This window comes from Amycolatopsis albidoflavus, from assembly GCF_039525725.1.
Taxonomy (GTDB): domain Bacteria; phylum Actinomycetota; class Actinomycetes; order Mycobacteriales; family Pseudonocardiaceae; genus Amycolatopsis; species Amycolatopsis albidoflava.
On the sequence record NZ_BAAAHV010000012.1, the window covers coordinates 606,339 to 664,009 of the forward strand.

35 protein-coding genes (2 of these 35 cut by a window edge) are annotated in these 57,671 nt (G+C 72.1%); 14 read left to right on the forward strand and 21 right to left on the reverse strand.

Annotation, left to right across the window (positions count from 1 at the left end):
* Positions 1–5,764, forward strand: the end of a protein-coding gene (locus tag ABD156_RS21240; RefSeq protein ID WP_344276161.1) for an amino acid adenylation domain-containing protein. The gene continues 7,805 nt to the left of window position 1, outside the view; only the last 5,764 of its 13,569 coding nucleotides appear in the window; its start codon lies off the left edge, out of view; its stop codon occupies positions 5,762–5,764.
* Entirely contained in the window at positions 5,761–6,933 is a 1,173-nt protein-coding gene (locus tag ABD156_RS21245; RefSeq protein ID WP_344276164.1) for a macrolide family glycosyltransferase, read from the forward strand. Before ABD156_RS21240 ends, ABD156_RS21245 begins: the two co-directional genes overlap by 4 nt.
* A 62-nt stretch (positions 6,934–6,995) precedes the next feature.
* On the opposite strand, the gene ABD156_RS21250 is transcribed toward ABD156_RS21245, so the two are convergent.
* Together ABD156_RS21250 and ABD156_RS21255 are read right to left on the reverse strand one after the other, a co-directional pair.
* On the reverse strand, positions 6,996–7,682 hold the full coding sequence (locus ABD156_RS21250; RefSeq protein WP_344276167.1) for a response regulator transcription factor: 687 nt from the start codon (positions 7,680–7,682) through the stop codon (positions 6,996–6,998).
* Positions 7,679–8,851: a sensor histidine kinase gene (locus tag ABD156_RS21255; RefSeq protein WP_344276170.1), complete on the reverse strand. Its 1,173-nt coding sequence runs from the start codon at positions 8,849–8,851 to the stop codon at positions 7,679–7,681. The genes ABD156_RS21250 and ABD156_RS21255 overlap by 4 nt, the downstream gene beginning before the upstream one ends.
* Before the next feature lie 165 nt (positions 8,852–9,016).
* Here ABD156_RS21255 and ABD156_RS21260 point away from each other — a divergent pair, with 165 nt between their 5' ends.
* On the forward strand, positions 9,017–9,766 hold the full coding sequence (locus ABD156_RS21260) for a hypothetical protein (protein ID WP_344276173.1): 750 nt from the start codon (positions 9,017–9,019) through the stop codon (positions 9,764–9,766).
* Here ABD156_RS21260 and ABD156_RS21265 read toward each other — a convergent pair.
* From ABD156_RS21265 to ABD156_RS21275, 3 genes are read right to left on the reverse strand one after another with little or no spacing between them, the layout of a single operon-like run.
* Positions 9,756–10,418, reverse strand: coding sequence for a response regulator transcription factor (locus ABD156_RS21265; RefSeq protein ID WP_344276176.1), 663 nt, complete (start codon positions 10,416–10,418; stop codon positions 9,756–9,758). The two genes, ABD156_RS21260 and ABD156_RS21265, sit on opposite strands and share 11 nt — an antisense overlap.
* 10 nt (positions 10,419–10,428) lie before the next feature.
* On the reverse strand, positions 10,429–12,075 hold the full coding sequence (locus tag ABD156_RS21270; RefSeq protein ID WP_344276179.1) for a right-handed parallel beta-helix repeat-containing protein: 1,647 nt from the start codon (positions 12,073–12,075) through the stop codon (positions 10,429–10,431).
* Positions 12,075–13,469 carry a BTAD domain-containing putative transcriptional regulator gene (locus ABD156_RS21275; RefSeq protein ID WP_344276182.1) on the reverse strand — a complete coding sequence of 465 codons (1,395 nt, stop codon included), beginning with the start codon at positions 13,467–13,469 and terminating at the stop codon, positions 12,075–12,077. The genes ABD156_RS21270 and ABD156_RS21275 overlap by 1 nt, the downstream gene beginning before the upstream one ends.
* 34 nt (positions 13,470–13,503) lie before the next feature.
* Between ABD156_RS21275 and ABD156_RS21280 the strand changes: the two genes are divergently transcribed.
* Positions 13,504–14,178 (forward strand): response regulator transcription factor, encoded by a 675-nt coding sequence (locus ABD156_RS21280; RefSeq protein WP_344276185.1) that lies wholly within the window; start codon positions 13,504–13,506, stop codon positions 14,176–14,178.
* On the forward strand, positions 14,175–15,425 hold the full coding sequence (locus ABD156_RS21285) for a sensor histidine kinase (protein WP_344276189.1): 1,251 nt from the start codon (positions 14,175–14,177) through the stop codon (positions 15,423–15,425). Before ABD156_RS21280 ends, ABD156_RS21285 begins: the two co-directional genes overlap by 4 nt.
* A gap of 37 nt (positions 15,426–15,462) precedes the next feature.
* Here ABD156_RS21285 and ABD156_RS21290 read toward each other — a convergent pair whose 3' ends face one another.
* Genes ABD156_RS21290 through eccCa form a run of 5 tightly spaced genes read right to left on the reverse strand, consistent with a single transcriptional unit; the run spans position 15,463 to position 22,934 of the window.
* Positions 15,463–16,671: a hypothetical protein gene (locus ABD156_RS21290; protein ID WP_344276192.1), complete on the reverse strand. Its 1,209-nt coding sequence runs from the start codon at positions 16,669–16,671 to the stop codon at positions 15,463–15,465.
* A gap of 14 nt (positions 16,672–16,685) precedes the next feature.
* Positions 16,686–17,138: a hypothetical protein gene (locus tag ABD156_RS21295; RefSeq protein ID WP_344276195.1), complete on the reverse strand. Its 453-nt coding sequence runs from the start codon at positions 17,136–17,138 to the stop codon at positions 16,686–16,688.
* An 11-nt stretch (positions 17,139–17,149) separates the two neighbouring features.
* Positions 17,150–18,511, reverse strand: coding sequence for a hypothetical protein (locus ABD156_RS21300; protein WP_344276198.1), 1,362 nt, complete (start codon positions 18,509–18,511; stop codon positions 17,150–17,152).
* Between the two features lie 10 nt (positions 18,512–18,521).
* Complete coding sequence (locus tag ABD156_RS21305; RefSeq protein ID WP_344276201.1) at positions 18,522–18,920, reverse strand: hypothetical protein; 399 nt, start codon at positions 18,918–18,920, stop codon at positions 18,522–18,524.
* A 48-nt stretch (positions 18,921–18,968) separates the two neighbouring features.
* On the reverse strand, positions 18,969–22,934 hold the full coding sequence (gene eccCa, locus ABD156_RS21310) for a type VII secretion protein EccCa (protein WP_344276204.1): 3,966 nt from the start codon (positions 22,932–22,934) through the stop codon (positions 18,969–18,971).
* A gap of 174 nt (positions 22,935–23,108) precedes the next feature.
* On the opposite strand from eccCa, the gene ABD156_RS21315 reads away from it, so the two are divergent.
* Complete coding sequence (locus ABD156_RS21315) at positions 23,109–23,444, forward strand: type VII secretion target (RefSeq protein ID WP_344276208.1); 336 nt, start codon at positions 23,109–23,111, stop codon at positions 23,442–23,444.
* A 28-nt stretch (positions 23,445–23,472) separates the two neighbouring features.
* Entirely contained in the window at positions 23,473–23,769 is a 297-nt protein-coding gene (locus tag ABD156_RS21320) for a hypothetical protein (protein WP_344276211.1), read from the forward strand.
* Positions 23,770–23,826: 57 nt separating this feature from the next.
* On the opposite strand, the gene mycP is transcribed toward ABD156_RS21320, so the two are convergent.
* The gene (gene mycP, locus ABD156_RS21325; protein WP_344276214.1) at positions 23,827–25,113 is read right to left on the reverse strand and encodes a type VII secretion-associated serine protease mycosin; all 1,287 of its coding nucleotides are present in this window, start codon (positions 25,111–25,113) and stop codon (positions 23,827–23,829) included.
* Between the two features lie 117 nt (positions 25,114–25,230).
* On the opposite strand from mycP, the gene ABD156_RS21330 reads away from it, so the two are divergent.
* The 4 genes from ABD156_RS21330 to ABD156_RS21345 are packed head-to-tail and all read left to right on the forward strand — an operon-like array spanning position 25,231 to position 40,887.
* Positions 25,231–25,608: a YbaB/EbfC family nucleoid-associated protein gene (locus tag ABD156_RS21330; protein ID WP_344276217.1), complete on the forward strand. Its 378-nt coding sequence runs from the start codon at positions 25,231–25,233 to the stop codon at positions 25,606–25,608.
* Positions 25,608–25,982, forward strand: a complete 375-nt coding sequence (locus tag ABD156_RS21335) for a hypothetical protein (RefSeq protein ID WP_344276220.1) — start codon at positions 25,608–25,610, stop codon at positions 25,980–25,982. Before ABD156_RS21330 ends, ABD156_RS21335 begins: the two co-directional genes overlap by 1 nt.
* An 8-nt stretch (positions 25,983–25,990) precedes the next feature.
* On the forward strand, positions 25,991–38,761 hold the full coding sequence (locus ABD156_RS21340; protein ID WP_344276223.1) for a WXG100-like domain-containing protein: 12,771 nt from the start codon (positions 25,991–25,993) through the stop codon (positions 38,759–38,761).
* 17 nt (positions 38,762–38,778) lie between these two features.
* Positions 38,779–40,887: a YrhB domain-containing protein gene (locus tag ABD156_RS21345; protein WP_344276226.1), complete on the forward strand. Its 2,109-nt coding sequence runs from the start codon at positions 38,779–38,781 to the stop codon at positions 40,885–40,887.
* A 13-nt stretch (positions 40,888–40,900) separates the two neighbouring features.
* On the opposite strand, the gene ABD156_RS21350 is transcribed toward ABD156_RS21345, so the two are convergent.
* From ABD156_RS21350 to ABD156_RS21370, 5 genes are all read right to left on the reverse strand, one after another.
* Complete coding sequence (locus tag ABD156_RS21350; RefSeq protein ID WP_344276229.1) at positions 40,901–41,566, reverse strand: SecDF P1 head subdomain-containing protein; 666 nt, start codon at positions 41,564–41,566, stop codon at positions 40,901–40,903.
* Between the two features lie 44 nt (positions 41,567–41,610).
* Positions 41,611–43,047 carry a type VII secretion protein EccB gene (eccB, locus tag ABD156_RS21355; RefSeq protein ID WP_344276232.1) on the reverse strand — a complete coding sequence of 479 codons (1,437 nt, stop codon included), beginning with the start codon at positions 43,045–43,047 and terminating at the stop codon, positions 41,611–41,613.
* Positions 43,048–43,052: 5 nt separating this feature from the next.
* On the reverse strand, positions 43,053–44,432 hold the full coding sequence (eccD, locus tag ABD156_RS21360) for a type VII secretion integral membrane protein EccD (protein WP_344276235.1): 1,380 nt from the start codon (positions 44,430–44,432) through the stop codon (positions 43,053–43,055).
* A gap of 159 nt (positions 44,433–44,591) precedes the next feature.
* On the reverse strand, positions 44,592–45,266 hold the full coding sequence (locus ABD156_RS21365; protein ID WP_344276238.1) for a hypothetical protein: 675 nt from the start codon (positions 45,264–45,266) through the stop codon (positions 44,592–44,594).
* A 59-nt stretch (positions 45,267–45,325) separates the two neighbouring features.
* The gene (locus ABD156_RS21370; RefSeq protein ID WP_344276241.1) at positions 45,326–45,670 is read right to left on the reverse strand and encodes a hypothetical protein; all 345 of its coding nucleotides are present in this window, start codon (positions 45,668–45,670) and stop codon (positions 45,326–45,328) included.
* Between the two features lie 163 nt (positions 45,671–45,833).
* On the opposite strand from ABD156_RS21370, the gene ABD156_RS21375 reads away from it, so the two are divergent.
* Entirely contained in the window at positions 45,834–47,693 is a 1,860-nt protein-coding gene (locus ABD156_RS21375) for a serine/threonine protein kinase (RefSeq protein WP_344276244.1), read from the forward strand.
* A gap of 10 nt (positions 47,694–47,703) precedes the next feature.
* On the opposite strand, the gene ABD156_RS21380 is transcribed toward ABD156_RS21375, so the two are convergent.
* From ABD156_RS21380 to ABD156_RS21395, 4 genes are read right to left on the reverse strand one after another with little or no spacing between them, the layout of a single operon-like run.
* Positions 47,704–49,821 carry a transglutaminase TgpA family protein gene (locus ABD156_RS21380; RefSeq protein ID WP_344276247.1) on the reverse strand — a complete coding sequence of 706 codons (2,118 nt, stop codon included), beginning with the start codon at positions 49,819–49,821 and terminating at the stop codon, positions 47,704–47,706.
* Entirely contained in the window at positions 49,818–50,936 is a 1,119-nt protein-coding gene (locus ABD156_RS21385; protein WP_344276250.1) for a DUF58 domain-containing protein, read from the reverse strand. Before ABD156_RS21385 ends, ABD156_RS21380 begins: the two co-directional genes overlap by 4 nt.
* Positions 50,937–50,939: 3 nt before the next feature.
* Complete coding sequence (locus tag ABD156_RS21390) at positions 50,940–51,893, reverse strand: AAA family ATPase (RefSeq protein ID WP_344276253.1); 954 nt, start codon at positions 51,891–51,893, stop codon at positions 50,940–50,942.
* Between the two features lie 11 nt (positions 51,894–51,904).
* The gene (locus tag ABD156_RS21395) at positions 51,905–53,926 is read right to left on the reverse strand and encodes a fibronectin type III domain-containing protein (RefSeq protein WP_344276256.1); all 2,022 of its coding nucleotides are present in this window, start codon (positions 53,924–53,926) and stop codon (positions 51,905–51,907) included.
* A gap of 152 nt (positions 53,927–54,078) precedes the next feature.
* Here ABD156_RS21395 and ABD156_RS21400 point away from each other — a divergent pair, with 152 nt between their 5' ends.
* Together ABD156_RS21400 and ABD156_RS21405 are read left to right on the forward strand one after the other, a co-directional pair.
* Complete coding sequence (locus tag ABD156_RS21400) at positions 54,079–55,365, forward strand: type VII secretion protein EccE (RefSeq protein WP_344276259.1); 1,287 nt, start codon at positions 54,079–54,081, stop codon at positions 55,363–55,365.
* A gap of 93 nt (positions 55,366–55,458) precedes the next feature.
* Positions 55,459–56,862, forward strand: a complete 1,404-nt coding sequence (locus tag ABD156_RS21405; protein ID WP_344276262.1) for a hypothetical protein — start codon at positions 55,459–55,461, stop codon at positions 56,860–56,862.
* Positions 56,863–56,940: 78 nt separating this feature from the next.
* On the opposite strand, the gene ABD156_RS21410 is transcribed toward ABD156_RS21405, so the two are convergent.
* Positions 56,941–57,671 carry the final stretch of an ABC transporter ATP-binding protein gene (locus tag ABD156_RS21410; RefSeq protein ID WP_344276265.1) on the reverse strand. It continues 997 nt past the right edge of the window, so the window shows 731 of its 1,728 coding nt (coding positions 998–1,728); its start codon lies off the right edge, out of view; the stop codon is at positions 56,941–56,943.

Sequence of the window (57,671 nt, forward strand, 5' to 3'; positions counted from 1 at the left end):
GTCGGCGTTCGTGCACACTCCCGCCGGGCTGACCGAGGATCGGCTGGCGGGTGCGCTGGAGCAGGTCCTCGCGCGGCACGAGATGCTGCGGATGCGGTGGGTGCCGGGGGCTCCCGACAGCCAGGCTGGGAGTTGGCTTGGCGGTGCACCGGGTGCCGGGGAGAGCGCGCCAGGGCGGGGCAGGGATGCCATCGCACCGAGCACTGGAGACAGCCACCCGACAGCCGACACCAGCGCAGGACCGAGCACATCCCCCTCACCCGAACCGGGCACGATCGTCATCGAACCAAGCACCGGAAACTGCCTTCGCCGCGTCGAGATCACCGGCCCCGACCCCGAAGCACTCGTCCAGTCCGAAGCCGCGGCAGCGGGAGCATCCCTCGCACCCGAGCGAGGCGTGATCGTCCGCGCGGTCTGGTTCGACGCCGGACCTGCTCGCCGGGGCCGCCTGTTGCTGATCGTGCACCACCTGGCCGTCGACATCGTCTCCTGGCCCATCCTCCTGTCCGATCTCGCCGCCGCCTGCGAGGACCCCGGCACCCCGTTGCCCCCGGTGCCCACGTCCTTCCGCGCTTGGGCGACCCGGCTGCACGAGGAAGCCCGGTCCGCGCGGCGGCTCGCGGAGCTGCCGTACTGGACCTCAGTCACAGCCAACACCGGCCCCGCGATCACCACGGGGAGCCTGAACAGCGAACGAGACACTTTCGGCACAGCCACTCACCACACCGTCTCGCTCCCGGCGGACACCACCCGCGCCGTACTCGGTCCGGTGTGTGCGGCCTTCCATGCTTCGGCGGAAGACGTCCTGCTCACCGCACTCGCGATCGCGGTCGCCGACTGGCGTGAGCGCAACAGCCTGCCCCGCAAGGCGTTCCGGGTCGACGTCGAGGGACACGGACGCGCGGACCTCGACGACGCGATCGACCTGACCCGCACGGTCGGCTGGTTCACCACCATGCGCCCGGTCCGCCTCGACCCTGGCCCGCTCCGGTGGGACGACCTTTGGTCCGACGGCCCGGACGCGGGCCCGTGCCTGCGGCGGGTCAAGGAACAGGTCCGCTCCGCACCAGGGCAGGGCCTCGGCTACGGGCTGCTGCGCTACCTCAACCCGGACACCGCGGCCACGCTCGCCGCCGCCCCCGCAGCCCAGATCGCGTTCAACTACCTCGGCCGGTTCACCCCGTCCGCCGAGGCCGACTGGGCTCCGGTGACCGACTACGGCGCGCTCACCGCCGAGGTGATCACCGGCGGCTCCGGCAACCGGCAGCCGCTGGGGCATCCGCTGCTCGTCGACGCCCACGTGACCGAAGGCCCGGACGGTCCCGTCCTCGGCGCCACCTGGACCTGCGCCCCGGCGCTGCTGTCCGAAGCGGACGTCCGAGACCTCGCGGAGAGCTGGACCCGGGCGGTGACCGCGCTCGCCGACCACGCCCGGATTCCCGGCGCTGGCGGGCACACGCCTTCGGACTTCCCGCTGACGCCGCTCCGACAGTCCGATGTGGACCGAATCGCGACGGAGTACCCCGGCTTCGCCGACATCCTTCCGCTCACGCCTTTGCAACGCGGACTCGTGTTCCACGCCAACCTCGACGGCGCCGGCACCGACCTCTATCGCATGCAGCTCAGCCTCGATCTCACCGGAGAGGTGGATGCTTCGCGGCTGCGGGCGGCGCTGGTCTCGGTGCTGGAGCGGCATCCGCACCTGCGCGCGGCGTTCCCGATGGTCAGTTCCGGCGAGCCGGTCGCGGTGATTCCCGCGCTGACGGAGCCGGAGTGGACCGATGTGCGCGGCAGCGGCGAAGTGGAAGCGCTTGTCGAGGCGGAGGCGGCCCGGCCGTTCGACCTGGCCAAGCCGCCGTTGCTGCGGGCGCTGCTGGTGCGGATGCCCGGCGGACAGAACCGGCTGGTGCTCACCTATCACCACGTCCTGCTGGACGGGTGGTCGATTCCGCTGCTGCTGGACGAGATTCGCCGTGGCTACGCCGGGGATCACCGGGCGTCCGTGGCGGAGCTGCGCGACTACTTCGACTGGCTCGGCGAACAAGACCGAGAGGCCGCGATTCGGGCGTGGCGGTCTTCGCTGGACGGCCTCCCCGGTCCGACGCTGGTCGCGGACCGGCGCGCGACCGCTGATCCGGTCGAGATCACGACGTCACTGTCCACTGAGGACTACGCCAGGTTGTCGGCACGGCTGCGGCAGCTCGGCGTCACGCTCAACTCCGCCGTCCAGGCTGCTTGGGCGATTCTGCTCGGCGAGCACACCGGTCGCGCGGACGTCGTGTTCGGCACCACCGTGTCCGGGCGTCCGCCGGAGCTGCCGGCGGCGAACGAGCTGATCGGCCTGCTGATCAACACGCTCCCGGTGCGCGTCCGGCTGGCCGCTGACGAGCCGCTCGCCGAGTTCTTGCGGCGGCTCCAGCGGGAGCAGACGGAGCTGTTCGAGCATCAGTACCTCGACCTCGCGGAGATCCAGCGCCTTGCCGGGCACGGCGAACTGTTCGACACGGCCACCGTCGTCGAGAACTACGCTGGCGCCAAAGAACTGCTCGGCGGCGATGCTCTGTTCGCCGGCATCAGCGGCCGGGAATCGACGCATTACCCGCTCGACCTCACCGTCCGCCCCGGCGCGGAACTCGGGATTCGGCTGGCGTACCGGCCTGACGTCGTCAGCCCGGCGACGGCGACTGAGCTGGCCTCGCGCTTCCGCCGGATCCTCCTGACCGTCGCGGCCGAACCCGGCCGGATCCTGCGGCCGACGCCGACCGTCGCGGAGTGGTTCGGCCGGATCGCCGCGCGTCACGCGGACCGGCCCGCGGTCTCCGATGCGCGGATTTCTTACACCTACGCGGAATTCGACGCGGCGGCCAACCGGCTCGCGCACCTCCTGATCGCCCACGGCGCGGGCCCGGAGCGGATCGTCGCCGTCGCGGTACCGCGCGGAGCCGACCACGCGCTCGCGATCCTGGCGGTGCTCAAGTCCGGGGCGGCGGTGCTGCCGGTGGACACCGGTTACCCGGCCGAGCGGATCCGGTTCATGCTCGCCGACGCCCGGCCGGTGCTGACGCTGACGCTGACGCACGAGGAACTGGACACGCCACACCTCAATCTCGCCGATTCCCGCACCGCCCTTGCCGCGCGACCAGACACAGTGCCGAAGACCGAGGTCGGGCCGCTCAACCCCGCGTTCGTGCTCTACACCTCCGGTTCGACCGGGACCCCGAAGGCGGTCTCCGTCCCGCACGCGGCGGTCGTCAGCATGGCTGCCGCGCAGATCGACGGGTTCGCCGTCGACGCGACCGCCACCGTCTCGCAGTTGTCGTCGCCGAGCTTCGACGCGGCGATTTCCGAACTGTGCACGGGGTTGCTGTCGGGTGCGCATCTGGTGTTGCCAGGATCCGACGTCATCCTGGAAGGACCTTCGCTAGCTGAATGGATCACCGAACACGAGGTCACGCACGTGCAGCTCGCCCCGGCAGTGCTGGCCACCGTCCCGGCGGAGAGCCTGCCTCAGGTGCGCACCCTGGTGGTCGGCGGCGAAGCCTGTCCGGGCACGCTGATCGAGACGTGGGCGCGCGGCCGAAGGATGGTGAACACCTACGGCCCGGCCGAAGCCGCCGACACCGTGACGTTGTGGCCCTGCTCCCCCGGTTCCGGCCGCGCCGTCGCGCCGATCGGCCGCCCGATCCGGGACACCGAGGTGTTCGTGCTGGACTCGCGGCTCGCTCCGGCGGCGCGGGGAACGGTCGGCGAGATCTACGTCTCCGGCCCCGGTCTCACCCGGGGCTATCTGGGCCGGCCGGGGCTGACGGCGGAGCGGTTCACCGCCTGCCCGTTCGGCCCGCCCGGCGCGCGGATGTATCGCACCGGCGACCTGGGCCGCTGGGACGCGGACGGTCTCCTGCACTACGAGGGGCGGGTCGACGACCAGGTCAAGGTCAACGGGATCCGGGTCGAGCTGGGCGAGGTCGAGGCTGCCTTGACCGATCATCCCGACGTCGGGCAGGCCGTTGTCATTCCGGACGACGGACGGCTGGTCGGCTACCTCGTGCCCGCGCCCGAAGCTGCGGTCGATCCCGCCGCGGTGCGGGCCGGGCTCACGGCGCGGCTGCCGGTCCATCTCGTGCCGGCGGCGCTGCTGGTAATGGCACAGATTCCCCGTACGGCCAATGGGAAAATCGACCGTGCGGCCCTGCCTCGGCCGCGGGCTTCCCAGCAGTCTCCGGCAGCAGCGGGCCGGGCTCCGCGCACCCCGCACGAGCGCATGCTCTGCGAGGTTTTCGCCGACACGCTCGACCGGGCGTCGGTCGGCGTCGACGAGGATTTCCTCGCGCTGGGCGGACATTCGCTGCTGGCGATGCGGGCGGTCTCCCGGATCCGGGACCTGCTCGGCGTTGAACTGGCCGTGCGCGAACTGTTCGATCACCCCACGGCGGCCGGGCTCGCCGCACGCGTGGAGCAGGCCCGGCCCGCGGTGGCGGGATCGCTGGAGCGCCGCGAGCTTCCGGACCGGATCCCGTTGTCGCACAGTCAGTTCCGGTTCTGGGCGCGGGATCAGCTGCACGGTCCGACAGCCACGACGGTGCTTCCGCTCGCGCTGCGGCTGCCGGAGCTGGACGAGACGGCGCTGACCGCCGCGCTGACCGATCTCGTCGCACGGCACGAATCGCTGCGGACGGTCTACGACGTGCACGAAGGCCAGCCATACCAACGTATCCTGCCCCCATCACCGCCTGACGTACGTCGGCTGACCGCTGTCGACCTGGATCGGGTGCTGTCCGAGGCAGCTTCCGAACCCTTCGACCTGACGCGTGAGCCCCCGCTGCACGCTTATCTGGTCACCGGTGCGGAGCAGCTTCTGCTGCTGGTGCTCCCCCATGTCGCCTCGGACGGCTGGTCGCTGGACGTGCTTTCCCGCGACTTCCGCCAGGCCTACTCCGCTCGCCGCGCCGGGGTCTCGCCCGCTTGGCCGCCGCTTCCAGTGCGTTATGCGGATTACGCGGTGTGGCAGCGTCATCTGCGCGTCGACGAGCAGCTCGCCCACTGGCGATCCGCGCTCGCCGGGCTCCCCTCGGAACTCCCGCTGCCCTCCGACCGGCCGAGACCGTCCATCAGGACCGGACGAGGCGGGACCGTGCTCGGCCGCTTCGACGCCGGGCTGCGCGACGGCCTGACCGCGGTGGCCCGGGAGTGCGGGGCGAGCCTGTTCATGGTGCTGCACGCCGGCCTGGCCGCTCTCCTCACCGGCCTCAGCGGTGCCACTGACCTGCCGCTGGGGACGCCGATCGCCGGCCGTCCGCGCCCTGAACTGGACGATCTCGTCGGGTGTTTCGCCGACTGTCTGGTGCTGCGCACCGACACCGCCGGAGACCCGTCGTTCCAGGAGCTGGTGGCACGGGTGCGCGAGGTGGACCTGACCGCGTACGCCAACCAGGACGTGCCGTTCGACCGCCTGGTGGCGGAACTGGGCGCTCGCACGCCGGACCGGCACCCGCTGTTCCAGGTGCAGCTGGCTCTTCAGGACATGCCAGTCGGCGCGAACCGGGGCGACGAGCGTGCGGTCGCCATCGGCACGGACTCCCACGATCACGACCTGTATCTGGAATTCCAGGAGGCCCGGACGAACGAGCTGGACGCCTATCTGCACTACTCCAGCGATCTGTTCGACCGCGCCACCGCCGCCGGACTGCTCGACCAGCTGCGGGCGCTGCTCACCGCGGCCGTCGATGCTCCTGACGCGCCGCTGTCCCGGCTGGGGTTGTCATGACGCATCTCTGCATGGTGAATCTGCCGTCGTACGGACATGTGCTGCCGAGCCTGGAGGTGATCCGGGAACTCGTCGCGCGCGGGCATCGGGTGAGCTATGCCAACGACCCCGCTTTCGCCGACGTGATCACCGCTGCCGGCGCGGACTTCGTGCCCTACCGGTCGACGCTCTTGTCCTATTTGGACGGCCGGGCGGAGTGGCCTTCCGACGAGATCGCGCACAGGGACCTGTTCCTCGACGACGCTATTGCGATGACCCCGCAGCTGCGGACGGCGTTCGAGCGGGACCGGCCGGATCTGGTCCTGTACGACCAGGGCGTCGGCGCAGTGCGGGTGCTGGCCGAACAGTGGCGGGTGCCGCACGTGATGTTCTCGCCGAACTCGGTCCCGAACCGCAGCGACGAGGAACTCCTGCGCGAATTCGAGGAACGACGGCGTGATCCGCGCTACTCAGTCCACTACGGACGGTGGGAGGAGTGGTTGCGCGGCAACGGAATCCCGTCTGGCTATCTGGGCCGTCCGACGCGGGAGCTGGCGCTGATCCCGCGAGTGCTGCAGCCGAATCCCGAGCGGGTGGATGCTCGGCGGACCACCTTCGTCGGCCCCTGCTTCGGTTCCCGCCCGGATCCGGAGTGGCGGCCTCCTGCCGGGGCGGAACGGGTGCTGCTGGTGTCGCTGGGGTCGACGTTCACCAGCAAACCCGGCTTTTACCGGGAATGCGTCGCGGCATTCGGCGATCTTCCGGGATGGCACGTGGTGCTCCAGATCGGCAAGCACGTCGATCCGGCCGCGCTCGGAGAGTTGCCGGGGACGGTCGAGGTGCGGGATTGGGTTCCGCAGCCGGCGGTGCTGGAGAAGGCTTCCGCGTTCGTGACCCATGGCGGGATGGGCGGGTGCGTGGAGGCGTTGTTCCACGGCGTGCCGATGATCGCGGTGCCGCAGGATCCGCATACCGACCAGCCGGACAATGCCGACGCTCTGGTGCGGCTCGGGGTCGGGCGCCGGATCGATCCCGGCCAGGTGACCGCGGAGGTGCTGCGGTCGAGTTTGCTGGAGCTGGCCGAGTCGCCGGAGGTCGCGGCTCGGTTGGCGGAGGTTCGCCAGGAGCTGATGGCGGAGGGCGGGACCGGGCGGGCTGCTGATCTGATCGAGGCGGAGCTGGCGGGGTGAACGGTTCCGTGAATTCTCCCCTGAGCAGATTGTGTCCACATTGGACCTGCTGGGGCAGGGCATCATTCGGCCGCCCAGCCGGGCCGGACGAGGCCGGTTTCGTAGGCGAGCACGACCAGCCCCGCCCGGTCCCGCACCGCGAGTTTGCCCATGATGCGCGAGACGTGGGTCTTCGCGGTCAGCGGGCTGACCCGCAGCCGGGCCGCGATGTCCGCATTGGACAGTCCCGTTCCGGCCAGCGCGAGGACCTGCCGTTCCCGCCCGGTCAACGCGGCGAGCGCCGCGGCGGCCGACGGGACCGGCTTCGTGCGGGCGGCGTATTCCGTGATCAGCCGACGCGTGACGCCGGGCGCGAGCAGGGCGTCGCCGGCCGCGGCGGCCCGCACGCCGCGCACGAGTTCGTCCGGTTCGCTGTTCTTCACCAGGAATCCGGCCGCACCTCGGCGCAGTGCCTCGAAGACGTATTCGTCCAGGTCGAAGGTGGTGAGCATGACTACGCGGGTCCCGCCGCACCGCGGGTCCGAGGCGATCTGCCCGGTCGCGGCCAGTCCGTCGAGGCCGGGCATGCGGATGTCCATCAGGACGACGTCGGGCCGCAGTTCCCGCACGAGGTTCAGCGCGGTCTCGCCGTCGTCGGCTTCGCCTGCCACCACGAGGTCCGGGCAGGTCTCCAGCAGCACCCGGATGCCCGCCCGCACCAGCGCCTGGTCGTCGGCCAGGACGACGCGGACCGGAGCCGGGCCGGTCACCGGGCGCCGCCGATCGGCAAAACCGCGGCCACCCGATACCCGCCGCCGGGAACCCGGCCCGTCGTCAGCGCGCCGCCGAACGCCACCGCGCGTTCCCGCATCCCCGGCAGGCCGTTGCCGCCTCCCGGCGCCGCGCGGCGAGGACGGCCGCCGCCGTCGTCGGTCACGGTGAGTTCCAGCCGGTCGTCGGCGCAGGTCAGGCTGAGTCCGACGGTCGCGCCTGAACCGGCGTGCCGGATCGCGTTCGTGACTGCTTCCTGGGCGATCCGGTACGCGGCCTGGTCCACCGGAGCGGGCAAGGCCGGCAGCGCGTCCTCGATCTCGGTCGCGACGCGCAGGCCCGCCGCTCGAGCGCCGTCCAGCAGTTCGGCCAGGTCGCCGGGCTGGGAAAGCCGGGGGCTCGGGCGGTAGGGGACGTCGCCGGAGTCGGGCGCACGGAGCGCGTCCAGCACCGCGCGCACCTCTCCGAGGGCGGAGTTGCCCGCGTCCTTGATCGCCGTCAGCGCCTGTTCGACGGCTGGCGGATCGCGCGGAAGCAGCGCGAGCCCGGCATTGGCCTGGACGGTGATCAAGGCCAGCTGGTGGCCGAGCACGTCGTGGAGATCCCGCGCGATTCGCAGCCGTTCGTCCCCGGCGCGACGCAATGCCTGTTCCCGTTGGGTGCGGGCCTCACCGGCCAGCTCCGCCTCGCGGGCTTTTCGTGCCTGCCGACGCACCCGGACGAGTTCCGCGGCCACGGCCAGCACGAGAAACCACGCGGCCAACCCGACTGCCGCGGCCGTGCTCGGAGCGTCCCAGCCGGGCACCGGGACAGTGACGGCCAGTGCATACCCGCTGGCGAGCACCGCATAAGCGACCGGGCGGCTGCCGAACACCACTGCGGCGGCGAAAGTGCCGACCAGCGGCAGGAACACCGGCGCGGGCACCACGCCCAAGAACAGATCCGCGCCGTACATGGCGAAGCCGGTCAGCAACGCGAGCGTCGGGCGGGTCCGCCACCACGCCACGGCCGCGCCAGCCAAGGCAGCGGTCGCATACCCCGCCCACGAGCCGCCGTGGGAGGCGACCACCGCGGCCGCAACGGAGACGACGGCGAAAGCCAACGCCAGCACGGCATTCCCGCCGCCCGGCAGGCGGTGGGACGCGGTGGTGGCCCGGCTCAATCTCACCTGGTCATCGTCCGCGTCTCGCGGCGGCGGCGCGTCCGTCCGGAAGCGCATTTCCCGCTACGCCCCCGGACGTACTCCCGTGGGAGCAGACCGGGATACGCCTGCGAAGCGACGCGGGACGGGCGTCGATGGCCGCATGATCCCCGTCATGACCACGCTTCCCCCGTGCTCGGGCTGACGGTCGCCGCACCGCCCGATCCGCTGACCATCGCCCCACCCCGCAAGGAGCAGTTCATGCCCGCCACCGAATTCCGCGTCCGCACCGGCGTGCTGGCCGCAGTGTCCTATGTGGTCTTCTTCGTCCTGTCCCTCGTTCTCCCCGGCCTGCTCGGGCAGAACCGAGGCGCGTCGATCGTCACCCCGTACTCGACGAACTCCGAAGTAGCGGCCTACCTCGCCGCCACCAGCCACGGCGGGCCGCCGATCGCCGCCTTCTGCCAAGCCCTCAGCGGACTCGCCCTGCTGGTCTTCGCAGGCTGGTCAACCAGCTACCTGCACCGCTTCGATGCCCACGCCGCGCTCGCACGCACCGCCGGTACCGCAGCGGCAGTGTTCCTCCTGCTCTCGGCCAGCGCCCAATGGATCCTCGCCCTGCCCGGAATCGCCGACAACCTCGCCGTCTACCGGGCCGTCACAGACCTGAGCTTCACCACGGGCGCTGCCGTCCAGGTCGCCACCACCGGGCTCCTCACCGCCGCGGTCTCGGCCGGTGCGCGAGACCGCCTCCCCAAGTGGCTTGCCTGGTTCGGCCTCGGCGTCGCCGCGCTGTCCGTCCTGTCCATGCTTTCGGTGCTGGCCAAGGGGTTCTCCCCCTTCCTGCCGATCGGCCGCTACCTCGGCATGGCCTGGTTCCTCGGGCTCGCCGCGCTCCTGCCGCGGCGAGCGGGCCGGCGAGCGCGGGCCGCTACCCCGTGAACCGGTAGCCGACTCCGCGGACCGTCTCGATCAAGGTTTGCTCCCGCAGCTTGCGCCGGAGCTGACGGACCACGACCTCCAGGACGTTCGAGTCCGGATCGGCCATCCGGTCCCACGCGTGCTCGATCAGCTCCCGGCGCGGCACCGGCGCGCCCGCCGCGGCCATCAGGCGTTCGAGGACCAGGAATTCCTTCGGGGCCAGGGTAAGCAGCACGCCCGCGCGGCGCACCTCGCGCGTGCCGGCGTCGAGTTCCACGTCGCCGCGGCGCAGGACGGCCGGGCGGGTCCGCGGCGCGGGGCTCAGCCGGCACAGGCTGCGGACGCGCGCGACCAGTTCGGCCATCTCGAACGGTTTGACCAGGTAGTCGCCGCCGAGTTGCAGGCCCTCGACCCGGTCGGCGGTGCTGTCGCGCGCGGTCAGGAACAGCACCGGCACCGGCCAGCCGGACCGGCGACGGTGCTGCACGTAGCCGAGCGAGTCGCCGGAGGGGAGCATCCGGTCGAAGACCACGCAGTCGTAGGCGTTGACGAAGAGCGCTTCGTCGGCGACCGGCAGATCGCCCACCGCGTCCACGGCGAATCCGGCACTGCGCAACGAAACGTCGAGAGCTATCCGCAAGTTGTCATCGTCTTCGACCACCAGCACCCGCACGAAACCCAGGTTAGCGGGCCACCGCCGCCTCGATGTCGGCGATGCTCAGGCTCCGCAGCTCCTCGAGCGTCGGCACCCGGCCGAGCAGCCGCAACCGCTGGGACTGCGACTTCCGCACGCCCTCGAACAACCGGCGCGCGTCGCGGGCGTTGCCGAAGTTCTCGTCGCCGGAGATCCGCGCGAAATGGTCCACGAGCACCGGTTCCGCGGCCGCGTCGAGTTCGTAGTCCTGGCCGGAGACCATCCGGCCGATGATGCCGAGCAGCTCGCCGGGGGTGTAGTTCTCGAACTCGATCGTCTTGCCGAACCGCGACGCGAGCCCGGGGTTCGCGGACAGGAACCCGGCCATCTCCTTGGTGTACCCGGCCGCGATCACGGCCACCTCGTCCCGGTGGTCCTCCATCATCTTGACCAGGGTGTCGATCGCCTCCTGCCCGAAATCGCCGCCCGCCGAACCCGCCCGCGACAGCGTGTAGGCCTCGTCGATGAACAGCACCCCGCCCTTGGCCTCCTCGAAGATCAGCGCCGTCTTCTCCGCGGTGTGCCCGATGTACTGGCCCACCAGATCGCGTCGCGACACCTCCCGGAACTGGCCGTGCGGCAGCACCCCCAGTGCTTGCAGCAGCCGCCCGTACAGCCGGGCCACGGTCGTTTTCCCGGTGCCGGGCGCGCCGGCGAAGATCAGGTGGTGGCTCGCGCCGCCCACCGGCAGGCCCGCGTTCCGCCGCCATTCGTTGACCTGCAGTTCGTCCACCAGCGAGCGGACTTCGGCCTTGACGCGAGGGAGGCCGACCATCGTGTCGAGTTCGGTCAGCAGTTCGTCCGGCGCCCCGCCCCCGGATCCGGCCGGTCCGGTGGCCTCGACCACGACCGGGTTCGCGCCGCCGTCGACGGAAATGCCCGGCTCCGCGGTGTTTTCCGCCCGGCACTCCTCGATGCTGCCGCCGCAGCCGGCCGCGAACGCGATGCCGACGCCGCGCGAGTCCCGGACGGTGCACTGCCGCAGCACCGGCGCGCTGTGCTGGGCCACGGCGATCCCGTCCGAGCCGGTCCGCGAAATGACGCAGTTTTCCAACACAGGGCGGCTGTATTGGTAGACATACACCCCGCGCAGTCCGCAATCGGTCACGGTGCAGCCGCGCAACACGGGTGCGGCCCCCATGCCGATGACGACGCCGTCCCCGGTCACCTCCTCGATGACGGTGTCCACCAGCCGCCCCGGGCTGCCTTCGATCACCACGCCCTGCTCGACAGCTTTCAGCGAGCAGCCCGTCAGCTCGAACGCCGCCATGCCCTCGATCCGCACCGCAGGCCCGCGCCCGCCGGTGATCAGACACCGGCGCACGACCAGCTCGACATTCTCCGCGGACAGCGCGGCCGACTCGCCGCCGTGCAGCTCGATCCCTTGCAGCGTCAGGGATCCGCCGACCGCGTGCAGCACCGGATGATCCGCTCCGGCGCCGTCGACGATCACCTGCGCCCCGGCCTCCGCCGTCAGCGTCACGTGCAGGCCGGACAGGGCGAGCACTTCGCGATACCGGCCCTCGGCGACGGTGATCTCGGCGTGGTCCGGAGCGACGGAGAGCGCGTCGCCGATCGTCGGGTACGCGCCAGGCCGGTCGGCGACCAGGAGACGTCGTGCGTTCGGGGTCGTCATCAGCCCGCCTCGGCCATCAGCCAGCCCCGGCCGGCGGCCTTCGCTCCGGCCTGGAACCGGCTGCGCGCGCCGAGCCGGTTCATGATGTCGGCGACCATCCGCCGGACCGTGCGCACCGAGATGTCCAGCCGGGCCGCGGCGGATTCGTCGGTGCTGCCGGAACACAGCAGCGTCAGCAGATCGCGCTCCCGGCGGGTGAGCCCTGCGGTGCCCTCTCGGTCGTCGAGACCGGTCGGGATCAGCGGCACGGCCTCGGGCCAGATCCGGTCGAACAGCCCGGCCGTCGCGGCGACGACGCCGGGCAGCCGGAACACCGCCGCCGAGGAACTCCCGGCCCGGTCGTCCGGCAGCACCGCGGCCGAACGGTCGACGACCACCGCGTCCATCGGCACGTCGGCCACGGTCCGCACGTCCGCGCCGGCGAGCGCGAGGCCGCCGAGCGCACCGGACAGCCGGACCGAATCGGGGCACAGCACGCGGTAGCGCACGCCGGGCCGCAGCGTGGCCTGGCCCAGCCGGCGCACCGCGTCCGCCGGTCCCGGCCCGGCGGTGGCGCACATGATCAGCACCTCGCTCGCGGCGGACGCCAGCAGCCCGTCGATCCCGGCCGGACGCGGCGCGGATCCGCCGCCCGCGACCAGGCTGAGCTTGGCGCCCGGGCCAGGCTGCCGTTCCCGCAGCACCTTCCGCTGCGCGGCAACGAGTTCCGGTCCCGGTTCCCAGCCGAGCTCGCGGGCCAGCAGCTTCCGCGCGTGCTCGAACGCGGCGAGAGCCTCGGCCGGACGGCCAGCTTGCTGCAGCGCCAGCACGAGCCGCGCCCAGCTGCTTTCGCGCAGCGGGTCGTGGTCGGCGACCTCGCGCAGCAGCGTGATCGCGTCCGTCGCGCGGTCCGACGCGAGGTACGCCTCGGCGAGCAGCGAGCGGAGCTCGGCGCGCCGTTCCTCCCACTTCGCCGCGGCCGCCCGCGCACCGTCGAACTCGAGCCCCTCGAACGGCTCGCCCTGCCAGTGCCCCAAGGCGGCGGACAGCCGCTCGGCCGCGGTGTCGTACTTCGCGTCGGCCAGCGCCGCGCGGCCGGACTCGGCCAGCGTTTCGACCAGCTCGGTGTCCAGTTCGCCCGGCAGCACCTTGATCCGGTAGCCGCCCGGACGGCTTTCCAGCCGCTCCCCCACGCTTTGGCGCAGCTGCCACACGTAGCTGCGCAGGTTGCGCAGCGCGGAGGCGGGCGCGGCCTGTTCATGCCAGATTCCGCCGATCAGCTGATCGACTCGGACCCAGGCGTTAGCGTGCAGGAGCAACAACGCCAGGAGCGCGCCCGGTTTCGTCGCCCTCAGCTCGATGCGGGTGCCGCTCGACGGGCGCGCCTCGAGCGGACCGAGTAGTTGAAACTGCATGCGCTAACTTTCCATCGGGACACCTGAGGTTTGGATGACAACGGTGATGGTCGTCGAGGACGACGAGAACATGCGGGTCGCGGTCGCCGCGCAGCTGAGCGCGGCCGGGCTCGGCGTGCACGTCTGCGGTGACCTCGCCGAAGCCGGAAGAGCCCTCGGCTCGCACCCCTACGACTGCGCGGTGTTCGACCGGATGCTGCCCGACGGAGATTCCCTCGGCTACGTCGACGCACTGCGCCGCCAGGGCTGGCACACCCCCGTGCTGTTCCTCACCGCGCGCGATTCGCCGGCCGACCGCGTCGCCGGGTTCGAGCACGGCGCGGACGACTACCTGGTCAAGCCGTTCGCGATGGCCGAGCTGACCCAGCGGGTGCTGAACCTGTGCCGGCGCAGCGGCTCCGACCGGCCCTCGGTGCTCCGCCACGACGACCTCGTGATGGACTGCGCGCGGCGCGAGGTCCGCCGGGCCGACGTGCTGCTCACCCTGTCCAACAAGGAGTTCGCCGTGCTGGAGTACCTGCTCGTCCGGTCCGGGCAGGCGGTGAGCCGGGCCGAACTGCTCGAACACTGCTGGGCCGCGGCTCCCGAGGAAATGGGAGACAAGTCCAATCCGGTCGACGCGGTGGTGAAGCGGCTGCGGCGCAAGCTGCGGGAACCGGAACTGATCCACGCCGTGCGCGGTCTCGGCTACCGGTTCGGCGCTCAGTGAACGGCTCCGCCGCCGACCGGCTGCGCCGGCTGCGCTGGGTCTTGACCGCGCTGTTCACCACGATGAACGCGATCGGGCTCATCGTGCTCGCCTGGATCGTGGTCAACGAGGACGCCGACCGCGGGACCGCCGCGGTCACCGCGAGCCTCGACCGCGTCACGTCGTCGGTCAGCAGGCTCGTCGGCTACGACGGCGGCGTGGTCAGCTTCGCGCTCGTCAACAGCGACCTGCTGAACGCCGACTGCCCCCAGTTCGCGATCCTGCCCGGCGGCGCGCAGACCTTCCGGCCGCATCTGTCCGGCCGCTCCTGCGTGCCGATGGACACCGGCGTGCTCAACGGCCTCGCCGCGGACGCGATCCACACCGGTGGCCTGGTCGAGGGCCACCAGCAAAGCACCGACGGCCGGTCGGTGCTGGTGCGCGCGCAGCCGCTGCTGAACCCGTCCGGGAAGTACCTCGGGGCGGTCGTCGCGGTCGCCGACCTGAGCGACACGCAGTCCGCGCACACGCGGTTCGTGCTGCTGGTGGTCGGCGGCTGCGTGTTGCTGATCGCCGTGCTGGGCTTCGCCGGGCACCTGCTGTCCGGCCGGTCGATCCGGCCCGCGGCGGCGGCGTTGCAGGAACAGGAAGTGCTGCTCGCCGAGACCGCGCACGACCTGCGCAGCCCCGTCGCCGCCCTGCGCGCGCTGGCCGAAACCGCCCAGGCGAACCCGGATCAGCGGGCCGCGCTGCTGCCGAGGACCGTGCAACTGGCGTCGGACATGGGCAGCATCATCGACAGCCTGCTGGTCCGCGCCCGGCTCGCGGCGGGAGTCGAACAGCTGAACCTGCAACCGGTGTGGCTCGATCAACTGGTCACCGACATCGCCGAGAGCGCGCACACCGGAGGCGCGCAGGTGACCGTGACCGCGGCCCCGACGAAGGTGAACGCCGACCCGACGCTGATCCGCCGCGCGGTCGGAAACCTGCTGGACAACGCCGTCCGCTACGGCAGGCAGCCGGGGGCCGAAGCGATCGTGCACATCACCGTTTACGGCGGGACTGTCACGGTGGCCGACCACGGGCCTGGCATCGACCCGTCGACAGCCGCGGACGCCTTCGACCGGTTCAGCAGCACGGGCGGGTCATCGGGGCTGGGGCTGTCGATTGTGCGGTGGGTTGCGCAGGCTCATGGCGGCGTGTTGTCGGTGTACAACGCTGATGAGGGCGGGGCGATCTTCGAGCTGCGCTTTCCGCAGGCGGCGTGACGGCCGGACCGAGAGATCCGGCCGCCGCGCCTCAGCGCTACTCCGCCGTGTTGATCAGCTCCACGGTGCCGCTCCCTGACTCACCGAACCGGTTGGGCCGCGCCACGAATCCGTCCTGCGCGCCGTTGGACCGGCCGCGAAGCGCGACAGTTACTCCGTCGTTCGCGGTGGAACGGCGGCGTCCGTTGGCGGATTGGCCATCCGTGTTCTCCGCGCTGCCGGGCCGCAAAGTCCCGGCAGCTCCGGCACTCATGCCGTGCGGCGTCATCGGCGGCATCATCCCGCCCGCACCGCCCCGGGCCGAACCGGTCGCCGTCCCCTCCGGTTCCACGCTGCTTCGTTTCGCCGCCGTGGAACGCATCGCGGGCATCGCGCCCAGCCCAGCGCCGGCGGCGCCGAGCGCACCGAAGGGCAGCCCCGAGGCCACCGGCGCGGAACCGGCCGGGGAAGGCATCCCGCCAATCCCGCCGATCGCGCCGCCCAGGTCGCCCGGCGACAGCGAGCCCGGACCCAGCCCGGCGAGCGCAAGTCCTTGTCCCGACGTCCAATCCTTCGGGTCCAGGCTCAGCCCGTGCCCGGTGCCGCCGAGGGCGCCCGGCAGGCTGCCGGTCAGCTTCGACAGGTCCGGGGAACTGCCCGAGCCGCTGCCGATTCCCGCCGCCTGAGCCAGGCTTTGCACCTCGGTCAGGAAATTCACCGCCGCGTCCGCCGTCTTCACCGCGTCCGCCGAAGAAATGTTGAAGTTCGGGATCAGGTCCGCCGGGTTCGTCACGCCCGCCGCCCCGCACACGGCCAGCATCGCGCCGTCGTACTGCGCGCCCAGCTCGTTCATCACCGTCGCCGAGCTTTGCCAGGCCTGCAAAGCCAATTCCCAGGTGAGCGGGTTCATCCGGGTCGCCGCGTATTCGGCGTAGAAGCCTTCGACGAGGCCTTGCGTCACCGGCAGGGTGTCCGCGAGCGCGTTCAGGTGGGTCGAGACCTGCGACGCGCCGATGCGATCGCCCCACGTCGTCAGGTCGGCGATCGACCGGCCGACCTTGGCCTCGAAGGAATCCGCGGCCTTGTCCTGCCAGCCGGCCAAGGTCACGGTGCCCGCGTTGCGCCGCAGTTCGGCGGCGGCGGTCTGGCTCCAGGCATGGACCTCCGACCACATCGTCGCCGCGGAGCGCAGCGTCGGGATGTGCGCCTGTTCGGCGTCGATCATCGCCTTGTGGAAATCGGGAAGCAGCACGTTGTAGGGAATCACCGGTCAACTCCTCTTCAGACGGATTCCGGGGCGGACGGATGTTCGGGCGAGGCGCCGCCGGTGCCGGTGCCGGTGCCGGTGCCAGCGCCCGTGCCGGTCCCGGTGCTCGGCGTTTTCCCGGCGCCGGAGAACTGCTTCAGCACGCCGATTCCCTTGTCGGCCACCTTCATCGTGGACGTCGCCAGGTCGATGCTGTTGATCAGATCCGTGGCCTTGTACTGCGCGGCGGCGGCTTTCACTTTCGCCGAAATGGTCGTCATGTCCTCGCTGGTGTTGCCGATGTAGGCGCCGACCACGCCGGTCGCGGCCTTGTCCAGCACTGCCATCAGGATTCCCTCGACCGTGCCCAGCGGGCTGACCGGCTCCCCCAGCCTGGCCAGCGACGCGGGCGGCGCCGGGGCCTTGGTCTGCGCGGAGAACACCGCCATCGCCTCGGGGTCCCCCTTGATGAAGGATGCGTCGGACATCTTTCCCCTCCTCAGGTTCGGTAACTGCGTTCCGGGCCGGCGCTGCCGACCTGCCACAACTCTTCGTCGAGCACCTCGGCGGGCGCCTGCTCGACCGGCGCCGGCGGCTTCTTCGGAGCCTTCGCCGGAGCGGGTTTCTTGCGCTTGCCTCCGGTTTCCCGTCCGGCCAGCACGACGCCGGTCTTGCCGTCGGTCTTGCGCGACCGCACCGCGTTGACCTGTTCCGCCGCGCCGGGCCGGATCCCGCCGGATCCGGAACCTCCCCGCCCTGCCCCGGATTGCGGCGGATACATCGGCGGCATGCCGCTGCTGCCGGTGCTCCCGGTCCCGCTCGCCGTCGCCGTTCCGGCGGGTGCCGCTCCAGCGGAAAGCCCGGCCTGCGCCGCGTTCGGCGAGACGGCCCCGCCGACCCCCGCGCCTGCCCCGGCCGGACCGCCGGCGGCGCCGCCGCCGATTCCCGCTCCCGCCCCGCCGCCGACCGAGCCGGCGAGCCCGGGCAGTCCGGAATCCGGTTGCGGGACCGAGGAAAAGTCCGCGGGCTGATACAGATCGGCGGGGTTGAAGGCGCTGCTGACCGGATTCGGCACCTGCGCGGCGTTTCCCCCGGCGCCGCCCGCGTTCTTCGCCAGGTCGAGCAGCTTGCTCGCCACGTCCGCCGCGTTCTTCGCGGTGACCAGCGGCGATTCGGGAGAACTGTCGGCCGGGTCCTTGGCGGGTTCCTTGGTGTCGGGAACGTCTTGCGGGGACGGAGTTTCCTGCGGATTCGCCGACGCGGGATCCCCGCCGCCGTTGTTCGGCGCGGCCGGACCCGGCCCCGGCTGGTCCGAGGTCGACGTCAACCCGACCTTCGGATCGCCCGACAGCTGCCTGCCGGGAGCGGCGAGCAGCTTCGACGTCACCTCCTGGTACAGCGGCGTCAGCGTGTCCAGCCGGTCTGCGACGTCATTGCGCGCCCGGTCCACGTCCGCTTGCGACGCGTTCGACGGCAGGTTCGCGATTTTGGCGTCCGCGAACCCCCGCGCGTCGTGGATCCCGTTGATCAGCGCGGAGATCGCCGCGGTGATCTGGTCGGTGGTCGTGCTGGTCGTCAGCGGGCCGCCCGATTCGGGCCCGCCGGCCATCTCGTCGGTCCAGGACTGCGCGACCCGCGCCACTTTGAGCGCCTCGGCGTCGAAGGCGGTGCCCGCGAAGTCTTTCCACGTGTCGCCGAGATCGAGGCGCATCCTGTCCAGATTGGCCGCTTGGTCCGCCAGCCAGGGACGGACCTGCGACCACATCGCCGAGGCCGCGCTCAGCAACGGCACGTGCTGGACGCACTCCGCCACGATCATGTCGCGGAGTTCGCCGAGCTGCTTGCTGCGGTAGTCGATCATGCCGGTCGCCCTACCGCTGCTGCCCGGACGTGAGCGAGGGCAGCACCGCGGGCAGGCCGTCGCCGGTCATCTTGCCGAACGCCGTGCGGGTGTAGTCGTCGAAGGCGGCCTTCGCGAGTTCGTCCTTGGCGGCTTGGTCGGTGAAGTGGTAGTTCTGCGCCGCGTTGTGCGCGAAAGTCCCGAGCGCGTTCACCGTCTCCTTGAACTGGGTGATGAACCGGTAGAGCCGGTCGGTGGTCCCGCTGTCCGCGTCCAGCACGCTTTCGTGGCCGTTCAGCATGCTGCCGCAGCCGCCGCTGCCCCGTCCGGCCACCAGCTCGGGAACCGGGACCCTGGCCAGGTTTCCCGCGGTCTCGGCGAACCGCTCCATCGCGGCCGGGATTCCGTCCATTCTGTCCGGTGGTGCCATCGCGCTCTCCTGCTTCCGCTCGTCTGTCCACAGTGGTCTGCCGGCCGGTCAGGCCCGGGGCGGCGACCAGGCCAGCTGCACCAGCCCCTTGTTCCCGCGTCGGTCGACCAGCCAGCCGCGGCCGGGCGGCAGCACCTGCGCCCGCATCCCGCCGAGCAGCGGGCCCTCGTCCCGGTCGCCGGACATCAGCACGCCGGCCGCGCCGACCTCGCGCAGGCGGTTGAGGACCGGTTCGTACAGGCCCTTGCCCGCGCCGCCGGTGCGGCGTGCCAGCACGACGCGCAAGCCGATGTCGCCCGCTTGGGCGGCCAGCGGCAGCAACGGCATGAGCGGGTGGTTCTGGTGCGTGGCCACCATGTCGTAGTCGTCGACGAGCACGAAGATTTCCGCGCCCTGCCACCAGTTCTTCGCGCGCAGCTGCTCGGGAGTGACGTCCGGGCCGGGCAGCCGCCGCGACAGCCTGGTGACCACCTCGTTCAGCAGCGAGATGCTGTGCGCGTCGTTGGTGCCGGTGCCCAGCAGGTACTCGTCGGGGATCTCGCCGAGCAGCCCGCGCCGGTGGTCGATCAACACGATCCGCGCCTGCTCCGGCGTGTACGCGGCGCAGATGCGGCGGGCCACGGTGCGCAGGAACGAGGTCTTGCCGGACTGGGTGTCGGCCAGCACGAAGAAATGCGGATCGTTCGCGAAGTCCAGCCGCAGCGGCGACAGGTCGTGCTCGTGGACGCCGACCGCCAGCCCGGCGTCCGGTCCGGTCAGCTCGTCGGCGGCTGGGAGTTCGCTGTAGTCCAGCAGGCCGGGCAGCAGCCGGACCGGCGGTGCCGCCGCGCCGGGCCACGCGTCCGCGATCGCCGTGACCACGCCGGCGATCCCGTCGGACAGATCGCCGACGCTGTGCCCGCCGTCGATGCGCGGCAACGCGATCAGCATCTGGTGCTTGCTCGCCGACAGCCCCCGGCCGGGCCGTTCGGCGGGCACGCCCATCGCCGCGCGCCGGTCGATGATCGAATCGATCGGGTCGCTGATCTTCAGCTCGAGCCTGCTGGCGAACAGGTCGCGCACGTTCATCCGCAGGTCGAAGGAGCGGGAACACGCGGCGACCACGTGGATTCCGTAGGCGAGACCGCGCGAGGCGATGTCGCTGACGATCTCCTCCTGCTGGTCGAAATCGTTGCGCAGGGTCAGCCAGCCGTCGATCACGAGGAAGACGTCGCCGTGCGGATCGTCCGGGAACTCGCCGGCGGCCTTCCGCTTCCGGAACGTCGCGACGCTGTCGATCTTGTGCTCGGCGAACAGCCGCTCGCGCTGGGCGAGCAGCGTGGCGACCTCGGAGACCGTGCGCCGGACCGCGCCGGTGTCCAGCCGTCCGGCCACTCCGGCGAGGTGCGGCAGTCCTTCCAGCGAAGCGAGCGTCCCGCCGCCGAAGTCGAGGCAGTAGAACTGCGTCTCGCGCGGCGTGTGCGTGAGCGCGAGGCTGAGGATCAACGTGCGCAAGGCCGTGCTCTTGCCGCTCCGCGGGCCGCCGATGACCACGACGTGCCCGGCGGCGCCCGACAGGTCCAGGCTCAGCGGATCGCGGCGCTGCTCGTACGGCCGGTCGACGAGGCCGAGCACCGGGCGCAGCGCACCGGCGAGTTCGGTCGAGTTGGCGGTCAGCCCGCGCTCGCGGTGCGCGACCAGGTCCGGCAGCAGTTCGTCCAGGGACGGGGATTCGTCCAGCGGCGGCAGCCACACCTGGTGCGCGGGCGTCCCGCGCCCGACCAGCCGGTCGACCATGATGTCCAGCAGCGACTCGCCGACCGCGGCGTCGGATTCCGGCTCGGGCTCGGCGGCGTCCCCGGCGTCGATCGCGGGCGCGTGGTAGGCGGTCGTGTATTCGTGCAGCACCAGGTCCTCCGGCGGACCGGCCGGCCCGCCGGACTGGCTGATCCGGCGGTGCACGCCGGAGACGTAGGCCGAACGGAACCGCACCATGGATTCGGTGCCCACCTTGAGGAAGCCGTTCCCCGGCGCCCGCGGCAGCTTGAACGCGTCCGGCACGCCGAGCACCGCCCTGCTCTCCATCTCGGAGAAGGTCCGCAGGCCGATCCGGTAGGACAGGTGGCCCTCCAGCCCGCGCAGGCGGCCCTCGTCCAGCCGCTGCGACGCGAGCAGCAGGTGCACGCCGAGCGACCGGCCCAGCCGTCCGATCTGGACGAACATGTCGATGAAATCCGGCTTGGCGGAAAGGAGTTCGGAGAATTCGTCGCAGATGACCAGCAGCGTGGGCACCTCCGGCAGCGGGGCTCCGGCTTGCCGGGCCTTCTCGTAGTCGCGCAGCGAGGAGAAGTTCCCGGCCGCGCGCAGCAGCTCCTGGCGGCGGATCAGCTCGCCGTTGATCGCGTCGGTCATCCGGTCGACCAGGTGCAGTTCCTCGGCGAGGTTGGTGATCACCGCGCTGGTGTGCGGCAGTTTGTCGAGCCGGGTGAAGGTCGCGCCGCCCTTGAAGTCGATCAGCGCGAAGTTCAGCGAGCTCGGCGGATGCGTGATCGCCAGCGCCAGCACGAGCGTCCGCAGCAGTTCGGACTTGCCGGAGCCGGTGGCCCCGATCAGGAGGCCGTGCGGGCCCATGCCCTCCTGCGCGGACTCCTTCAGGTCGAGGTCGATCGGGGCGCCGTCCTCCTGGATGCCGAACCGGATCCGCAGCCGGTCGCGGTTCGGCCGCGGCGTCCAGGTGTCCTCCGGCGACAAGTCGTACGGATCGCCCAGTCCCAGCAGGTCGGCGAGGCCGAGTTCGGAACTCATCGGCGCGTCGCGGATCCCCGAGCTGAGCCGCAGCGGCGCGAGCTGCCTCGCCAGTCCCTCGGCCGCGGCGCCGTCGAGGAAATCCGCCTCGCCGAGCTGCGCTTCGCCCTCGGCTGTCCGGCTGGAAAGCGCGCCGTCGGCCCCGACCGAAAGCAGCACCGAAGTCCGGGCGGGCACCCGCGGCGGCGGAGTCGACAGGTCGAACACCGTGACGCCCTCCACGCCGCCGCCGGTCATCAGGTGGTCCGAACCGGCGACCTCGCCGCCGTCCAGCACCACGACCAGGTACGGCCCGGGGACGCTGACCTGCTGGTCGGGATCGAACCGCGGGCGGGCGCCCAGTTCCTCCTCCAGCATCGCTTCCAGCGCCGACACCGCCGGAACCACCAGCCGCAGCGGACCGAGCGCGTCCGAACGCGCCGGGTGCAGCGAATGCGGGAGCCACTTCAGCCATTCCCAGTCGGCGCGGCGGTCCTCGCTCACGCACACCGCGATGCGCAGATCGTCGGGCGACTGCAGCGCGGCGAGCTGTGCCAGCACGGCACGCAGCATGCCGAGCGCCGCGGTGCGGTCGCCGCGCACGTGGATCCGGCTGAAGCCGTTGACCGCGATCGCCAGCGGCAGCCCGTCGACCGTGCGGTGGGTGGCGAGGAACTTCCGCAACGCCAACGCCGACAGCGGCTCAAGCTCTTCGAGCGGCAACGTGTCCGGCGCGACGAGCGCGAGCGCCGGCCCCTGCGGACCGCGCCCGATCCGGGCGACGGCGAAATCCTCGTCGTCCTTGCGGCGCTCCCACAGCCGATAGCTGGCCGCGAGCGACCACAACGCCGCCGGCTCCGGGTGGAGGTAGTCCATGGCCGTGCGCTGCCGGCGCACTGCCCGGCGCAGCCGCACCCGGTGCTGCGCCAGGTGCCGCAGGTACTTTCGGCGGGCCTGCCCCATCTCCCGTTTGCTCGGGCCGCCGCCCTGCAGCAGCCCGGTGAGGATCATCCCCAGCATCCCGACGCCCATCAGCCCGTAGACCACGAACCGGATGGAGCCGCCGAGGTTGCCGGAGTAGAGCAGCAGCGTCGAGGCCATCATGGCGAGCATCGGCAGCACCGTGAACACCTGCGCCCACTGCCGTCCCGGCGGGGCCGGGATCGCCGGGGGCGGTTGCAGCATCAGCTCGCCGGCCGGCATCTCCGGGGCCGGTTTCCGCGCGGGCCGCTTGACCAGGACTGTCGCCATGGCACCGATCTTGCGCGCCCGCCGGGCGTTGCGGGCGGCCGTGGCAGGAACGTGCCGCGCGGCGGGCATTCCCCGCCGGAGGAACTAGCTTCGGAAAAGTGGGGAGGCGGCCGGGAAATCCGGGGCGCGTTCCCGTGACCGCGAATGGAGGGTCTTGTGACAGGGTTCAATTTCATGAACGGCGATCCCACGCAGATGCGCGGGATCGCCGACAACTGGCGTGGCCTCTACGAGGAGGTCGCGAACCGCAACACCAGCCTGAACACCGGGAACACCGGGCTGGAAGGCGTCTGGAAGGGCGCGGGCGGGCGGATGTTCCAGGGCATCGAGCCGGACCGGTTCTCCCAGAACCAGCGGCTGACGACGAGCGGCCACGGACTGGCCGACACCCTGACGACGTCGGCGAACAAGTATTTCGAGAACGACGCGGAAAACGGCCGGGCGCTCAGCATGACCGGCGATTTCCAGGTCGACACCGGTTCGTTCGGTTCCGCTTTCGGCGCCGTCTGAGCCACCGCACCGGAGAAGGGAGACCGCAGTGACCGACCAGATCCTGATGTATTTCGACCAGGTCCAGAGCCAGGCCCAGGAGATCTTCAAGACCGCGGGCCAGGACTCGACGTCGTTCGGCGACGTGTACCAGCGCGCGAAGGACGCGTTCTCGAGCGTCCTGACCGACGGCAACGGGCACGAGATGGACGCGGCGATGGGCCAGAAGTTCAAGCTGGACAACGAATACAACGACCGGGCCCACGCGATGGGCCGCGCCACCTCGAACTCGGTGGACCGGTCGCAGCATTGCGTGCAGAGCTGCGCCGCTACGTGGCAGGTGTGATCCTGGCACGGTGAAGCGCGCCCCGTTCTCGGACGGGGCGCGCTTTCTTGTGTCCGCTTAGGACTGTCCGAGCAGAGAAACCTGATCCGGCAGCTCCTCCGCCACCGGCTCAGCGGGCAAGGCCGCGGCACGACTCGCACGCCACCCTCGACGACGGCCTCGCCGCAGGACGACCACAATCAGCACCACCAACAGCAAAGCACCAGCACCGCCGAAAGCAAGCCAGGACGCGGTCGAGGCACTGCTGCGCAGCCACTCCGCGTGCGCGGCCGCGGCCCGATCCACGGGAGCCGGGTGATACGCCGGAATCCCCGCCGACGGCGCGAGGTTCATCCCGTCCGTGACCGCGCGGTACGGATTGACCAAGCCGGCCCCGTAAGCGTCGCTGGCCTGCCCGCCCCGTGCCGGGCTGGCGGTCGCTTCCAGCCGCCGGATCACCTCAGGCGCGGACAGGTTCGGCCAAGCCGCACGAACCAAAGCCGCGGTACCGGCGACGAACGGCGTGGCGAAGCTGGTTCCGTCGTCATAGGCATGCCCGTCCACGCGGGTCGCCGCGAGCACCTTCGCGCCCGGCGCGACCAGTCCGACGTACGGCCCGATCTGCGAACTGGACGCCCGTGCTCCGTCGATGTCCACCGCTCCGACGCCGAGCACGCCGGGGTAAGCCGCGGGATACGAAGGAAGTTTCGTCGACGCGTCCTGCTGTGCGTTGCCCGCCGCGGCGACCACCACGACGTCGCTGGCCACCGCGTAGGCGACCGCTTCGCGGATCGCCGGGAAGTCGGCGGTCCCGGACATCGACAGGTTCAGCACGCGAGCGCCTTGCCCGACCGCGTAGACGATGCCGCTCGCGACGGTCTGCGGGTTGATCCGCTGGATCTGGCCCTGGTCGGTGAGGTCCTGGTCGCTGACCCGGACCGGCAGCACGGCGGCGTCCGGCGCGACGCCGCGGAAACCGACGCCGGGCACCGGATCCGCCGCCACGATGCTCGCCACCGCGGTGCCGTGCGAATCGCAGTCGAAGGAGCCGGGAAGGTCCTGGCCCGCCACGAAATCCCGGCCTGGCAACACCTTTCCGGGACGCCGCAGCTGCGGGTGATCGGCGTCCACCCCGGAATCCACCACCGCCACCACGACACCGCCGCCGCGCGTGTACCGCCACGCCGACTCGGGGGCGAGCATCTGCTGCGCCCAGGGCTGAGCGGTGATCTCCGGGTGCGCGGGTTGGGCGTTGGTGCAGGCTCCCGCGGGCGGTGCGGCCCGAGCCGGGCCGCCGCCGAGGACGAATGGGAGCGACGCCACCGTCAGCACGGTGGCGACAGAAGCCTTACGGTGTCGGGTCACCCTCGCGATACTGCGGCACTTCGCGCCCGTTCCCGCCCCCGTGGCCGCTACCGGTCACCGTCCGCCACAGCCGCCGGCGCGGCCCCAGACTGGCGTCCGGAAGCGAGGAGGACCGGGATGGACACGCCACCGCACCTGAACATGTACGAGGAATACCGGCAGCTGGCCGTCGATATCCGGGCCGCACAGTCCCAAATGGCCGAAGTCCGCGCCGAAGCATCTTCCGACGACGATCTCATCGCCGCGGTCGTCGGCAGTTCCGGCGAACTCGTGGAACTGCGCCTGGACTCCCGGATCTACCGCGCGCCGGATTCGGCCCGGCTGGCCGCCGACATCACCGATGTCGTGCGCCGCGCCGCGGAACTCGCCCGGCAGGAGACCTTCTCGATCCTGTCCGGATTCCTGCCGCCCGACGCCACTCCGGAAACCGCTGACCTGCGCGCCGACCCGATGCTGCACGAACTCGACCGGCAGGTCGCCGGGGAGCGCCGCTGATGGCCCCGCCGGAAAAACCCGCCCCCGGCGAGCACCTCGTCGACCGCACCGACCCCGGCGGGTACGCCGGGATGTACCCCGACGCGACCGAGCAGGTGTTCCGCGCGCTGGCGCACCTCCAGCAGACCTACCACGACACGTTGGGCGGCGTCCGGAAGGACTTGCAGCAGGAGTACCACGTCGGCAACGGGGCGAGCGGCAAGGCGTTCATGGAAACCTATCGCGAGTGGGCGATCAGCCTCGATAGGAACGCGCAGCTGGCCTCGATCGGCCTCGCGCAGCTGACCGGCCAGGCCGTCGGGCAGATCGCCGAATACCGCACCGCGGACGCGAAGAACGCCGCCGGGCTGCGTTCCTCCCAGACCGGGCAGTAGGCGGGAAGATGGCCCCCGGCGACGTCCAGGAACCGACCGAAGAGCTGTGGATCCGCGTCAAGTCCGATTGGCTGTCGCGGCACGCCGGATGGCTCGACGCGATCTGGCCGCTGGACAGCGAATCCGACGCGCGGGAGCTGGGCGACGCCTGGGACCGCCTGCGCGACGCGCTGAACACGCTGCACGATCAGGCCGGTCCGCACGTCGAGAGCCTGCACGACACCTGGACCGACCTGGCGGGCGTTTCCGCGTACAACGCCTTGCACCGCTTCCTCGACGGTTCGTCCGGCGGCGAGGGGCTGGCCCAGCTCGCCGGGCACTGCCACGAACTGGCCGAGGCTTGCCGGAAGTACGCGAAGGACCTCGCGGACATCAAAGGCGAGATCGTCGCGGACATCCTGATCAACGTCGCGCTCTTCGCCCTGTCCACATTGATCGCCGGACCGGCGGGCGAGGCTTTTTTCGCGGCGAGGCTCGGCGCCCAGATCGCGGCCAAGGTCGCCGCGGCCGTCGAGAAGATCGCCGCGGCCAGCCGGGCGACGCGGCTGGGTCTGGGCGCGCTCAAATTCGGCGGCGAGCTGGCGCTGAACGCCGGGCGCGGGGCCGTCGGCGGCGGGGTCGGCAACCTGCTGGGCCAGGAGTTCAGCTCGTGGCGCGGGTACGGGGACGTCGACCTCGGCAAGGTCAAGAACGCGGTCGAAGCGGGCGCGATCGGCGGGGCGCTCGGGCACGCGGCGAACCGGACGGTGGGAAAGGCCGTTTCCGACACCGCGGCCAAAGGCCTGGGAAAACTGCCGAAACTGTCCGAGGACACCGCGAAGCAGCTCGGCTCGGTCGCCGGCGCGAGCGTGTCCGGAGCGATCACTGGCGCCGGTACGAACTACATCCTCGATCGCCCCATGGACGAGGGCGCGATCGCCGGCGCCGCGCGGGGCGGAATGCACGCGCTCGGGGCGAACGGCATGAAGAACACCTACGAGCGCGTGACCGGGGAGCAGCATCCGACCATCCGCGACCTCATCCGGTCCCACCTGCCGACTCCGCCCGACGGCGGTCCCCCGAACACCCCGATGCCGCCCCCTGACCACGGCTCCCCCGCTCCGTCCGGCGGGGAGGCGCGCGGTTCCGCCGAGCAGACTGGCCCGTCGCAGCACACCGAGGTGCACAGCTCCGCCGAACATCAGGCGTCGGCGCAGCACGCCGAAATGCGAGCCACCGGTACAGACGGCGTTCATTCCGGCGCGGGGCTGGCCCCGAGGATCGACGCCGGGTCGTCCGGGGCGGAGGTGACGAACCTGGTCCGGTCGCCGTCTTCGGCACCGGCGCAGCTGCCTGCGCGGACCGCTACCCTCGCCCCGCATTCGCCCGCGAGCGGAGCACCGCCGGCGCGGTCTGGGGATGGGCCCACGTCGGCGCCGGTCAAGGACGCTGGGGCGGGCGGCGGTGCGAAGGGTTCGTCTTCGGGCAAGGACGGGGCTGCTGCGCCGGAGAAGTCTGCGCCCGCACAAGAGGATTCGACCGCTTCCGGTGCTTCGGACGAGGGGCGCGGACAGTCGTCTGCTGATGCGTCGGAGTCCAAGTCGGGGAAGGTGATCGACCTCGAATCGCGGCGGAATCCGGACTCAGCTGGGGGACACAAGGCGGTCGAGGCGGAGGGGGTGAACAAGGCTCCGGAGACCCCGCCGGACGATCCGCCGGGGTCGGTTCAGCGGCCGGAGGGACCGTCTGGTTCCGGCCAGAACCAGGGGGAAGCGGCGCGGACGTCCGACACTGGCACCCGACCGGCGCGAACCGCCGCTGCCCCCACCGAGCCCACGCCGCTGCGGACGACCCCATCGGCCGAAACCGGCACCCGACCGACCGGGGGCCGGGCCACCGCGACCCACAACGAATCCACACCGTCCCGGACGACCCGCGAGCGGGACACCGCGACCCGAACCGCCTTGCCGCACGACGAATCCACGCCACAACGCTCCGCCGCGACGCCCGATAACGGTGCCCGGCCGACGAAAACCGCCACCGCGGCCCACCCCGAACCCGCGCCGCAACGCTCCGCAGCCTCGCCGGACAGCAGTGCCCGGCCGACAAAAGCCGGCACCAACTCCGAACCGGCACCGCCGAAGTCGGAAGCCGAGGGGCGCGACGAGGCCAAACCGGCGACCGAGCTCAAGGACTTCCGGCCGAAGGAGACGTTCGCCGGGCGGGCCAAGAGGGTTCTGCTGTCCGAGCCCGAGGCGAAGCTGGCGGAACTCTCCGAGCGCGCCGCCTACGCGCGCGACCGGGGCGTCGGCTGGCTCGGCGATCAGCTGCTCGGTTCGCTCGGCGGCCGCCCCGCCGGGCCGAAGCCGGGCGATCGGTGGTTCGCCCTCGAGAGCCGCCGCACCGAGGCCGAACTCGCCGAGGTCCTAGGCCGGCTGCGCGGGCTCGGGTATTCGCTGCCGGATCTGGCCGAGCAGGGCGTGGCGTCCCGGCATCTCGCGCTCGCCGACCGGATGGTGCACCGGGAACTCAGCGAGTCCGAGCTCAAGCAAGCGCTCGTGGCGCGAACCAGCCTGTCCGCCGCGGAAGGACATCCGGCGCGCTCGGCGTTCGACGAAGTGCTGTCGAGGACGGGCGACCTCCTCGCCGAGGCCAAGGGGTTGGAGGCCAAAGCCCACGAAGCGATAGCCCAGCCTCCCGAACCGCGCCCGGAGCCGGTGACCTTCACGGTGCTGTACGGCGACGGCGAGGAGTCGAGCACGCGAGCCGCGTTGCGCTCGGTTCCCGTCGTCACCGGGGCGAGCGAAGCGCTGGCTGGCGGCAACCGGCCGGCAGGCACCCGGGCACCGGAGGCTGTCGGAGCGCACTTGCCGGACGGCGAGGCACCGGTTTCTCCGGACCGGGCGCGGGCGCTCCCCGATCTGTGGGACAACTACCACGCACAGGCTCGTGTCGGCGGGCTCTCCGCGCACCTGACGCTCCTCCACGACGCCGAAACCGGGAACCTCGACGCTGCCGGACGCCGGGACTTCCGGCTGGCGGTAAGCGACTGGCTCGCCGACACGCCGACGCCGGAAGGAAGCGGGCTCCGCGCACAGTTCCGCGCCGCTTTCGACCAGCTAGCGCACCCGAGCACCGGCCCGCACTCGCCGTCCGCCACGCCGGAACCAGCCCGAACCGAGCCGACGCTCCCCCGGGCGCGGCTCGGGCAGTCGGTGAGCTTCGCCGAAAGCCTGCTCGGCCCGGTCGTCGGACCGGCGCCCGCGACCGTCACGGATCCAGTGCGGCCGTCGATCGGATTCCCCACGCGGCCTCCGGTGCGGACGGAACCGTTCCCGCGCGTCGGCGATCCGCACCCGCATCGGGTGGGCGACCCGGCACCGGTCCGCGTAGGCGATCCGCGCCCAGGCTCCGTCGCCGATCCGCGCCCAGGACCAGCGGTTCCCGGCGACCCGTTCCGCACCGGCGACGTCACCGCCGCCCCGATCCCGCGACTCCCGCCGGACTTCCCCGGCCGCGCCGAGCCGTCCGTCCCGGAGGTGCGCTACCCCAGCCCCGACGTGCTGGAGGTACCGCCCGTAGTCCCTGCCACTTTCCCTTACCCCGCCGAGAAAACCCCCGCGCGGCCGGTCCGCGAGCGCACCGAGGTCGTACCGCTGCGGCACGACTATCCCGGCGAGACGAAACCGCCGCCGCCGGTTCCGGACGAGGACGCCGACGAGCGTTTCGACCTTCCGCGCGAGGTCCGCGAGCAGCTCACCGAGCAGGAACTCGCCGACCTGTGGGCGCTGGTCCGCGCCACCGGCGCGCGTCCCGGCGACGTGCTCCGCTGGATCGTCGACAAGGTGCTCTACGACCGGGTGCGCAAACCGGGCCGCGGGCTGCCACACCAGGACGCGAGTCTCGCGGACAAGCTCCGGTTCCTCGCCGTCGAACGGGAAGCGGACCGCCTCCTCGTCGGCGACCGGCTCGCGGAACTCGTCGGCAGGCCGCGGGCGCGCGTCCAGGTCGTCGAGCAGGAGGAAAGCTCCGCCGACGGCGCCGCCGGCATCTACCTGCGCTACGGCGTCCTCACCACGCTGTCCTTCGCCTACGCCGAGTTCGCCAAGCGGCGAGACCTGCTGGACCGCATCGAGGCGCAGCTCGCGCTCGCGAAGTCCGCGGCGGCCGACAGCCCGGAACTCGCCGAACGAGCGTACGAACTGGCGTTGAAGCTGGCCCAGGAATACCTGGATCTGGTCGGCCCGGACCTGGGTTTCCTCCACGCGCTGAGCCTGTCCGACGACGCGGAACGAGCCGCGCTCGGCTTCGGCGGTGCGACGGATTTCCAGCCGCGCGGGCAGGTCCACGATCACGGCGAAACCATCGGGCTGGCCGAGTTCTCCTTCTCCCACGCCGACGGCAGACGGCGGAACGTCGTCGTGGCGCGGTTGCGCAGTCCCGGCTCCGCCGACCGCGAACGGCTGGTCAAGAACGCCCGGCGTTACCTGCGGAACCAGCGGTCCGGCGAGAAAAAGCCGTACCTCGTCCTCAGCCGCGAATGGCGCAATGTCGGCGAAGCAGATCTCGCCGAACTCACGGACAGCTTGCGGAAAATGGGCTTCGCCGCCGTCCTGTACAGCGACGCGACCCGGCCTGCCGAGGAACCGCGGGTCACCGCGCTGCACCTCGACGACGCAGTGCGCGCCGAATCGGCCGCCGCACCGGCACGTTCGGACAAACCCTGGCTGGGCAAGGTTTTCTCGGAATTGTGGAAAGCCGCCGGGACCAACGGACAGCCTGGCTTGCGGCAGATCGCCCAGCTGCCCGCGAAGGACGCCGTCGACGTCCTGTCTTTGCTGCTCCGGCCCGACAGCACGCCCGCGGCGAGAGATACGCATTTCGCCGCACTGGGGCGGGAACTGGCGCGGGTGCCGGAAGAGCAACGTCAAGCGCTGCGGGACAAGCTGCAGTGGCTCGGGGAATGGATCGACGGACGGCCACCCTGGAAACAGGCCTACGAGGACGCGCAAGGACTGTGGACCGCGTCCGCGCTGTTCGCCGCGCTCAGCGCCGGAGTGTCCATTAAGGACATCCGGCAGTTCGCGCCGGATTTCGGGCCGCTGCACGCGAGCCCGGACGAGGAGGTCGCAGCGGCGGCGGTGCTGGCCGAACTGGCCCTTCACTGGCACGGGCTGGGCGATCTGTGGCAGCCCGGGGTCTTCGAAGCCCCCGTCCGGCCGGACGGCGACCCGGCGGCCTTCCCGGATTTCCCCGTGCGGGACGCGACCTCGACCGGTCCGGACTATCACGTGGTCGTCGCGCGGGCGGACAGTCTCGACGAGCGCGAGACGATCTTCGCCCGGCTGCGGCGGAATCTGGCTGCGAACGGCGCGCACCCCCAGTTCGTCGTGCTCACTGGCGAGGTGACGGCCGCGGACCCCGAAGCGCTGCGCGAACTGTCCCAGCAGCTGCTTGCCGAGGGCTTCGACGCGGTCGCGGTCCACTGCCCCGGCTCGGCGTTCGACGTCCTCGCCGCGCGGACGAATCTCCTCACCAGCCTGACCGCGCACGCCGTCGGCCCGTCCCGGCCGACGATCGCCCCGGGACTCGCCGAATGGCTCTCCGGCAAAGCGGCGGCCAGGCACCAAGAACACGTCCGCCTCGCCGAACAGGCACAACGCTCGGTCGAAGGGGCCGAACACTCCCCCGCCGTTCCTCAACCGCCCAACGCCGTCCAGCCCAGTGCCAGTCAACCCAGTGCCACCCAACCCAGCGCCGTCCGGCCCGAAGCAGAAGCGGAACCAGCGCCGCCGCTCACCGGCGCCATCGAGATCCACACTCCGCTCAGCACCATCCGCGCCGCCCGCCAGCGGCCGACCGCCGAGGACATCGCCCGCCGGATGCTGCCCGCCGCGGCCGTCGCGGCTGGTGTGCGCGTCGTAGAGCACGGCCCGTTCCCCCGGCCGTCGGACGACACCGTGTTCCTCAGCCAATCCGGCACCGTGTTCGCCTTTCAGGTCGTCTCCACCCCGAACCTCGGCTACTCCGCGCGGAACCCGATCACCTTCCAGGTTTTCCGGGAGCCGACGGCCGGGCAGCCGCTGCCGCTGGTCGTCCTCCGGCTTCCCGACTGGCTCGCCCCGGACCTCGCCGTCCTCCCGATGGCCCACGCGATGGCCGCGGGCGCGGCATTGCTCGCGGCGCACCGGCGCGGCGACCCGGTTTCCCTCCCGGATCAGCACTTCTGGCACGACCGGTTCCCCGGCGCCGCCCCGAGGCCGACGCCCGCCGACCTCGGCTACGTCGCTCAGGTCGCCGCGCTCGGCGCGGAACTCGACCGGGACGGGACGCGGCGGCGCGACCGGCGGCGGATGCGCGAACACCTGTCGCGGCTGCTGTCCTACCTCGGCCTGGCCGCGGACGATCCCCACGCCGGCGTCCGCCGCTCCGCGCTGGACGCCGTCCGCACGGAAGGCATCGAGCGCGCGCTGACTGTGGCCGACCGATACCGCCCGGCCAAGGCGGTCGAGGGCTACCGCGTCACCCACTGGCCCCTCGCAGACCCCGCCGTCGAGATCGGCCACCGCCTCCCGGTGGACACCCCGGCGCGCCGCTTCGACCGTGCGGCGGCGGTCGAAGCCGCGATCCGCGCGCAGGTCGGCAAGGCCGCCGAACGGACCGGAATCCTGCTGGCGCCGGCTGGCCCCGATCTCCGCTACGACGTGTTCCACGACGGCAGGCATCTCTTCACCGCGGCGTTCCACGTGCTGCCGGGCACTACGCTCGAATCGACCGGGGTTTCCGTGCACCCGGGCGCCCGGGTGCTGTCGGGCTATCTCCCGGCCCGGCTCCGGCCCCGTGACGTCGAGGAAATCGTCCGCGCGGCGCTCGCCTTCGGCACGCGCTACTTCCGCACCGCGACCTGCGCCCCGGGAACGCTCCGCCCCAACACCGACGCGGACCGCTTGCCGGAGAGCCCGGCCGACCGGGCGCTGGAAGCCCGGCTCGAAGTGCTCGGCGACCGGATCACCACGACTCCGGCCTGGCGGCTGCGGCACCGGCAGCAGTTGCTCTCTCAGTTGCGCAGCCTGCTCGAACACGCGGGACTGGAAAAGCAACTGCCGGACTACGCCTACCGCGTCGCCGCCCTCGGAGCCCACGCGCGCGCTGTCGTGGACACCTTCGCCGTCGAGCGGAAGGACACCGCTTACCCGACCACTGCGTTCACCATCAAGACCACAGTCATGTTCGAGCAGCCCGCCACCGTCGCGATGACTGTCGCGCTTTCGATGTCCGGCTTCGCGAGCGGCCACCCGGGAAACGGCATCGGCTACCTCGTGTACGGCGCGGCGTCCGCGGTGCTGGGCGCGGCGATGACCCGGCGCTACGACATCGCCAGCGACAAACAGGCCGCGCTGAAGAAGAAGTACGACGAGATCCGCGCGAACATCGACCGCGGCCGCGATCAGCACGAACTGGTCAACAGCTGGCACGAAGCGAACTTCGGCACCCCGCTGCTGAGCACCGGCGTGCCGGCGCCGGCACAGCTCGAAAGCGACGCGCCCGACATCGCGCTGCCGCTGCGCACCCGGATCGTCCGGTTCAGCACCCCGCCGCTGGTCGCGCTGGGAACAGCCGCCGCGGTCGGGTTCCCGCTGGACATCGCGACCGGCTCGTTCTTCGCGCTCGTGACGACCGGCGTGGGCACGGCTGTGTTCCGTCCGCTCGCCGAGGGCTACACGCGGCGGCGGCGCAAGGGTGCCGAGCTCGCGGCGCACGACGCGATCCGGCGCGAACTGCACGAGTACGACCTCGAAGACGCGAAAGAGCTGTACCGGCAACTGGTGCACGCCCGCGCGGCGATCGCAAGCCTGCTGGCCGACGGCGTGATCCCTGATGCCGCGCTGGCCGAACTGTCCCCGCCGGCCGCCGAACGCGCCGCGGTGGATTTCGCGGAGCACGTCACGGGTTCGAAGCTGATGGACGCCGTCGCGAGCTTCCTGCCCTACCTGCCCGACCTGTACAAGATCACCCACCCGACTCTCCAGCCGCTCAAGGCCCTTCTCGACCACTTCACCCCGCTGCAGATCCTGGCCGCCGTGGACCTCGCCAAACTCGGGGTCGCGGGCTGGATCTCCGCGCTGGCGGACAACCACCTCGCAGTGGGCGAGGTCAACAACAAGCTCACCCGGATCGCGATGCGGATGCGCGCCGAACGGGAAACCCAGCTGCCGAGGAAAATCCGGGACCGCGACCTGCTGTTGCGGGACCTCGTGGGCGAAGCGCTCGTCGCGGTGGGAACCGCGCGGCCGGGCGCGAATTCGTCCACAGTGGAGCGTGCGCTCGCGGAAATTCGATCGAAGCCGCCGCTGCTGCCGAAGCCGGTGTCTCGCAAGGCCGCTGTTTCCCGGCTGCGGTACTTGGCGGTCATCACCGCCAAATCGTTCACCGTGGGCGGGTTCACGGTCGGCTTGAGCGTGCTCGCCGGAGTGCCCGCCACGTCCGTGTGGGGCGCTGTCGCCGCGGGCGTCGCCGGGCTGTTGGCAGTCGTCGGCAAGCCGTACTACCGGATCCGCGAGATCCTGACCGACGACCGCGCGGGCACCCCGGTCGAGCAGCAGAGCGACCGCGACGCGGTGGCCAACGGGCACGTGCTCGGGCTCCTGTTGAAGACCGCCGGACGAGAGCAAGGCGAACAGTCGGCGCTTCCCGCCGTGACGCCGCTTTCCGAATTCGAGCCGCTCACTTTCGACGACGAGAGCCTGCGATCCGGCGAATGGGCGACGGAACTCCGGGAGAAGCTGGACGCCCTGGACCGTGCGGTCGGGGCCGAACTGGGGCACTGGGGCTTCCGCCCAACACTGGAGCGTCGTCAGGCCTTGCTGCACGACGAGCTGCCGCGCCTTTCCGCGAGGGCAAGGGCGCAGCTGACCAGCTACGAAGGCAGCGAGCACGGCCTCCTCGCCAACCACTTGGACGCGACGCTGCGCGAGTACTTGCGCACCGGTGAGGGAGATTTCGCGACGCAGGTGGCGGAGGTCCTGCGGCAGCACGAAACCGCCGACGCGGAACTGCTCCGCGGGCTGATTTCCGTTGTGCGGCAGTACCAAGGCACCGGCACGCTCGCCGAGCGGCTGGGAGATCTGGTCCGAGAGCACGACCGCAGCCGTCAGCTCGCCGACCGGGTGACGGAGCTGCTGAACTCGCGCCCCCGGGACGAGGAAATCGCCGCGCACGCCGACCTCCTGGCGCACTGGCACGACACCAGCGGCGACGGCCGGCTCGCCCGGCAGGCCCGCGACCTGCTGCGGCAGCCCGAGCGGCTGCCCGGCGAACTGCGGCGGCTGCTGCTCCCGTTCGAGCACGACCGCACGCGAGCCGCCCGGCTGGCCGTCGCCGCGATCCGGGAACTCAACGAACTCCTCGACGAGTACCAGGCCGCCAGCGACCCGATGCGGTTCACGCGGCTCGAACCCCCGGCCGCCGAACTGCCCGAACCGGATTACCGAAGCCCCGGGCAGCTGCTCGCCGACCGTCTCGGCGCCCGGCCGGACCCGGCCCGGACGGTGCTGGGACTGCGCTTCCTCGCCGGCGTCGTTCCCGAAGACTGGGCGAAGCAGGCACGGACCTGGAGCGCCGAACAGCTCGCCGAGGCGAGGAAGGCGGTGGAACTGGCGGTCTGGTCCGGGAAGAAGAACGGGAAGTACACGCTGCCCGCGGTCACCGCCGACACCGCGCCCGCCGCCGTGCTCGAAGCGTTGCTGCGCGAAGAAGTCCCGCTGCTGCGGGAAATCAACCCGAACTACCGCTCGGCCCGGCTCGACCGCTACCGGTACCGGTCGAACTGCGTGTCCGCCACGAGCGCGCTCTTCCACCGGATGGCGGGCTGGGACACCACCGCGGCGCCCGCCGGGCCGGAGCCGGAAACGCTGGCCGCGCTCTGGCAGCGGCTCGGCGGAACGTGGGAAGCGCACGGCAGCGAGTACGACCGGCTCATCGCCGCGCTCACCGGCCGCAAGGGCCTGGTGGCCGCGGTCGCCGTCCGCTCGCTCAACGACGACGGCACCGTCGCCCGGCACGTGAGCGCGGTGATCGTCAGCGAGCGCACCGGAGTGCCGATCTTCGCCGACCCGATGACCGGATCCGCCACGAAGCTGCCTGCCCGGGCGTTGGAGATCCACCTGCTCCCGGTCGATCTCGCCGCGCTGCGGTCGACGGAACCGGTCGCCCTGCCGCCCGCTGGACTCCACCGCGTCCGGCCGGCCGAACGGACCGAGGGCTACCACGGGAAACGGCTGCGCGCGGTCTACGACGTGCTGCGGCAATCACCGCAGTTCGCGGGGAAGAACCTCCCGCCGCTGCCCGCCGGACAGCAGAGCCCGCCCGTCCACGTCCTGACCCATCCGGTGTTCCACCTCTGGCGGCGATCGCCGCTCGCGCGCGCGACCCGGACGCACTCCCTGCCGGCGATCGACGCTGGCACCGTGTCGAAGTCGCAGGCGGCGCGTTTCGTGCGAGAGGCGCAACCCGGCTACGACCGGCCGGACCCGAACGCCTACGGCACCGCCTGGGACCGTGCCGGACGGGTGGACCAGAGCTACCTCGCATACTGGTTCGGCGGATTCTGGTTCCACAGCCACGATTCCTACGACAGCGTGATCATCGCGATGGCGGAACGGCCGCTCGGCGCCAGGGCGCTCCTGCACATCGTCACGACGGACCGTCTCGACAACGAATACCACCAGCTCGGCTGGGTCGCCCACGGCCGCTACGGCATCGCGTTCTTCGACCGGTTGCAAGGAAAGCTGCTGCGCCTGCCCGAATATCCGGCCCGGCTGGCCTTGCTGCCGTTCACCGACGCCTTCCTGCCCTGGCCCGACGCGCCGCCGGAGTACCAGCCCGCGGCGGGCAAGCTGTACGTGCCGGACGTCCCGGTGCCGGCTCCCGGCGTCGATCTCCGGCGTCCGTACCAAGAACCGCCCGCGACTCCCGCGCCCGGTCCGATGTGGACAGCCGGGCACCGGGACCTCGCCCGGGATCCGCTGTTGTCCGGAGTGGACGAAGGACGCGGCGTCAAGTTTTCCACGCCCGGACCGCGCCGTCCGCTCCGGCCGCCGATGCGCCAGGCACCGCACCCCGCCGGACCGCCTTCGGACGCGGCGAAACCGGCGCGCTACGGCCCGTACCACCGGCTGGAAAGCCGCAGCCAATCCCCGGAAACGGCCAAACTGATCGAAGAGTCGAACGAGGTCTGGGGCCGGACGCCCCGGCACGGCAGCAATCCGGCGGTACAGGCGTGGAACGGCCCGCTGCCCTCGAACCGGCGCGGGGTCGAGTTCTACACCGACGTCAAGCCGCACTTCTACGGCGTTAAGGCGTCCGGGCTGCGGGAATGGCGGGCGGACCAAGGGATCCACGTGGACGACGAGTTCGCGAAGCTGGACGTCGTGGTCACCAAGAACACACAGGTCGAGGCCGCCCCGGAGCCGGCGGAGAACGTCATCCTCGCCGAGGCGGTGGCGGAGGTCGAAGCCCGCGGCCCGGAGGCGGTCCTGCGCGAGGACGCTCTCGCGCCGCCGCCCCGGCCGCTCGAACCGACTCCGGCCCAGGCCCAGACCCTCGACTCGATCCGGGAGAACGTCGGCGCTCCCCTGCCCGCCGGGCCGCCCGTCGCCGATCTCGCCCGGTGGCTGGCGGGCGAAACCAGCGGCGCCGCGGGACCCGGCTCCGTCCGGTTCGACCGGGTCTCGTGGATCTACCAGGCACTGGAGGTGCTGCGGCGGGACGGCCCGGCCCGGATCACCGGCGTCGAGGACGGATTCGCCGCTCCCGAGCCCACCGGGCACCGCGAACTCCGGATCTCCCTGCGCCTGCCCGACGGACGTCCCGCCGAACTCCGGCTCGGGCTGACCGCGATCGACGAGGTTGCCGGGACAGCGCGTGCGCTCGGCAATTTCGCCCGTGCCGTCGAGGAAACACAGCCGAGCACCCCGCAGGACGAGGCCGTCGCGGCGGTCCTGCGGCGGCGCCAGCGCGAACTGTTCGACGAAGCTCTGCGCCGCGGCCTGCCCGCACCGCCTCCCGACCTCGAGTCCTTTGTGGACCCGGACGAAGCGGTGCTGGCCGCCGCCGAGATAGCCGGTCACGTCGAATTCGGCGACAACCTCGCCAGTGCCAACGAGACCCACTGGCTCACCTACGCGGACGGTTCGCAAGCCATCTACAAGCCCGCCTCGGGCGAGTCACGGTCGTTGGCCGTGCCGATTCCCCATGGCGGACAAGGGTTCCGGGAGAACGCGATGTACCGCTTGGCCCGAGCAGCCGGGTCGAACGTCGTGCCGGTTACCGCGCACATCGACGGCCCGCGCGGGCCCGGTTCCGCACAGCGCCGGGTCGAAGGGCTCTCGCGCGCGCTGGACGTCTCGGACTATCCGCGCGTGCAGCAGCAGGAGATGGCGTACCTGGGCTATGTCGGGGCCAGTTCCGATTGCAAGGCGCTGTCGAAGGACGGTCAGGTCGCCGCGATCGACAACGGGCAGAATTTCCCGGACTACGCCGACGATCTCATCGGGATCAACTCCCCGTTCGTAGCGGCCTGGCTGGACCGGCCGCTCGACCCGGAGGTGCTGGCGCGGATCCGGGCGATCGATCCCGGGTGGCTGGTGCGGATGCTGCGGGCGAGCGGGATGAGCGAGCACGCGGCCGACGACGCCCGGGACCGGCACGAGGAAGTCCAGCGGCTCGGCCGGATCGGCGGGCAGCAGTGGACCGGCCGGATCTGGAACGGTCCCGGCGGATTGGCGAGGGATTACCGGTGACAGACCAAGGAGCAGCGTTGGAAGCCTCGGAAGCCGCGGCAAGGGTCGACCAGTGGCTGCGCACCGGCACGCCCGTCGACCTGACCGCCGGCGAGCACGCCGTGCGCGTCGACCGCGAGCACGTGCTGCGCGTGCCCGAGGGCTGGTACGTGCCCTACGACTCGGCCCGCGCGCTGGACACCGGCGACTGGCTCGCGTCCCTGGTCCCGCAGCCCGCGCTCGTCGTGCGCGAGGACGGCGCGCTGCGGCAGCCCGACCTCAGCCCCGAGGGGCGGCTGCCGAGTTCGCCGGTGGCGGCGGGCGGCGAGAGCGACTGGCGCGAAGTCCTGGAACCCGAGTTCGAACGCAGCGGCGTCGCCTATCTCGGCGTGCCGGAGGAAGCCGTCCTCGCCTGGCGCGAATACGTCGACGGCGCACCGACCGGAGAGATCCGGATCAATCCCGGATACCGGCAGGGACCGGAGCGGCTCGGGTACCCGCCGGCCGACACCCCGCTGGAGTACCTGCTCGGCTGCGCGGGAACCGGCCGCTACGACCGGTCCCGCTACCTGGCCGGGCTGCTGAACGCCGAGGTGCTCGTGCCGCTCGACCCCGGCCGAGGGGTGCCGCTGGAGCAGCAGTGGGAGGACGAGCGGACGATCCTGCGGGTGTACAGCTCCCGGCGCAGGCTGCCGGTCGGCACGGCGCAGTGGCTTCGCGCGGACGTGCTGTCGATCCTCGAAGACTTCCCCGGCGCCGGTCTGCTGATCAACCCGGGATCGTTCCCGGCCGACCGGCTCACCGCCGCGGACTTGGCTCAGGCACGCGGCGAGTGGCCGCAGTTGCGTCCCGCTCCGCGCGTCGTGGAGGTCTCGCTGGAGCTCTCGGCGCAGGTGGCCGAGACTGCCCGACTGGTCGGCGAGCGGTTCGGGTTGGCGCAGCCGCTGGCCGGGCTGTCCGAGGCGGTCGCGAAGGCCCGGGCGGCCGGGTTCGAACTGTCCGAGGCGGAGTGTGAACGGTTCGTCGTCGGCCGGGCTTGGGAGCGGCACAACGGCGTCGGTCCCGGCGACCTCGACGCGCCGCCGGGACAGGAATGGCCCGCGGACCTCGCCGCCAACGGGCTGATCGCCGGTTACGACTCCCTCGGCCGCGTTCGCCCGCATGCCACGGGTTCGGGCAAGTTCTTCCGGCAGGACGCGGACGGCGTCGGGTTCCAGTGGCATCGCATCGCGGGCGCGTTCGTCGGGTTCGCGCTCGGGGAATCGCTCGGGTTGTCCGTGGACCGGTCGCCCGTCGCCGAGTTCGACGGGGAACCGGCCGAGCGGATCGGCCCGCTTGCCGAACAGTTGCTGTTCCACACCGACGGACTGCTGCGGGGGCTTCCTGACTTGCGGGAGACCGGTGCCCGCGCCCAACGTCGTTGGCAGGAACCGGAAACCGTCGACGGCTGGCTGACTCGGGTCGAGGAATTGCGCTCTCGGGTTCCGGCCGAGCCGGATGACGTAAGCTTCCTCGTCCCCGGCCTCGCCGCCGCGCTGTGCGGAGGCGGGCCGGAGACCGACGAACACACCGCGGCCGAAGCGGGCCGGCTGCTCGCCGCGGGCGCCGGTGCCGACGGTCCTGCCGCCGACGCGGCCGCAGCGGTCGCCGAACTGTTCGCGCGGCTGTTCCGGCGGGCCGACCCAGTGTTGCCCCCGCACGCACACGTCGAACAGATGCTGGTGTCGGGATCGGTGCCCGGCCCAGTCGCCGAGGCGTTGGCGCACGCCGCCCGGGCGCGGGTCGAGCTGATCCGGGCCGACCACGAGGAACTGGACGCGCTCGGCTCCGGGCACACCGCCCCGGACGCGCTCGGCCGGAGCATGACGGCGGTCTTCCGCCGGTTCTTCGACCCGCGGTGGACTCTGGTGTCGGCGATCCGCCACTCCGGCCGCAGCGCGATCACCGGCGCACTGGCCGGTGCGGTGCTCGGCGCGCGGTACGGAATCCCCGGGCTGCCCGCCGAGTGGCTGGACCGGCTTGCGTCGCGCGACCTGGTGGAAACCGTGGCGGGCGACGCGTTCTGGCACTTCTCCGCGCACCCGCCGCAGGCCGATCCCCGGTACGCCGCGCAGTGGGAAGCCCGCTATCCCAGGGAAACCCGCTGAGCTGGCGCCCCGCTCACTGGGCGTCCAGCCAGTCGACGATGTCCTCCGCCTCCGACAGGCTGAACCAGCCGGAGATCTGCGCCCTGCCGCCAGGCATCGCCTGCTGGATGCAGGGCGCGATGATCACCTCCGCGCCCACCACGATCGCGATCGTCTTGCCGACGTTCTTCGCGGTCAGCTCGGCCCACTTGGCGGAACCGTCCGGAGTGAACGTCACGTCGACCGCGAATCCGGTGTTCCCTTGAGCTTCGCCAAGGCCCGCCGACTTGATCGCCGAGCCGTCGAGGACCGCCGGGCCGAGCAGGTACCTGACCCCGCCCGACCGGGCGCAGGTCACCAGCGGCAGATCGGCGTCGTCCTCGCCGGTCAGCGGATCGGGGCGGGTCGATCCGCAGGCGAAACTCCGGAGCGTCCGCTGCTGCACGGCGGGATCGGTGCTCTGCCGGTCCCGCTCCCTCGGCGGCGTGCCGGTGGACACGCCCTCCGCCGTGCCGAGGACGGGCCGGAACCGCAGTTGCTTCGCCGGGCTGGACGCCCGCACCAGATCGAGGAACGTGGGAGCGCCCGTCGACGGGCTGGCCTCGGGCCGCGGGCCCGAGCCGCACCCGGCCAGTCCGAGTACCGCGATCCCCAGCACGGCCAGCCGCGAAATCCGCTGTCCGGCACGACGTTCCGGCATGACACCCCCCAGGCTCATGATCGTTGCCGCGCCAGCTTAGGCCGTCACCCGGACACAGTGGGCCGCATCGCCGACGCCGGATCGAGGCCGGGTCCTTCCGGCAGCCGGGCCACGAGTCCGCCGGGCAGCCGCACCGGCGCGGCCGACGGGTAGCCGAGCGTCTTCGCGACGTCCGGCCGGGCCAGCGGATAGCGCCGGCCCAGGTCGGTGACCAGGGTGAGCGTGCCGGACGCGGCCTGCGCGGACGGCATCGCCTCGACGAGCACCGCCGAGCCCGGCGGCACGTAGACGCGATCAGCCAGCGGCGTGCCTGCGGCGGACCGGCCCGCGGTGGACAGCAGCTCGTTTTCCGGCGGCAGTTCCGGGCCGACGATCAGCTGCGGAGCGCTCGCGCCGGGAGCGTAGACCGCGCACAGCGTGGCGTCCTGATCGGACAGCCGGGCGACCTGCGGACGGGCGACCGGCGCGGCGTCCGCGGTGGCCGGGACCGGGTCCAGCTGACGGGCTGCGGCGGCTTCGGCCGGAGCGAGCGGGAGTGCGCGGGGCTGGGCGCCGGAGTAGGCGGCGCGGGCGAGCTGAGCGTCGGCCAGCTCGATTTGGTACTGCAGTTCGGTGATCGGGCGGAGCGCGTCCGGCTCGGCCGCGTAGTACTGCTGCCCGCCGCCCGCGGTGTGCACGACCAGCAGCGAGCCGGTCACCACGTCGGATCGCCCGGGGACAGCGGTCGACGGACGGCCTGCCTGTACGGCCGGAAGCGGCCCGATCGGCGCGCCTTCGGGCACGACGTCCAGCCAGGCCTGTCCCGCGCGAGCCCACGACGCGGTGGTCAGCGCGAGCCCGGTGCCGACCGTGCCGTAGTCGGTGATCTTGTGCCGGTAGCCGTGCCAGAGCAGGTATCGGTCCCCCGTCGACACGAGCTGCACCGGCAGCGCGGCGTCGGCCAATCCGGTCCCGCCGCCCGGTTCGGCCCCGGCCAGCAGGACCGATTCCTGGATCGCGCTCCCGGCGTTGTCGCGGGCCGGAGTCGAGCACAGCGACCACGATCCGGTCCGCAGGCGGTCCGGGCCGGGCAGCGCGTCCGGCGCGTCCGGGATCCCGATCCGCGGCCCGCGCGGGACTCCGGCGAGCGAATTCCCGGACACCTGCTCGGTCGCCGCGTGCTGACCGAGCGCCAGCAGCGCGGAGGTGTAGTTCGCGACCGGGTACAGCCGCCCGTTCTGGAAGACGTACCGCGTGCCGGTCTCCTTCTCCACGATCACCGCGGCCTGGCCGCGCCAGGAATCGTTGCCGCCCGGCACGATCATCCCGTAGACGCCGACGCAGGCCAGCGACACGATCGCCAGCGCGATGCCCGCGAACGCGGCGGCTCCGGAGCGGCGGAAGGGCGGCTGTTCCGGATCGGTCTCGCGGGTGACCAGCGCGGAAATCGCGCGCTGGACGAGGAATTGGTAAGCCTGGAGCTGATCGCGTTTCGACGCCACGGCCCTCAGCCCCCCAGCCCGCGCACGTAGCCGTACAACCCGAGCACCCAGCACGCGATCGGCACCAGCGAGCACACCAGGAGGATTTCGGAGTACTCCGCGAACCGGCCGAGATACGGGTTCGGCGCGCGGGTGCTGAACAGGAGCCCGGCCGCGACGACGGCCGCCGCGACCACGAGCAGGATCGCCCCGGAGGACACCAGCGGCATCGCCGGCCCGGAGCCCGGTCCCGTCGCCAGCGCCGCGGCCCCGGCCATTCCGGCCGCCAGCAACGGGATTCGCTGCCGGAGCGTCGGATACAGCCTGGCCCGCACCAGGAATCCGGCGGAGACCACCGCGACCAGCGTCACCGAAGCCGCGCTGCCGTCGTGCACGAGCAGCGCTTCACAGCACACCACCACCGCGGCCGCGCCGGCCAGCATGCCGGTGAGCAGGCCGTCCGCGCGGGCCACCGCGGCGTGCACGCGGTCGATCGGCGGCTGCGGATCGTCCCGCACCAGGTCCGCGGTCGAACGCGGAAGGACCGGCATTGGCACCTTTCCGAGCCGCAGCGCGAGCGGAGCGAACACAATGGACAGTGCCAGCAGTCCGGCGGCGAGCGCGGCCGCCGCCTGGTACGCCGCGAAATCGCCGCTCGCGCCGACGAAACCGCCGATCAGGGCGAAGATTCCGGCGGTGGCCGCGCCCGCGAACCACGACTGGGCCGCGGCGACCCCGAGGTAGCCCGCCACGGCCGCCAGCGTCAGCGCGACCCCCGCGAGCATCATCTGCCCCGGCGCGAGGTCGGTCAGCGCGTGCGTCCCGGCAGGCAGCAATCCGCCGCCGAGGAAGGCGAACGGCAGCGCGGCGGCGGCGAGCACCGCGCCCGCCCCCGCGTCACCGGCCGCCCGGGCGAGAACGACGCCCGCGACCAGCAGCAGTCCGGCGACCGCGAGCGCCCACACCGCCGGACCGGTCCACGGCGCACCGGCGCGGAGCACCGTGACCAGTCCTAACAGGACAGTCGCGCCGCCCGCGGCCAGGCCCGCCGCACGCGTGTGCCGCGGCCCCCACGCCCGGCCGAGCCCGCTGGCGCCGGTCGCGATCGCATCCACCACGTCGTCGTACTCCGCTTCCGGCCACTCGGCCCTGGCCGGAAGCAGATGCAGCACCTCGCCGTCGCGCACCCGGTGCCCGGCGAGCGTGCGGCCGAGGTCGAACCGCGCCCCGTCGGGACGGCGCAGCTGCCAGCCACCGCCCGCCGCGCCGTCGTCGGCCAGCCCCTCGCCCGCGCGGGCGAGCAGGCCCGGCAGCAGCTCCGCGACGCTCGCGTGCTCCGGGAGCGCCATGTCGATCCGTCGTTTCGGGGCGGCGACCGTGACTCTGATCAAGCCGGCTGTCTGCATGCGCTCACCTTTCTCCGGGAACCGCCGTCGCGGGGAGCCGAGGCAGGAACCTGCCGTTGATCCGGTCGGCTTGCTGTATGTCCACAAAGGACCTTCGGGCACGGCAATACCCTTGCCCCATCGGTGTTTCCGGGGCAAGGGCAGGCCATAGGGCCGCGCTCAGGCACGCACTCCGCGAAGGGCGGTTTCGAGCCGGGCGGCCAACTCCAGGACGGTGTCCGCGCGCGATTGCCATCCAGACGAGACGACGCGGTGCAGCGTACGCACCACCAGAACCGCGCCGCCGGATCCCGGGGTGATCATCAGCAGGCGATCGACGTCCCAGCTCTGGTGGGAAGTGCCGCTCGGCAGCGTTTTCGTCTGGCCCGCGCGGGTGCTCGACAGGCGGTTGGCGGCTTCGAGCAGCTCCGCGTCGGCGTTCAGCCGGTCCGCGACCGCCGGTTCGCCCTCGAACGGGGCGAGTCCCCGGCCGCCGGGCGCGCCGAGCGAAGCCCGCATCGGGTCCGGCAGGCGCAGCGGCATCGCGTAGACCAGCGCGCCCAGGCCGAGCGCCCGGCGCACCGCGGTGCGGCCGCTCATGACCGCGGCGCGGAGCTCGAACGGACGGGGCTGCTGAGCGTCGAGATAGACGAAGCAGTCGGTCGGCGCGGGCATGCCGCTGAAGCGTTCGCGCGGCGGCAGAAGACTGCCTGCCGGGACGCCGGTGCTGTTGCCCGGCAAGCTCATCGCCGCCGGGGCGGCGGCGAGGCCGAGTTCCTTCTGGACGGTCGCGGCGACATCCGCGGCGACCGTGGCGGGCTCGGCACGACGGCCGGTCCACAAGGCGGCGGGCATCGGAATTCCCCCTTCGATTTCAGGCCGGGCGCGCGGACCTGGTCAGCAGCTCGCGATTTTCAGGCCGGGCGCGCGGACCTGCTCAGCTCGTCGAAACGCGCTGAAGCGGCTTGCAACTCGGACTGGAAGCGGCCCGGCCGCAACTGGGCGAGTTCCTGCCAGCTGTCCACCGCCGCGCGCGCCTTGGCCAGCGCGTCCTGTCCGCGGGAGGCCAGCTCGTCGCGTTCGGCGTCGAACTGCTGCGCTTGCCGGAGCACCGCCTGTGAGCGGTCCTCGACCGGTGCCGGCGCGGCTGCTTCCGTGCGGGCGACGCGGCGCTTGCGGATCGTCATGCTGAGCCAGCCGACGCCGAAGATGATCAGGCCGGTGAGGATGGGCTTGGCGAGAATGTGCCAGATGTCCATGGGTGGTTCCTTGTCCGTTCCAGGCGGCGCCGGGCCGCCGAAGCTGCGGTGACGGGATCGAAACTAGGCAGCGGCGGATGAGGTTTCGATGACACGCGCCCGCGAGGCAGGAACCTGCCCGGGCGTTGCGCCGGACAGGCCCGCACAGGGGAGAATGGGAGCCATGAGCATCGGGGTGGGAGAGGAGCGGCTGCTCGCCGAAGGACCGGTCGCCAAGGTCTACGCGGGCCGGCTGGCGGGCGAGGACGTGGCGGTCAAGGTGTTCGACGGCGTCCTCGACCGCGACACGACGGCGCGGTTCGACCGGGAACGCAAGGCGCTCGCCGCCGTGCGCGGCGAACGGGCGATCCTGCCGGTCGACGAGGTGGGCGAACTCTCGGGCGGACGGCTCGGCGTGCGGATGGAGCTGTGCCAGCGGTCGCTGGCGCACCTGCTCGACGGACAGTTGCCGGTGCGCGACGTCCTCGCCGTCGGCTGGACCGTCTCGGCCGCGCTGGCGGCGGCGCATCAGGTCGGCGTCGTGCACGGCGGGGTGACGCCGCACAACGTGCTGCTGCGCCGTTCGGGGGAACTGGCGCTCGCCGATTTCGGGCTGGCCTTGCGCCGCCGTTTCCCGCGCGACCCCCTGCACGCGGTGGACTACGCCGCCCCGGAAACGCTGCGCGACGACGCCCTCTCCGAAGCAAGCGACCTGTACGGCCTCGGCGCGGTGCTCTACACGGCGCTCACCGGCTCGTCGCCGTTCCCGCGCCACACCGGGCAGCAGCGCGCCGAACGGATCCTGCAGGTGTTCCGCGACCCCGTGCCGCCGATCCGGGCGCCCGGGACGCCGCCCGCGCTGGCCGACCTGATCGGCCGGCTGCTGGCCAAGGACCCGGCGGACCGCCCGCAGGACCCGGCCGCGGTGGCGGAGACACTGGAGCGGCTGTACCGGGCCAGCGCTGCTCCGGCCGAGGTGGAATTCGACGATTTCGCGGGGCAGGGGCAGCAGGGCGGATTCGGCGGGGCGCCGCAACCGGGCGGGTGGCTTGGTGCCGCGCCGGGGGCTAGGGGTTTCGCCACGCCGCGGCAGGCTGGCTGGTCCGGTGCAGCAAAGCAGCCTGGGAATTCCGCAGTGCCCCAACACCAACCCGACGCTCCGCAGCCCAGCAATTGGCCTATGACCGCCCAAGTACCCGGGCTCGGCGGCGCACCACTACAACCAGACGGCGGTCCCACCGGCGCGGCGCAGCAACCTGGCGGTTGGCGAGGCCCAGCCCAGCAGCCGAGCGGTTTCGCCGCGCCGCAACCGCAACCCGGCGCTGAGAGCGCGGCACAGCACCAACCCGCCGGTTCAAGCGGCGCTCTTCAGCAGCCCGGCAGCCAGCAAAGCCCCGTCGCGCAACTGCCCGGAACCGGCCACGCGCCACACCAACCCGCCGGCTGGGCCAACCCCGCCCAGCAACCGAGCGCCACACACCAGCAACCCCACGTCCCAAGCGGCGCTCCGCACCAGCCCGCCAACTTCCCCAGTGCGCCCGCACCGACCCCCGGCCGAACCCTCCTCCACACCTTCGACGACACCAAAGAACCCCGCCGGGACCGGAAGCTGCCGAAGATCACCTGGTGGCCCGCCCTCGCCGCCGGGCTGGTCGCCGCGGTCGGCGCGCTGATCGCGGTCCCGATGCTGACCGCAAAACAAGACCCCCGCCCCGCGCTCCCCCTCGCGAACGCGCCGTCCTCGGGGCAGCTCCCGCCCGCCGAACGGCCCCCCGCCCCGGACGTGCACCTCGCCCTGGCCGCACCCGCCGATCTCGGCACGCAGATCAAGCTCGCCTGGACCGCCGACGGGAATTTGGACTTCGCGGTCGTCGTGGGCGCCGAGCGCATCCCGCCGATGGTCCTCGTGGCCAACCGCAATCGCACGATGTCGGTCCCGGTCGACCCGGCGCGCAAATACTGCTTCCAGATCCGCGCGACGGACGGCAACCACGTCTTCGAAACTCCCCCGGTGCCGATCCGCGGCGCGGTCTGCACTTCCTGACCACACCGTCCTAAGCGGACCGCCGGAACAACGAACGAGGATCGAAGACCGCGCGCACCCGCTTCAGCCAAGGACGTCCGGCCAGCGCCCGGCGCAGTTCCCGGATCTCCATCCACGCCACCCCCACCGCGCTCTCCGACGGCGGGAACCGCGACCACAGCGCCGAATCCATCACGCCGGACAGCCGCCGCACCGGCTCGCCCACCCGCTCCCCCAGCGCCGACCCGGCCGATTCCGCCAGATCCCGGGGCGTCATCCCCACTCGGTAAGCGACTCCGTGTGCGCGCAGCCGGTCCCGGGCTTCCGCCCACGCACCGAAAATCGCGTCTTTGCCAAGGCGGCGACGTCGGCGTCTCGTCCGGAGAAGCTTCGCCAACGGCACCGCGACCAGCCCGCACAGCAGCACCACGGGCACCACCGCCGCGGCGATCCACCACGGCCAACTGGCCGATCCGGAGACAGAGGCGGCGGCTTCCGGTTTGCCGCCCGGCGGCGCGACCGGCGGCTGGAGCTTTTCCAGCGGCGGCAACTGCGATTGGGCCCGCCCGGCCGCACCCGCCAGACCGGACGACTTGGCGGACGTGGTCGCGGACTTCGTCGGGTCCAGCGGCACCCAGCCGACCCCGGCAACCGCCACCTCCGGCCACGCCAGCGCGTCTCCGGCGTGCACGACGTGCTCCCCGGCGGTGTCCGCGCCGCGGTAGCCGACCACGAGCCGCGCGGGAATGCCGGTGATCCGGGCCAAAGCCACGTACGCGGCCGCGAACTGTTCGCTCGTCCCCCGTTTCGAGACGGTCAGGAACTGCCGCAGCTGCGGCCAGGAAGCCCCGGTCGGCAGGTCGTCGCCGACCGCGAGCTGGTAGTTCTGCTGGAGAAATCGCTGCAGTTGCAACGCGGATTGGAACGTCGGGCGCAGACCGTGCACCGCTGTCCAGGCGAGCCGGGCGACGTCGTCGGGCACCGCGCCGACACCGCTGAGGCCGCCCGGCGCGTCCGCGTCCACCGGCGCGGTGGCCAGGGATTTCGCGTCCGCCTCCGGTGCCGACCAGGTCATCCGGTAGTCGGTCTGCCCGCCCGGGGAGGCCGACAACAGCACGCCCGCTCCGGGGTCCACGAGCGGCGCGGCACCGGTCACGCTGGTCAAGCCGGGCTGGCTCGGCAGCCACGGCCCGGACAGCGGCGGCACGCTCAGCTCCGCCGAGACCTCCGGCGCGCCGGGAATACCGTCCAGTCTCTGGCCGAGCCGCCGCAGCTTCGGTTCCGCCGACCAGCCCGCCCCGTCGAACCCGTTCAGCACGACCAGCCGCCACCGGTCGACCGGAGCCGTGCTTCGGTAGCTGAACACCGGGCGCGCCGGATCGGCCAGCTGCCCGGCGATCTCGTCGAGCGGGTTGCTCACCGGAGTTTGCGGAGGCGGCACCGGATGGCCGTCCGCGAGCCGGAACGGCTCCCGCCCCGCCGGGTCGAGCCCGCCGAAAGCGACTGCTCCGGCGGCGATCGCGACCACCAGCGGGAGCACCGCCAACGCGGCCGAGCCGGACGGCCGCCGCAGCCGCAGCGACCCGCCTCCAGAACGCGCCGCCCACAGCATCAGCCCGGCAGGCGCGAAATATGCGACGGCGGCGTACAGCGCGGTGAAACCGGTCAGCGCCTGATACGCCTGCGCCAGACCGGCGACCGCCAGGCTCGGCAGGAGCGCCACGAGCGGCATTCGCAGGCGCAGCAACAGTTCCAACCCGAGCACGACGGCAAGCAGCACCGCCAGCGGCACGAACAGCAACTGCCCGGGGTCCGGTCGCGCGGGCCAGGTCGATTGCAGCGTCTGCAGCCAGCTCTCGGTCAGCCCGTGGCTCAATCCCTGAAGCGAGGCACCCGTCGGCAACCCGGAGAGAGTGGTCGAAAACAGCGTCGTCTCAACGATTCCGAGCAATCCGGCGACCAGCACGACCAGCGGACGCCACGCTGCCAGCCGCGGCAGGCGAAGGCACAACTCCGCACTCGCGTAGCCGAGCACCGCGACTACGAGCACCGGCAACAGCAGCGCCGACAACCCGAAAACCGGCGCGAACAACAGCCCGGCCACCGAGGTGGCGCCGAGCAGTCCGGTCACCGCCAACCGCGCGTTCACCCGTCGCCCCGGGCATTCCACTTCGCCGCCGCGTCCACGGCGTCCGTCGCGTCGATCGAGCCGGCGCGCACGCCCGGTTCGCGAACGCCCAGCCGGATCACGGTGTCCGGACGCCAGCGCAGCGCCGCCCCGAGATCGGCCTCCGGCCCGGTGACCACGACCAGCGCCCCGCCCGGCCGCGCGCCGGCCAGCCGCGCCGCGGGCAGCAGCAACGCATCGTCCGGGTCTTGCGCGGCCAGACAGAGTTCGTCCAGCAGCAGGCGAGCCGTCGGAATCCCGGTCCCCACTGGGGTTTCGAGCCCGGACGACGTCAGCAGCCGGCAATGCTGGCCCGCCATCGCGGACGCGTACAGCAGCGACGCCACGACTTCGACGGCTTCCTCGAACACTTCCGGTCGCATCGCCTCCGACCGGGTGTCGAGCACCGCGGTGAGCCGCGATTGCGCCGGATCGGCGTAGTCGCGCACCATCAATCGTCCGGTCCGCGCGCTGGCTTTCCAGTGCAGGTGCCGGACTTCGTCGCCGAGCATGTATTCGCGCACGGCCAGCAGATCCGCGGAACCGCGCAGCGGCGGATCGGTGATCGGGCCGTCGTGGTGGTGGCGCGGATGTCCGGAAGCGGCCGGGCGCATCGGGTTCAGCCGCGGGTGCACCCACAGGCACGCGGCCGCGCCCAGCGTCCGGTCGGCGCGCGCGAACCCGAACGGATCCGACCGGTGCAGCACCAGCGGCCCGACCTCGAGCCTGCCGCGCACACTGGTCGGCAGCTCGTAGTGGTAAGTCGCCGCAGCGCCCGGCGCGAGCGCACGGACCTGCACCTCGCGGACGTCCGCGCCGACGCAATCCTGCGCGGAGAATCCGCCGTGCCGTCGCTCGCTTTCGTTGCGCACCGCCAAAGTCGCCAGTGCCGGACGGCCGCGTTCGATGCGTTCCGGGTGCACCGACCGCGAAACCTCGGCCTTCGGCCGGGCTCGGGTCACGAGCACCGCGGCAACCACGGCTCCGGCCGCGATGCCGGCGAGCACGCGCAGCAGTGGATACCCGGCCAGTTCGCCGAGCGCGTAGCCCAGCACAGCACCGGCGAGCGCCGCGATTCCGCGGCGGGTGAGCCGCACGGCTCAGCGCCCAGGAGCGGCCGTCGGAGCGGCGGTGTCGGCGAGCAGTTCGGCGACGACGTCCTCGGCCCGCCGCTGGTTCAATTCGGCGTCCGGGGTCAGCACCAGCCGGTGGCACAGCACCGGAAGCGCCACGTCCTTGACGTCGTCCGGGGTCACGAAATCGCGGCCGTGCGTGGCCGCGAGGCCCTGTCCGGCGCGGATCAGCGCGATGCTGCCGCGCGGGCTCACGCCGTAGCGCACGGCCGGATGGCTGCGGCTCGCCGCGGCGAGCCGGACCGCGTACGACACGACCTCCGGCGCCAGGTACGCCTGCCGCACGCGGGCGATGACCTGCTGCACGTCCTCGATCCGCAGCACCGGCCGCAATTCGTCGGCGGTGACGCCCGCGCAGTCGCCCATCACGACCATCACTTCCGCGTCGTGGCTCGGATACCCGACCGACAACCGCATCAGGAACCGGTCCAGCTGTGCCTCGGGCAGCCGGTAGGTGCCCTCCATCTCGATCGGGTTCTGGGTCGCCACCACCAGGAACGGCCGCGGCACCGGCGTGCTGACCGCGTCGACCGTGACGCGGCGCTCGGCCATCGCCTCCAGCAGCGCCGCCTGCGTTTTCGGGGTGCCGCGGTTGATCTCGTCGGCCAGCACCACGTTGGCGAAGATCCCGCCGGGGTGGAACTGGAATTTCTCGGCGTGCTGGTGGTAGACCATCACGCCGAGGATGTCGCCGGGCAGCAGGTCCGGGGTGAACTGGATGCGGTTCCACCGGCCGCCGACGCTGGCCGCCAGGCAGCGCGCCAGCGTGGTTTTCCCGACCCCGGGCACGTCCTCGATCAGCAAGTGCCCCTCGGCGAACAGCGCCGCGACCGCCATCCGGACGACGTCCGGATGGCCGCGCAGCACCGTCTGCACGTTGTCGGCAATGAGGTCGTAGGCCGCTTTCGGCGTGAAGCTCACGGTCGCCCTTCTCATGAAGTGGTCGGAGTGCCGGTCCAGCTGTCGTTCGCCGAACCCGCCGAATTCCGGATCGTAGCCTTGATCGTGATCGCCCCCATCCAGACCACGTTGGAAATCGTGAGCTGGGTGGTGCCGGAACAGGACTTCGCGGGCGAAGTCGCTCCCATGAACGAGGCCTGGCAGGTGGCCGCGCCGCCGTTGGGATCCGCGTCGACCGTCACGATCAGCGCGTTCGTGCTGCGCACGCTCGTGATCTTCACCGACGGCGGGCCGGACGCGAGAGTCGCCCGCGCCGAACCGGGACTGCCGGTGAGCTGCCCCGAACCGTACGAGGTGATCGCCCGGACCGTGAAAGTGATGGTGCCGCTCAGACCCTGGAAGCTGGTCGACGTCCCGGACACCGACCGGTCGCCCTGCCCGGACGCGCTCACCGCGTAGTGGTCGAGGTCCGCGCCGTGCAGGTCCGGGGTCGTCCAGCTCACCGAAACCGCGCCGTTCGACCCGACGGTCGCGGTGACCTTCGGGGCCTCGGCGGCACCGCCCGGCACGATCGAGCGGGAACTGGCCGCCGCGCCCCGGCCCGCGGAGTTTTCCGCGGCCACGCTGAAGGAATAGGACTGGCCGTTAGTCAACCCGCTCACGGTGACCCGCGACCGCGCACCGTCCACTGTGGTCGAACCGCCGTCCCACGACACCGCATACCGGGTCACGCGGGAACCGTTGCTGGGGGCGGACGTCCACATCACCGTGGCCGAACCGGTGCCCGGGGTCGCGCGGACGTTGCGCGGCGCACCCGGCGGGGTCGGCTTCGCGACCGGCGGAGGCGGATTGTCCCGCTGCGCGGGCGGACCCGGCGGACCCGGCGGCGCGGGCGGCTGGCTGCTCGGCGTGGTTTCCGGCTGCGGCGGCGGCGTGGGCTTCGGCTGGGTCTTCGCGCTGACGTCCACATCCGCGGCCACGCCGTTGCCGCCGTCGACGACGACCATGTGCGAGCCGTCGTGGTTGTCGACGTAGATCCGGTGGTCCTGGCCGAGCGACAGCCGCGCTTCGCCGCCGCCCTCGGGCACCGCCTTGCTGCTCTTCAGCGCGCCCTTGCTGTCGTAGGTGCGCACCTCGTGCCGGGCCTGGTCGACCACGGCGACGGTGTGCGACGTCGCGACCGGGCCGGCGTAGTGGCCGCCCTTCTCCAGCGGCACCGAAACCGGCCGCGCGACCGGACGGCTCTGCAGCAGGCCGGCGGCGTCGATCAGGTGCAGCTGGCCGTGATCCGGGTCGACGACGGCGAGCCGCCCGTCGACGTCGTCGCTGGCCACCTGCACGGTCGCGGGCAGCGAGAGCCCGATGTCGGCCGGGTCGCCGAGCCCGTTCGCGCCGACCGAGCGGAGCACGCTGGCCGTCGTGTCGAGCACGACGGGGCGGTCGCCGACGATCGAGAGCGACGCGTCGTGTCCCTGCGGCAGCTGTGCGGGGCAGGTCAGGAGCGTGGCGCCGCGCGGGAGGTCGCAGATCGAGCCGTTGTCGATGCGATGCACCCAGACCGTGCCGTCGGACGTCGTGACCGGCGCGGACAGCGGGCCGCCCGCCGGGGCGGTCGCCGCCGGGTCGCCGAGCCGCGCGATCTGCCCGGCGTTGCGGTACACGAGGTACGGGCCGCCCGCGACCTCCAGCACGACCGGTTCCTCGGCGGCGGGCGGGGCTTTGCTGCTCTCGACGCCGAGCGTCGACTTGCTGAACTCGGTGATCCGCGTCCGGTCGACGACGTAGCCCGAACGGCCGCCTTGCGCGACCGGGCTGCCCGCCTCCGCGCCCGGGACCGCCGCCTGGGCGTCGACCTGGCCGGTCGCGCCGTCGACGTGCACCGCCGACTGCGACGAGGTGTTGTAGACCCAGTGCCCGGCGTCGGCGAACTGCATGTCCGCGGGCAGCGAGGCATGCCCGGTGACGGCGATGCCGACCACGGCGAGGGCGGCGACAACGACCGTGCCCAGCCGGAACATGGCGGCGCGCCTCGCGCGCGGCGTTTCTGTGGTCACCGGAGGACCGTAACGGGGTCGGCTACAGCCGAGATACATCCGGAACCCATGCCCGGACGCTAGAGCACGCCGTTGAAATCCTGATTAAACGAGCTGTCACGGAAACCTCAGCTTCTCCCCGCGACCCTGTCCGGGACGTGAGGAGAGCTGCCGTGACCCATCCCGGCGAGGCACATCCCGGCCGGCGCGCCAGCGCCCCCGCGCGAGGAGTCCCGGAGCCGATGCCGCTCGCCCGGCCGATCGGCCAGGGCCAGCGGATTCCCGTGCCGGCGGAGGCGCAGGCAGCGGCCCGCAGCGCCGCGCTGGCGGCGCTCACCGCGGCGAGAGCAGCGGCTCCTCCCCCGGCGGCGGCCTACGCCCAGCCGTGGCGTCCGGTCGTCACGACCCCGCCGCCGGCTCCAGCGCACCTGCCCGCGGAACGACGTCGCCGGTGGGGAGCGCTGCAGATCGTCTGCGGGCAACTGGTGCTGGTGGCAGCGGTCCTGGCGATCGGCAGGCCGTGGCCGGTGGCGGCCACGATCGGGCTCGGCGCCGCGGTGCTGCTGGCCCTGACGGCACTGCGCTGCCGCGGCCGCTGGGGCTACGAATGGCTGTCGCTTTCGGTCGGTTACGCACTGCGCGACCGGGAACGCGAACTGGCCGACGCCGACGAGACCGGCCGCGCCCTGCTGCGCACCCTGTCGCCGGAGGGTTCCGGATATCCCGGGCAACTCGGCGACGATCCGGTGTTCCTCTTCAGCCGCACGGACGGGATCAGCGCCGTCCTGCGCCCGGACTCGCTCCCACCGACCCCGATCCCCGGCCCCGAAGCGCTGCTGCCGCCCGCCGAGCCGGGCGCCGGCTTCGTCGCCCAGGTGCTCTACCACGCAGGTGTCGACCGTCGGCAACCACCGCGGATTTGGCTTGCGCTGCAGGCATTGCGCACCGTCGAGCGGTACGAGGACGATGTGGTGCGCCAAGCGCTGGCCAACGCATTGAGGCGCGTGCAGCGTCGCTTGCGCCGCGACGGACTGCCGACGACTCCGTTGGGAGAGCCCGAATTTCTCGGCTCGATCGCTTCGCTCGCGCACGTCACCGCGGGCCGCACCCAGGTTCGGGAGCAATGGCGGCTTTGGCACAGCGGCACGGTGTCCCAGGCGGCATTCCGGCTGGACGGCTGGTCTGCTCTCCCGCCGGCGACGACTCCGCGCTTGATCCACGCTGTGCTTGGCGCGACATCGCAGACCGCGGTGACGCTCTCGCTGACCGCCCGCCGCTCGGCCGGAGCGCCCGAGGTCACGGCCGCGGTGCGGGTCGCCTCCCCTAACGCGGCGGCGGTCGAGCAGGCGGCCCAGGTGCTGGCCCGGCTCACGGCGGAATGGGGCCTCCAGCTGGACCGGCTCGAAGGCCGTCAGCACGACGGGTTGACCGCCACTTTGCCGCTCGGGTCTTTCTGCTGAGTTTCAGTTCCGCAATTCCCGGAAAACCGCCCTTCTCTCGACCTCCGTCGCTAATCTGCGTTTCCACCCTGATTGCGTACGGAGAACGACACGATGAACGCCCCCGCTTTGCGCGATTCCCCGGCGATACGCCCTACAACGGCCGCCGCGGTCGCCGCGCTCGGCACCGTCGCCAGCGTCCTGATCGGGACTCCGGAACCGCTTTCGCCCTTCGTGGCTTCGGTTACGCCGACCGGGTGGAGCGGCGGGGTCGTGCTGGCCCAGATTGTCCCGATGATCGGGATTCTGGTCGCGGTTTTCACCATTCGATGGTGGCCGTGGACATTGCTGGCGGGCACCGTCCTCGCCATTCCTCGCACGCTCGCCCCGCTGCTTCCGGACGGACTCGGCGCGCATCCGTCGATCGGAGTAATCGCCAGGGTCGGCGCGCCGATGGTCCTGATCGCCGTGCTCGGCGCGGCCCAGGAGCTGTATCAGCGCGGCGCGCGGAAAACCGGGCTCTCGCTGACGGGGCTGGCGCTCGGATGCCAGATCTTCGCCGCCGCGCTCACCGGCGTCCGGTGGCTCTCGCTGCCGCTGGGCGGGGACTTCTGGCGGGTCGCGCTCGGCGTGCTCGGGATCGTCGGGGCCGTGCTGGCGGTCGTCGGCCAGCGCTTCCGCCGCAACGACAGCGCCTGGCCGGAGCCGACCGCACCCGGGCCGCGTCTCGCGGTCGCGGCGGTCTGCGCGGTACTGCTGCCCATGCTCGTCAGCCTGGTGGACGACAGCCTGGTCAGCCGGACGCTCGGGGTGTCGCCGAGTTCGCTGGCCCGGCACCCCGGGGTCGTCCCGACCATCGCCGGGCTCGGGGTGCTGGTCCTCGCGGTCGCGATCACCGCGGTCGCCGGGACTCGGGTGTTTTTCGGCGTGGCGACCATGGCGCTGGTCCAGCTGGGCGTCGCCGGCCCCCTGCTGCTGGCCCTGTACGCGACGGTGGCCGACCCGATCCTCAGCTGGATCGCGGCGGCCGCCGGTGTCGCCGCCGGATGCTGGGCCGCGGCGACCCGGTGGCGAGCCCAGTTCGCCGTCAGCGCCGGGGTGCTCGCGGCGCTGGTGTTGTGCGTCCTCTCGTTCGCGACCGACGGAAAGCCGGAGAAAATCATCGACCATCAGGCTTCGGCGGCCGGAGCGCTCCTGCTGGCGGTGCTCGCCGCGACGGCCGCGGTCATGGTGGCGACTGCCGCCCCGATCACCGTGCCCGGCGCGCTCCCCGCGTCCTTCGGCCCGATCACGTCAACGGTCGTCCTCGGCGGCGGCGCGGCGCTCGTCGCTGCCCGGCTGCACGAGGAGGACTCCAGCACCGGCGAGCTCGCTCCGGCGCATCACCTTGGGCTGAACGCGACGCTGTTGTTCCTCGCAGCGCTGCTGGTCGCGGGATTCGCCGGGCTGCAAGTGCTCCGGGCGGCGCGGCAGCCTGCCGCGCCGTCGGAGGTTGGGCCGTCCGCGGAGGGAGCCTGACACGGCTGAACCCACGAACCTCGGTGTCCTTTGTGGACCTTCCCCACCAACCGCTCCCAAGCCGTCTACCCGCAGCGTTCAGCCGTGCCACGACCCCCACAACGCCGCATAAGTCCCCTTCGCGGCAAGAAGCTCGTCATGACTGCCGAGTTCAGTGAGCCTGCCATGCTCCAGCACGGCAACCCGGTCCGCGTCGTACGCAGTGTGCAGGCGGTGCGCGATCGCGATGACCGTCCGGCCCTCCAGGACCGCGGCCAGGGCTCGTTCGATCCGGCGCGCCGCGTTCGGGTCGAGCATCGCGGTGGTCTCGTCGAGGATGACCGTCCGCGGGTCGGCCAGCAGGACCCGGGCTAGCGCGATCTGTTGTGCCTGGGCGGCATCGAGCGAAGGGTCGCCGCGGGCCGGGTCGCCGAGTTCGGTGTCCAGGTCGTCCGGGAGGGGGCGGGTCCAGCCGACGGCGTCCAGTGCCGAGGCGAGCCGGGCGTCGGGGGCTTCGGGGGCCGCCATCGCCAGGTTGTCCCGGAGGGTTCCGACGAAAACGTGGTGCTCCTGCGTGACCAGCAGCGCCCGGCCGGGGGCGAGCCGGTGCACGTCGACGCCGCCGAGGGTGATGCTGCCCGTTCGCGGGGTGTCCATTCCGGCCAGCAACCGGGCGAGCGTGGACTTGCCCGCGCCGGACGGGCCGACGATCGCCAGCCGTTCGCCGGGGCGCACGGTCAGGTCCAGGTCGTGGAGGACGTCGGCGGCGCCGTGGTAGGCGTAGCGCAGGGCCTTGACCTCGATCCGGTCGTCGACGGGCACGGCCCCGG

Excerpts from the sequence above, each read along its gene's own strand:
- ABD156_RS21315 (WP_344276208.1), top strand. The coding sequence starts at position 23,109 with ATGAACGGCGATCCCACGCAGATGCGCGGGATCGCCGACAACTGGCGT.
- ABD156_RS21275 (WP_344276182.1), bottom strand. The coding sequence starts at position 13,469 with ATGCAGTTTCAACTACTCGGTCCGCTCGAGGCGCGCCCGTCGAGCGGC.
- ABD156_RS21305 (WP_344276201.1), bottom strand. The coding sequence starts at position 18,920 with ATGGCACCACCGGACAGAATGGACGGAATCCCGGCCGCGATGGAGCGG.
- ABD156_RS21330 (WP_344276217.1), top strand. The coding sequence starts at position 25,231 with ATGGACACGCCACCGCACCTGAACATGTACGAGGAATACCGGCAGCTG.
- ABD156_RS21405 (WP_344276262.1), top strand. The coding sequence starts at position 55,459 with ATGAACGCCCCCGCTTTGCGCGATTCCCCGGCGATACGCCCTACAACG.
- eccCa (WP_344276204.1), bottom strand. The coding sequence starts at position 22,934 with ATGGCGACAGTCCTGGTCAAGCGGCCCGCGCGGAAACCGGCCCCGGAG.
- ABD156_RS21350 (WP_344276229.1), bottom strand. The coding sequence starts at position 41,566 with ATGCCGGAACGTCGTGCCGGACAGCGGATTTCGCGGCTGGCCGTGCTG.
- ABD156_RS21375 (WP_344276244.1), top strand. The coding sequence starts at position 45,834 with ATGAGCATCGGGGTGGGAGAGGAGCGGCTGCTCGCCGAAGGACCGGTC.
- ABD156_RS21365 (WP_344276238.1), bottom strand. The coding sequence starts at position 45,266 with ATGCCCGCCGCCTTGTGGACCGGCCGTCGTGCCGAGCCCGCCACGGTC.
- ABD156_RS21335 (WP_344276220.1), top strand. The coding sequence starts at position 25,608 with ATGGCCCCGCCGGAAAAACCCGCCCCCGGCGAGCACCTCGTCGACCGC.
- ABD156_RS21370 (WP_344276241.1), bottom strand. The coding sequence starts at position 45,670 with ATGGACATCTGGCACATTCTCGCCAAGCCCATCCTCACCGGCCTGATC.
- ABD156_RS21295 (WP_344276195.1), bottom strand. The coding sequence starts at position 17,138 with ATGTCCGACGCATCCTTCATCAAGGGGGACCCCGAGGCGATGGCGGTG.
- ABD156_RS21270 (WP_344276179.1), bottom strand. The coding sequence starts at position 12,075 with ATGACGACCCCGAACGCACGACGTCTCCTGGTCGCCGACCGGCCTGGC.
- ABD156_RS21280 (WP_344276185.1), top strand. The coding sequence starts at position 13,504 with ATGACAACGGTGATGGTCGTCGAGGACGACGAGAACATGCGGGTCGCG.
- eccD (WP_344276235.1), bottom strand. The coding sequence starts at position 44,432 with ATGCAGACAGCCGGCTTGATCAGAGTCACGGTCGCCGCCCCGAAACGA.
- ABD156_RS21300 (WP_344276198.1), bottom strand. The coding sequence starts at position 18,511 with ATGATCGACTACCGCAGCAAGCAGCTCGGCGAACTCCGCGACATGATC.
- ABD156_RS21245 (WP_344276164.1), top strand. The coding sequence starts at position 5,761 with ATGACGCATCTCTGCATGGTGAATCTGCCGTCGTACGGACATGTGCTG.
- ABD156_RS21340 (WP_344276223.1), top strand. The coding sequence starts at position 25,991 with ATGGCCCCCGGCGACGTCCAGGAACCGACCGAAGAGCTGTGGATCCGC.